General features: G+C 36.8%; 44 protein-coding genes, 5 tRNA genes and 1 riboswitch (2 of these 50 cut by a window edge). Of the genes, 11 read left to right on the top strand and 38 right to left on the bottom strand.

Annotated features, from left to right (window positions below):
- The 9 genes from DF185_RS21265 to nagB form a co-directional block, all read right to left on the bottom strand.
- Window positions 1-408 carry the 5' portion of a GDSL-type esterase/lipase family protein gene (locus tag DF185_RS21265; RefSeq protein WP_110363468.1) on the bottom strand. The gene continues 117 nt to the left of window position 1, outside the view, so only the first 408 of its 525 coding nucleotides appear in the window; it begins with the start codon at window positions 406-408; its stop codon lies beyond the left edge, outside the window.
- Window positions 409-505: 97 nt separating this feature from the next.
- A complete protein-coding gene (locus tag DF185_RS21260) occupies window positions 506-1798 on the bottom strand; it encodes an AmpG family muropeptide MFS transporter (RefSeq protein ID WP_110363466.1) in 1293 nt (430 codons plus the stop codon).
- Between the two features lie 117 nt (window positions 1799-1915).
- Complete coding sequence (locus DF185_RS21255) at window positions 1916-3238, bottom strand: SpoIID/LytB domain-containing protein (RefSeq protein WP_110363464.1); 1323 nt, start codon at window positions 3236-3238, stop codon at window positions 1916-1918.
- 22 nt (window positions 3239-3260) lie between these two features.
- Window positions 3261-4172: a GNAT family N-acetyltransferase gene (locus DF185_RS21250; protein WP_110363462.1), complete on the bottom strand. Its 912-nt coding sequence runs from the start codon at window positions 4170-4172 to the stop codon at window positions 3261-3263.
- A 245-nt stretch (window positions 4173-4417) separates the two neighbouring features.
- Window positions 4418-5404 (bottom strand): DUF4922 domain-containing protein, encoded by a 987-nt coding sequence (locus tag DF185_RS21245; RefSeq protein ID WP_110363460.1) that lies wholly within the window; start codon window positions 5402-5404, stop codon window positions 4418-4420.
- A 236-nt stretch (window positions 5405-5640) separates the two neighbouring features.
- On the bottom strand, window positions 5641-6525 hold the full coding sequence (locus DF185_RS21240; protein ID WP_110363458.1) for an N-acetylmuramoyl-L-alanine amidase-like domain-containing protein: 885 nt from the start codon (window positions 6523-6525) through the stop codon (window positions 5641-5643).
- A 98-nt stretch (window positions 6526-6623) separates the two neighbouring features.
- Window positions 6624-8078 (bottom strand): glycosyltransferase family 2 protein, encoded by a 1455-nt coding sequence (locus DF185_RS21235; RefSeq protein WP_110363456.1) that lies wholly within the window; start codon window positions 8076-8078, stop codon window positions 6624-6626.
- Window positions 8079-8106: 28 nt separating this feature from the next.
- Window positions 8107-11220: a golvesin C-terminal-like domain-containing protein gene (locus DF185_RS21230; RefSeq protein WP_110363454.1), complete on the bottom strand. Its 3114-nt coding sequence runs from the start codon at window positions 11218-11220 to the stop codon at window positions 8107-8109.
- Between the two features lie 82 nt (window positions 11221-11302).
- Window positions 11303-13285, bottom strand: a complete 1983-nt coding sequence (nagB, locus tag DF185_RS21225) for a glucosamine-6-phosphate deaminase (RefSeq protein ID WP_110363452.1) — start codon at window positions 13283-13285, stop codon at window positions 11303-11305.
- A gap of 272 nt (window positions 13286-13557) precedes the next feature.
- Here nagB and DF185_RS21215 point away from each other — a divergent pair, with 272 nt between their 5' ends.
- Both DF185_RS21215 and murQ read left to right on the top strand, forming a co-directional pair.
- Complete coding sequence (locus DF185_RS21215; protein WP_110363448.1) at window positions 13558-14388, top strand: ATPase; 831 nt, start codon at window positions 13558-13560, stop codon at window positions 14386-14388.
- Between the two features lie 10 nt (window positions 14389-14398).
- Window positions 14399-15235 (top strand): N-acetylmuramic acid 6-phosphate etherase, encoded by an 837-nt coding sequence (murQ, locus tag DF185_RS21210; RefSeq protein ID WP_110363446.1) that lies wholly within the window; start codon window positions 14399-14401, stop codon window positions 15233-15235.
- An 86-nt stretch (window positions 15236-15321) separates the two neighbouring features.
- Here murQ and DF185_RS21205 read toward each other — a convergent pair whose 3' ends face one another.
- The 5 genes from DF185_RS21205 to DF185_RS21185 all read right to left on the bottom strand — a co-directional run bounded on the left by DF185_RS21205 (window position 15322) and on the right by DF185_RS21185 (window position 20645).
- Window positions 15322-16038, bottom strand: coding sequence for a FadR/GntR family transcriptional regulator (locus DF185_RS21205; protein ID WP_110363444.1), 717 nt, complete (start codon window positions 16036-16038; stop codon window positions 15322-15324).
- 320 nt (window positions 16039-16358) lie between these two features.
- Window positions 16359-17732 carry a dipeptidase gene (locus DF185_RS21200; protein WP_110363442.1) on the bottom strand — a complete coding sequence of 458 codons (1374 nt, stop codon included), beginning with the start codon at window positions 17730-17732 and terminating at the stop codon, window positions 16359-16361.
- Window positions 17733-18119: 387 nt separating this feature from the next.
- Window positions 18120-18701 (bottom strand): DUF3109 family protein, encoded by a 582-nt coding sequence (locus tag DF185_RS21195; protein WP_110363440.1) that lies wholly within the window; start codon window positions 18699-18701, stop codon window positions 18120-18122.
- Between the two features lie 96 nt (window positions 18702-18797).
- Window positions 18798-20327: a 2,3-bisphosphoglycerate-independent phosphoglycerate mutase gene (gpmI, locus tag DF185_RS21190; RefSeq protein ID WP_110363438.1), complete on the bottom strand. Its 1530-nt coding sequence runs from the start codon at window positions 20325-20327 to the stop codon at window positions 18798-18800.
- Between the two features lie 245 nt (window positions 20328-20572).
- Window positions 20573-20645 (bottom strand) — tRNA-Phe (locus DF185_RS21185).
- Between the two features lie 245 nt (window positions 20646-20890).
- On the opposite strand from DF185_RS21185, the gene DF185_RS21180 reads away from it, so the two are divergent.
- Window positions 20891-22189, top strand: a complete 1299-nt coding sequence (locus DF185_RS21180; RefSeq protein WP_110363436.1) for a S41 family peptidase — start codon at window positions 20891-20893, stop codon at window positions 22187-22189.
- 144 nt (window positions 22190-22333) lie between these two features.
- On the opposite strand, the gene DF185_RS21175 is transcribed toward DF185_RS21180, so the two are convergent.
- Both DF185_RS21175 and DF185_RS21170 read right to left on the bottom strand, forming a co-directional pair.
- Window positions 22334-22406: transfer RNA gene (locus DF185_RS21175), tRNA-Phe, on the bottom strand.
- A gap of 32 nt (window positions 22407-22438) precedes the next feature.
- Window positions 22439-22511 (bottom strand) — tRNA-Phe (locus DF185_RS21170).
- Between the two features lie 127 nt (window positions 22512-22638).
- Here DF185_RS21170 and DF185_RS21165 point away from each other — a divergent pair.
- Window positions 22639-23859, top strand: coding sequence for a M16 family metallopeptidase (locus tag DF185_RS21165; RefSeq protein ID WP_110363434.1), 1221 nt, complete (start codon window positions 22639-22641; stop codon window positions 23857-23859).
- A 3-nt stretch (window positions 23860-23862) separates the two neighbouring features.
- Window positions 23863-24504: an O-methyltransferase gene (locus DF185_RS21160; protein ID WP_110363432.1), complete on the top strand. Its 642-nt coding sequence runs from the start codon at window positions 23863-23865 to the stop codon at window positions 24502-24504.
- Window positions 24505-24508: 4 nt separating this feature from the next.
- On the opposite strand, the gene DF185_RS21155 is transcribed toward DF185_RS21160, so the two are convergent.
- The gene (locus tag DF185_RS21155; RefSeq protein ID WP_133250118.1) at window positions 24509-25282 is read right to left on the bottom strand and encodes a histidine phosphatase family protein; all 774 of its coding nucleotides are present in this window, start codon (window positions 25280-25282) and stop codon (window positions 24509-24511) included.
- Window positions 25283-25412: 130 nt separating this feature from the next.
- Here DF185_RS21155 and selD point away from each other — a divergent pair, with 130 nt between their 5' ends.
- From selD to DF185_RS21135, 4 genes are all read left to right on the top strand, one after another.
- On the top strand, window positions 25413-26453 hold the full coding sequence (selD, locus tag DF185_RS21150) for a selenide, water dikinase SelD (protein ID WP_110363428.1): 1041 nt from the start codon (window positions 25413-25415) through the stop codon (window positions 26451-26453).
- 2 nt (window positions 26454-26455) lie between these two features.
- Window positions 26456-26797, top strand: a complete 342-nt coding sequence (gene yedF / locus DF185_RS21145) for a sulfurtransferase-like selenium metabolism protein YedF (RefSeq protein WP_110363426.1) — start codon at window positions 26456-26458, stop codon at window positions 26795-26797.
- A gap of 600 nt (window positions 26798-27397) precedes the next feature.
- Entirely contained in the window at window positions 27398-27694 is a 297-nt protein-coding gene (locus tag DF185_RS21140; protein WP_133250117.1) for a hypothetical protein, read from the top strand.
- 201 nt (window positions 27695-27895) lie between these two features.
- A complete protein-coding gene (locus tag DF185_RS21135) occupies window positions 27896-30133 on the top strand; it encodes a TonB-dependent receptor domain-containing protein (protein WP_110363422.1) in 2238 nt (745 codons plus the stop codon).
- A 1-nt stretch (window position 30134) separates the two neighbouring features.
- Here DF185_RS21135 and DF185_RS21130 read toward each other — a convergent pair whose 3' ends face one another.
- The 18 genes from DF185_RS21130 to mutS form a co-directional block, all read right to left on the bottom strand.
- Entirely contained in the window at window positions 30135-31559 is a 1425-nt protein-coding gene (locus DF185_RS21130; RefSeq protein ID WP_110363420.1) for a bifunctional metallophosphatase/5'-nucleotidase, read from the bottom strand.
- Window positions 31560-31623: 64 nt separating this feature from the next.
- Window positions 31624-33456: a cobalt-precorrin-5B (C(1))-methyltransferase CbiD gene (gene cbiD, locus DF185_RS21125; protein ID WP_110363418.1), complete on the bottom strand. Its 1833-nt coding sequence runs from the start codon at window positions 33454-33456 to the stop codon at window positions 31624-31626.
- A gap of 168 nt (window positions 33457-33624) precedes the next feature.
- Entirely contained in the window at window positions 33625-35397 is a 1773-nt protein-coding gene (gene cobM / locus DF185_RS21120; RefSeq protein WP_110363416.1) for a precorrin-4 C(11)-methyltransferase, read from the bottom strand.
- A 15-nt stretch (window positions 35398-35412) separates the two neighbouring features.
- Window positions 35413-36609: a precorrin-6y C5,15-methyltransferase (decarboxylating) subunit CbiE gene (gene cbiE, locus DF185_RS21115; protein WP_110363414.1), complete on the bottom strand. Its 1197-nt coding sequence runs from the start codon at window positions 36607-36609 to the stop codon at window positions 35413-35415.
- A gap of 349 nt (window positions 36610-36958) precedes the next feature.
- Window positions 36959-38362 (bottom strand): precorrin-3B C(17)-methyltransferase, encoded by a 1404-nt coding sequence (gene cobJ, locus DF185_RS21110; protein ID WP_110363412.1) that lies wholly within the window; start codon window positions 38360-38362, stop codon window positions 36959-36961.
- A complete protein-coding gene (gene cobI / locus DF185_RS21105; RefSeq protein WP_110363410.1) occupies window positions 38355-39044 on the bottom strand; it encodes a precorrin-2 C(20)-methyltransferase in 690 nt (229 codons plus the stop codon). Before cobI ends, cobJ begins: the two co-directional genes overlap by 8 nt.
- Entirely contained in the window at window positions 39041-40363 is a 1323-nt protein-coding gene (locus DF185_RS21100; RefSeq protein ID WP_207784719.1) for a cobyrinic acid a,c-diamide synthase CobB, read from the bottom strand. The genes cobI and DF185_RS21100 overlap by 4 nt, the downstream gene beginning before the upstream one ends.
- Window positions 40364-40649: 286 nt before the next feature.
- Window positions 40650-41459, bottom strand: coding sequence for a nitrilase-related carbon-nitrogen hydrolase (locus tag DF185_RS21095; protein WP_110363406.1), 810 nt, complete (start codon window positions 41457-41459; stop codon window positions 40650-40652).
- Entirely contained in the window at window positions 41459-42475 is a 1017-nt protein-coding gene (locus DF185_RS21090; protein ID WP_110363404.1) for an ABC transporter ATP-binding protein, read from the bottom strand. Before DF185_RS21090 ends, DF185_RS21095 begins: the two co-directional genes overlap by 1 nt.
- A gap of 2 nt (window positions 42476-42477) precedes the next feature.
- On the bottom strand, window positions 42478-43524 hold the full coding sequence (locus DF185_RS21085; protein WP_110363402.1) for a FecCD family ABC transporter permease: 1047 nt from the start codon (window positions 43522-43524) through the stop codon (window positions 42478-42480).
- Entirely contained in the window at window positions 43521-44642 is a 1122-nt protein-coding gene (locus tag DF185_RS21080; protein ID WP_243421809.1) for an ABC transporter substrate-binding protein, read from the bottom strand. The genes DF185_RS21085 and DF185_RS21080 overlap by 4 nt, the downstream gene beginning before the upstream one ends.
- 4 nt (window positions 44643-44646) lie before the next feature.
- The gene (locus DF185_RS21075) at window positions 44647-45366 is read right to left on the bottom strand and encodes a hypothetical protein (protein ID WP_133250116.1); all 720 of its coding nucleotides are present in this window, start codon (window positions 45364-45366) and stop codon (window positions 44647-44649) included.
- Window positions 45353-46231, bottom strand: coding sequence for a sirohydrochlorin cobaltochelatase (locus DF185_RS21070; protein WP_110363392.1), 879 nt, complete (start codon window positions 46229-46231; stop codon window positions 45353-45355). Before DF185_RS21070 ends, DF185_RS21075 begins: the two co-directional genes overlap by 14 nt.
- A gap of 7 nt (window positions 46232-46238) precedes the next feature.
- Window positions 46239-47714, bottom strand: a complete 1476-nt coding sequence (locus tag DF185_RS21065) for a PepSY domain-containing protein (protein ID WP_110363390.1) — start codon at window positions 47712-47714, stop codon at window positions 46239-46241.
- 2 nt (window positions 47715-47716) lie between these two features.
- Complete coding sequence (locus DF185_RS21060; RefSeq protein WP_110363388.1) at window positions 47717-49900, bottom strand: TonB-dependent receptor; 2184 nt, start codon at window positions 49898-49900, stop codon at window positions 47717-47719.
- 115 nt (window positions 49901-50015) lie between these two features.
- A riboswitch (cobalamin riboswitch) is annotated at window positions 50016-50233 on the bottom strand.
- A 90-nt stretch (window positions 50234-50323) separates the two neighbouring features.
- A tRNA-Leu gene (locus DF185_RS21055) sits at window positions 50324-50410 on the bottom strand.
- A 16-nt stretch (window positions 50411-50426) separates the two neighbouring features.
- Window positions 50427-50499, bottom strand: a tRNA-Gly gene (locus DF185_RS21050).
- A 476-nt stretch (window positions 50500-50975) separates the two neighbouring features.
- Window positions 50976-53591 carry a DNA mismatch repair protein MutS gene (mutS, locus tag DF185_RS21045; RefSeq protein WP_207784718.1) on the bottom strand — a complete coding sequence of 872 codons (2616 nt, stop codon included), beginning with the start codon at window positions 53589-53591 and terminating at the stop codon, window positions 50976-50978.
- A gap of 184 nt (window positions 53592-53775) precedes the next feature.
- On the opposite strand from mutS, the gene DF185_RS21040 reads away from it, so the two are divergent.
- Both DF185_RS21040 and DF185_RS21035 read left to right on the top strand, forming a co-directional pair.
- The gene (locus tag DF185_RS21040) at window positions 53776-55110 is read left to right on the top strand and encodes a saccharopine dehydrogenase C-terminal domain-containing protein (RefSeq protein ID WP_110363386.1); all 1335 of its coding nucleotides are present in this window, start codon (window positions 53776-53778) and stop codon (window positions 55108-55110) included.
- Between the two features lie 106 nt (window positions 55111-55216).
- Window positions 55217-55960, top strand: coding sequence for a hypothetical protein (locus DF185_RS21035; RefSeq protein ID WP_110363384.1), 744 nt, complete (start codon window positions 55217-55219; stop codon window positions 55958-55960).
- Window positions 55961-56114: 154 nt separating this feature from the next.
- On the opposite strand, the gene DF185_RS21030 is transcribed toward DF185_RS21035, so the two are convergent.
- The 3 genes in view from DF185_RS21030 to DF185_RS21020 are tightly spaced (at most 52 nt apart) and all read right to left on the bottom strand, a layout consistent with a single transcriptional unit that may run on beyond the window.
- A complete protein-coding gene (locus DF185_RS21030; RefSeq protein WP_110363382.1) occupies window positions 56115-56834 on the bottom strand; it encodes a tRNA1(Val) (adenine(37)-N6)-methyltransferase in 720 nt (239 codons plus the stop codon).
- 52 nt (window positions 56835-56886) lie between these two features.
- The gene (locus tag DF185_RS21025; RefSeq protein ID WP_110363380.1) at window positions 56887-57654 is read right to left on the bottom strand and encodes a TIGR02757 family protein; all 768 of its coding nucleotides are present in this window, start codon (window positions 57652-57654) and stop codon (window positions 56887-56889) included.
- Window positions 57655-57659: 5 nt separating this feature from the next.
- Window positions 57660-57671, bottom strand: the 3' portion of a protein-coding gene (locus DF185_RS21020) for an ABC transporter ATP-binding protein (RefSeq protein WP_110363378.1). 642 nt of this gene lie beyond the right edge of the window; 12 of the gene's 654 nt are visible here — the last part of the coding sequence; the start codon falls outside the window, past its right edge — the gene reads right to left on this strand; the stop codon is at window positions 57660-57662.

Genomic DNA, 57671 nt, shown 5'->3' with positions numbered 1-57671 from the left:
TGGATACAAATTCACAAAAGTGACTTTTTCCTCTTCGCACAGACTTTTTAACAAGCTGTTAATATCTCTGATTTTTGCTGAATCAAACACAGAACTTGGAAACATTTCAAAATTAACCGGCAATAAAGACTGTATAACCAACTTGCTACCGGTTTCATTCTTTACTTTTAAAATCAGCCTCGAAAAGTTCTCAATAATTGCACTTGGTTCGATCCCCTCTCCCAAATCATTAACGCCCATCATTAAAAATAGTAGATCGTTTTTTTGATCCAACACTGCAGGCAGTCGCATCAATATTTCATTCGATTTTTCTCCTGGAACACCATAATTGTAGACTTCATGATTGGGAAAAAAATCTCCCCAGCGTCCTGCGTATGTTAGACTATCTCCAAGAAATGCGATTTTCATGATCTTAATTTTAGTTTTTTTTAATGGTAATACATCGACAAAAAAAAGAGAGCGCTAAATAATCATACAATTACCTAACGCTCTCTTTAATTAATTTCTATTTTTTCTTTATCCCATATTGAGGATCAATCTTAATCAATTTCACCATTATAAAACTTGGAATGGTACAAAGGATTACCCAAATAAAGAAATGTTGATATCCTATCATTTCCTGAATCCATCCGGAAATCATACCTGGCACCATCATTCCCAAGGCCATTAAACCAGTACAAAATGCAAAGTGAGCAGTTTTGTGTTTTCCTTCCGACACATAAATTTGGTACAACATGTAAGCCGTGAAACCAAATCCATAACCAAATTGCTCAACTGCTACCGATGCACAAACCAAAACGAATGACTCTGGCAATGCATATGATAGGTAAACATATACTAAGTTTGGAAGATTAATGGCAATTACCATTGGCCACAACCAATATTTCAAACCTTTTCTAGAAGCTGCATATCCACCAAGAATTCCTCCTATGGTTAAGAACAAAACTCCAATGGTTCCATAAACAATCCCCACATCACTGGTTGATAAACCTAAACCTCCCACTTCTCTTCCATCTAACAAAAACGGTGAAGCCATTTTAACCAACTGAGATTCTCCCAATCGATAAGTTAGTAGCACTCCCAAAATCAGTAAGATGTCTTTTTTGAAAAAGAATGTCTTGAATGTCTCAGCAAAATCAGAGAATACATTTGAAAAACTGCTTACTTCTCTTTCTTCATCTTCCTGCGGATGCGGCAAGGCAAACTTGTGATAGAATGTGAACAACAGAAACAAACCAGCCAAAATCACAAAAATCATCGACCAGGCCATTGGAATATTTTCTCCTTTTCCAAACAAATTGGTCGTTTCAAAAATACCAGCTAAATAAACCAAAGCTCCCTGACCAACAATCATAGCCAATCGGTAAAAAGTACTCCTAATTCCTATAAAATAAGCCTGCTGATTATCATCAATTCCATACATGTAAAAACCATCGGCTGCAATATCGTGAGTAGCTGAACTAAATGCCAACAACCAGAAAAATGCCAGTGTAGATTGAAAAAACAAAGTTGTTGGAACGGTAAAGGCTACTCCAGCCAATCCTGCTCCAATAAACAACTGCATGGTTACAATCCACCAGCGCTTGCTTTTCAAAATATCTACCAATGGACTCCAGAATGGTTTGATTACCCATGGCAAATACAACCATGATGTGTACAAAGCAATATCGGTATTCGAAATTCCCAATCGTTTGTACATGATTACAGCTACTGTCATCACTACCACATATGGAATTCCCTCAGCAAAATACAAGGATGGAATCCATGCCCAAGGTGAGCGAGTTTTTGATTTTGACATCTCCAATTAATTTAAGTTTTGATGCTCTCACTTGATGTAAGGGCACCAATATGTTTCTTTTACCTCATCCTAAATCCCACTCCTATGGGCGAGGGACTTCTGAAGTATATTATATTCTTAATATCTTTTCTCTAATTCAGCTCCTCTAAAATAGTGAAGCAAAATTTCATCGTGTTTATATCCTTTTGCACCCATTACCGCAGCACCAATCTGACAAAGTCCAACGCCATGTCCCCAACCTGCACCAATCAGGACAAATTTTGAAGGCACTTCATTAACTACATCTAGCTTGTCTACCACAAACTCTGAACTATAAAGATGAGATTCTGAAAGCACTTTGCGGATTTCCAATTCTTTTCCGATAGTTAATGTGCGTTTGCTACCAACAATTTTCAAGGTGATTAATCTACCCGATTCCCCACGTTCGCCTGGAATCAAATCTAAAATCTGACCAAATTCTTTTCCTGTTTTTCTTTCGATCAATTCAGAAATTTCCTCTTGGGTATATTCTACTTTCCAGCGATAGAAATCCATTGTTTCCTGATCGTAATCGTTCAATACCTGAGATAGAATCTCCTTATCGGTAGTATTACAGAATGCATCTGGTGAAGTACGAATAAATTTATCTGCAGCTTCTTCCTTGGTCAAGTCCATATCATACCCTTCTGGAGCTTGAGGATTATCGATCACAGCTTGCAGATATTTGTGGTTTTCAGGTTCCCATACATTCTCAAAGGTTTCTGCTACACCGCCACAACATTTTGAGAATCGTGCATCACAAATTCTTCCTTCACTTGTTAATACCAAACCACGGGTTGCATTAATGGCATCAACTACCAATGGAGTCGATTGTTTTGTCATTCCCTGGTAACGCTGACAATGGTCATCCGCACAAACATCAAAGTTTACATGATCTTCTCTGTCGTACCAACGAATAAAAGAATCTTCTGTTTCTACAATACTCTGATATTGGGTATTTGATTTCTGCAATTCTTCACCTTTAATTACCTGAGCCATCAACCATGAACGAGAAATTACAGCATGAGCTTTTAACAACTCCAAGCTACTTGTAGCACTCATTTCAGAAGAAATCACACTTACCAAATAGTCCTCAAGTGATAAAACATTGATTGCAGTTAACTTTTCATCTTCACAAATAAAATGCAAACTTCCTTTGAATCTTTGATCTTCCTTACGCTCCCAATGAAATTTAATTCCGATGGTAACTCCGAACAAATCAAAATTACTCGCATCATACTCCTTAGGATTGAAAATCAATTCTTCCTCAATGATTCCATCGAATGAGATTTTGCCATCAATATATTTTGCTTCTTGCTTTCCTGTATATTCTTTCCCATTTTGCTTTAGTACGTAGGTTCCGTTCAACTGAAACGAAATCTCCTTTTCGTACATGATTCCAACTCGTAATTGTGGTTCCATTTTATTAGATTTTAGGTCTCTTTTAGTTCAATTTTTTCTCGTATCTCCAAAATATTCTCTCTACAACAGCACCTGTATGATGCGAGTAGAAATCAATTGGCCCAACCCAAGGAATTATAGCTGTTTTGTACCCTATGTCTTTCAAGTCCTCCAAACAATGGTACAATAAAACTCTTCCCATTCCCTTTCCCCTTAAATCGGGATGAGTACCCATTGGGCCAAACCATGGCAAGCCTTTGTTGTTTGCAGAATGTGCTGAGAATGCACGAATCTTACCATCTAGTTTTGCGATATGAATACCGATTGGTTCTGCTTTGTAAGCCATTTCCAATTCGTATTGCCACAACTTCCATTCTTCTTCCGCAAAGTCCATTAATTCTTGCTTGTCTTCTGGTGTAGCTCTACAAACTTCAATTTTATCAGCCTTTAAAGCTTCTATCTTTTGGGGATCATTCCAATCTCTATTATCCAGGTCTACTAATAGGTTTGAAGTATCCATGAATCTATCGAATCCCATTCGAATGGCGAAACATAGAGCTGGCGTATATTTAGGATCGATGCCCGGCATAAAATAATTCATTGGCACATCGCCCAAACGCATTACATCCACTTTTCTTTGTTTCAGTTCTGTTTCCAATAACTCATACATCGATCTCGCAATTCGATTTCTTCTGTATGCATTATCTACAGCCATCATTTTTACATAGCCATAGTTTACTCCACGAATATCCATACGACAGGTTCCCATAAGGAATCCAACTATTTTTTCCTGATCGCATGCCACCCAAACTAGTTCTTGCTCATAAAATGGATCCTCGTAGATTTTCTCCTTTAGCAAATCTTCACCAATTTCATCCAGATGATAGCTTTTCTGGCATAGTGGTAATATTTGATCAAAATCTGAATCCTGATATTGACGAATGGTGTAGTTCATAGTTCTTTTTAATACCTCACCCTAAATCCCTCTCCTAAAGGCGAGGAACTTTTAGGCATCATTGTTTTTTCAGTTTGATATTCCGACCCAAAGTCGAATTACCAATATCTTCTATTACTGAGAATCCCACTTAGAGTGGGAGCCTCAGTTCTATGAAGCTTTTATTTTTTTTGGTATTCCGACTCAAAGTCGGATTACCAATATATTCGATTACTTGGCATCTCACTTAGAGTGAGAATCCCAGGTTAAGCCTTTATTGTATCACAAAGTGTAGAGAATACATCTTCATCAACACAAACTTGCTTGAAAATATCTTCTATATCCTCAGCTGTGATTTTCTCAAAGTCTTCTCTTCTTGGGGTAATAAATACACCTCCAAAATCAACAGATGCTGGACTAATTAGAATTTGATCATTCCCTTCTGCAAAATATTGAGTAGGACGATGTAATTTTCTTGGGAACAAATGCATGATATATTTGCCATCAACATAAGAGCAAATCACATTCAACATTGGTTCTTTTTCATCTGGCTGCATTGCTGCAAATGCATTGTAGAATTTGCTTACAACAGCTATCAGTTCTTCAGCATTAGCACTTTCAACGCTAATCATTTTTCTTAGGTAATGTTTAAATGCGCGAACTTCGATATCATCTGATTTAACAAGTAAATCAGCCTTATCTTTTAATGCCAAATACTCATCTTCAACTGGCATAAACCCTTTATTTCCTCCCTGGAAATGCATGTGGTCTGGTGCCGAAGCTCCACATTTAGGCCCGTTATAGAAAAGTGTATATCCTTGCATATCCTTAACCAAAGACAACATTCCTTCCAAATTATCCATGAAAGATTGATCAACATGATCTACTTTTGGAATGGTGAAATGCTGAGGAATAATTGGAAAAGGATTCACCAAAATAACGTACTCTTTGCCTTGAGCAATTCCTCCCTGTTCTGCTGGTAATTTATCCAAACACAAGAAGCAAGCACGATTTTCAATACTTTTCTTGTCAACTTTAGCCGCAGATGAACGAATTCTCTCTGGATTAAATTGAACTTTCATTTTAAATCCTTCGAAAGCGAATTCTTTCTCCTCTACCTTTTCCAATCCTTTAAAATTCCCGTTGGCAAGTGGCCAATCTCTTACTTGTTGATTTAAAAAATCACTTAGTATTTCAACTGAAGATTTCTCTTTCAATAGATCTTCAATTCTATCTATGCTGTCTATATTCATTTTTCTTAATCTTACCACAATTAAAAAATACTCTTATTTCGTCGCACTCAACTTTCACACTTCTATTAAACTGAGCAGTTGCGACGATTCAAATATTGACTTTTATCCCCATGGTGGCATTCGCTATCGCTTACTTGCCCTGGGCTAAATTCTGTTTACCTTTCAGGCAAAAAAACTCAATATGTCTTTATTACTTTTAACTTTAAATACTTCAAGTACTATAGGCACTTTAAGTACTATTCTACTACTCTGGCAACCATTATTCCTGATTGCAATTTGCTTTCCTTTAATATATCGGCTAACGGAATATCTGAGATTACGACTTTTTTAGCCAAACTTGATGCATGCATTAAATGCAATCTATCATTTATATGAATCGCAATACCTACATGGGAAATATCCAAGCCTTTAATTTTTGTAGTTATCGCAATTAAATCTCCATTATGAATCTTATCCTCCACACCCTGAATATCATCTTCTGGAATATAGAACAGATCACGCCCATTGATTGCATTTTCAGTATCTTGTATCGATACAATCAATGAAGAGTCTGCTTTTAATGCCGAATACGAATCAACATGATTACTCATGAAATTGATTTCTTTATTGTATTCTATGCCACCAACTTCCGAAGTAATATTCTTCACAAAACCTTTCTGCTCATTCTCATAAATCCAATCAGAAAAGTAGTGTAATCTGGAGGTGTAATCCTTAATTTCTCCTTTTCGATAACGAAGTTCTTTTAGCTTTTTCAGAAAATCATTTTCAGAAAATTTATTTTGCTTTGAAATTGATGAAAGTACAACTACATTTTCAAGGTAAGTGGTACAATCCAGCTCTCTTAAATTTACCAACAACTTTTCATCACCATCAGCTTCCAGAGTTCCCCCAACATAAGGAGTTTGCAAAAACATCTTTCCAACTTCAAGAATTCGATCGGCACTTTCAAGACTAGAAAAAGATCTTTCTTGTGCTATCTTTCTTATTGAATTAAAAATAGACTGATCAATTGTATCTGTCAATTGAACAACCTTGCTTGATTCCTTTTGCTGATCAGCTTTTCCCTTACATGATACAAGGGCAATCAAAAGAATTAGAATTTGCAAACTGAATAATCTCATAACGCTAATTTTATACCGATTCTTTCTGAAATATGAATTCTATAAAAGGAATCAGGAGAACTCACTCCTGATTCCTCACTAACCTTAACTATTCTAATTTACTTCGCTAACAATTTTCTTGCTTTTAGCTCAATCGTGCGAACTCTATCTTTATAGGTATTATGTGCATTCATTTTCTCAATATCCAATGATGCATCTGAGTTATCTTCCCAACGACGACACAAGTAAATTGGATCGTAAATTCTACCAATTTGATAGTTACGAGAAATTGCCAAACCAAGTGCATAATCTTCACCATAGTTCACATTTGGAATAGGATTATTACGAAGAACCGGAGTGTAGAACGCACGTGGCGCACCCAAACCGTTAATACGAAGAGCATTATTTCTACCATTCTCAGGAGTCCATTCTCTATGATCAATAATTCCTGGAGGAATTTCTTCCAATTTGAAGTTCACCATCTGGTATGTTCCAACAACCATTGCACAGTTTTCTCTGTAGAATGCATCAACAACTTTCTGTACTGTTGTTTCATCAGCATACAAATCATCACTATCTAGCTGAATGGCAAACTTACCGCAAGCTTCATGATTTACTGCCTCATTCCAACATCCTCCAATTCCCAAGTCTTTTCTTTCCGGGATAATATGAATCAATCTCTCATCTTGTTCTGCATATTTCGCAATGATTTCAGTTGTTCCATCAGTTGAGTAGTTATCAACAATAATCAAATTGAAATCAACATTTGCCTTTTGAGAAAGAACTGATTTGATTGCATCTTCAATTGTTTTTACACGATCTCGAACCGGAATTACAACAGAAGCTTCTACTTTAAAGTTTCCTTCACCAAATGCCACATCCTTAAATTTAGGCTCCAAATAAGCACCAATTCTCTTCAAATGCTCAGTACATGCCTCTTCCATCTCGATTTGTACAGCTCGGTTTTTAGGATCAACATAATCGAAAATCTTTTCTCCTGATTTTCTTGTATCCATTTCCTCCTCTGTGTACAACACCTCAGGAACTCTCATTAATTCAGAACGAGCTGCTACTGCCAAACGTAATGCATACAAACCAGCATGCTCATATTTTGCATCAACATCCTTTACAGCCTCTTTCAAAACTTTAGCATCATAGAAAAGAACCGATCCAAAGTTAAAATCATCTCTCAAACTACCTTCCTGGTAATCAATAACCGGTAAATTTTCTACTTTACCTTCTTTAATAGCACGATGGTTTGAATATACCAAACCGCTATTGGTGTCAGTTGCTACTTGATAAAAACGCTCAACTGCCAATTGACCTAAAGTCAATGCACTGGTTTTAGTGTAAAGCAAAACATATTCTGCATCTGATTTATCAGCAATTAATTGAATGGTTTTTCCATTCGCCAATGCTTCACAATTCAAAACTTCTGCACCTTCAATTTCTTCAGCATTGTTACCAACAATAAAGATGTTAGATACCAAATCTGATTTTCTTAACTCACTTACCGTAATTGTTGTTTCTTCTTTTGTTCCAAAAGGCAGAAAACATGTAATTTTTGCACTCATTCTTTTATAATTAGGCTTTTGTTATTTTTTATTGATTAAAAAATCGAAAGATCTTACTCATCAACTCATCACGATTTTCCTTTGTTTTCAATGTTTCAAAAGGAAATCCTAAGATGATTGACTGGTAGTCTCCATCGTAAACAACACCAGCACTTTTGGTATTGTTAGTGTATCGTAGAAATACCTTTGCATTCTTACCTACAGGCTCGATGGCATCCGGAGCTTCTACTTTATATATCTTTTCATTAAATCCCGTTTCAAATTGATAATTTCCATTGAAATCTGCTTTTACTTCATTTGGATGAGATACAGCACCTGATTTACTTGCATAATTGGTTCTAAATAAGAAATGAAGTTCTTTTTCAGTAAAATCTTTTATCAATGTATCTCCACATTCCAGAACATCAGTTCCCAGGTATGCTCCTGAAAGAATCAATTTCGCATTTTTTGATTGAATGTATTTTCTGATTGCCTTCACCATATCTGGTTTATAAATCGTAAAATCTTTGTTTTCTTTCCCGTATAATCTTTTGGTGGTTTTCTCTTCACCAAAAATCAAATCCAGTGCTTTAAAATCAGAAGCTTCCCAACTTCCACTTTCAAAAGATTCATCACTCATCGACACAAAACCATATCCAGCAGTTTTAATTGCTTCACCATGTACATAAGGATAATCAAAGCTATTTCCTGCAATGATCTTCTCCTCCTGGTCAGCATAACTTGAACCATGTCCCGAAGCATCATCATCCAACCATGGTGATTTTCTATCAAAATCATACTGATCACCTACATAGGCGATATTTCTTTTATAAGCTACACCTTCATCCACAGAACTATTAAACCCTGCGAATTTACCATTATCAAAACCTTGTGGCGAAGCGATTCTATCGAAACCATTTACAATCAAAACAGGCTTTTCTCCATTTTCCGATTTTCGATATGATAAAATCTCAGATGGGAAACTTTCTCCACCCTCATTCAAAGCTGTTACTTTAAAACTGTAGATATTTTCAGAGCTTAAATTTTTAAACAGCAATTCCGCTTTTTCAACCAGCACTCCATTATCAAAGCCACCATCATTCAATCGGGTGTAAACTTTGTATTTTTTTGCAACTGCACTCTCTTCCAAAGGATCGGCAACAGCTTTCCAGCTCAGTTTAATTCCATTTTCATTTTCATCAATTCTAAAATGATCGACAGGCAATGGTTGCACTACATACTCTTTTCCTTCCTGAGAAGCCAAGAATCTCAATACTCCTTTATAATAAGCACGACTAATGTGAAATTTAAATTTCGGATCCATTCCCTGGTACATATCAGCAAAGTTGTGGTGCGACAGCATTTCAGACAACATGGTAGGAACCTTAGGTCGATAAGCTTCTGAATATTGCTTGTTCCACATTCCTCTTCTTGTCCATTTTGGCTCGAACAGTTTTCTGATATCTTCTACCACCTGTGTTTGCACAATATCTGTTAAATCTCTACTCGCCCATTTCGACTGTCCATTTACAAACTTATCCGTATTATCACGGGTTGTATTATAAATTGCTAAAGTTCCAATAATGGAATCATTAGGTGTAAACCCAGCATCAGTATGAAAACCCAAAGCCATATCAACAGGAATTCCAAGTCCTTTTGCATTTACATGCTTCGTTGGTCCATTAGGTGCACCAATTAAATAGTCTACCCATTCACCTCGACTCATATAATCATCCTTGTAATCAGTCTTGCCATTTTCTCGTTTTTGAAACTTTGCTGCATCCTTTCCTCTGTTGCTATAGTCTGCCTTATAGTTTTTGTTGATACTATAAACTATTGAATCTGGCATACCTGCATATTGCAAGTAGTAACGGGCAGCTTCGTGATATCTCGGACGATTACTTGTATATCTTTGCCATTTGGCTGAATCCATTGCAAAGCCTAATTCGTTTCTTTCCTGAACTAATTCATTCAATTCTTCTATCTTACCTCTGGCGATATTTCCCATTCCTCCGCCAAAACGAATCGCATCAGCAGAAACCCAATTTCCTTCTTCCTTGCTTTCATTGGTAAGTAAGACTTTACCACTTTCCGGATTTTTCCCCTGATCAAACAAAAAAGTTCCCAAGTAAATCCATGTATTTCCGCCCATACTCTGATTCACAAGAAAATCTGTTTTTCCTCCAGCATGATAAACTGTATAATGAGCATCACTCACATTATTATCTTTAACCGAGTAAGATACGTACACAGCATATTCTCCTTTTTCAGGAATGTATGGTGTATATTCCACTCTCGCAGTTTCTGTTGTAAATGCTTTTATCTGTTTACTATTCCCCATTTCGAATGGGTTTTCGCCTTCAATATAAAATGGGTACATGTTGGTAAACCCAGATTGCGTGTTGGTTTCCCAATTCCCAGATTCTTTATAATCCGACTGAATTGAGCACCAGTCAGCATCCACAATTACTTCATTAGTTTGAACATCACGTTCTCTCGGAAATAAAACGTTTGCACCTGCATTTTCCAACATAGGTGCAATGTAGGGAACTACAAACTCCATTGTCCACATATCTTCCACTGTGGTATACACTCTGGCTCTTTGCCACTCCCAACGATCTAAAGTATTTTCGTAATACCATCCGTGCGAATGCCATAAAGCAATGTGTTTATTCTCTAGTCCATTTGAATAGATTTCATTATCAAGCTTTCTAACCAAAGGCTTCTTATTATCACTTTCAACAGACAAACGATCTTCTGCCAAAGGAAATGAATTATCTCTGTAGTAATTAGGAATCAATTCCTCAATTTCCATTCCCATACTTTCGATACGAACATCGTATTTCTTGAACTTACGACCAAGAATTTCCTTTAAGTCATCATGATATTGCTTTACCGCATTGGGTCTGAAAGGGATATAGGAAAAAGTTGAATTCACATAAACTGTAATTTCTTTTTTGCTGGAATTCACAACCAAACTGTCCAGCTTAAAACGATACACAAACTCATCCGAAGCTTGTTTTAAAAATTCTAAAGCAGCCTTCTTTGCTTTTTTATTCAAACGATCTGATTTCTCAGCTGCCTGAACCGAAAAACCAATCAGCAAAAAAGTAAATAGTAATAGTAAATTCGACTTCAAAAGTCTGTTTGATATAGAATTCATATCCCTAAAATTCAATGCAATATTATCTGTCTATGTATGATTGGGCAGAATTTCTTCTGCCCAAAAAAATGTAATGATAAATCTAAACAATAAACCTGACAAAAGCTTCGATTGCTTCATATTCTGCCAAGCCTAATTTATTAAACAAATTAGCTGTTGCCCTGTTTCTAGCTTCCGATCTCTGCCAGAACAATCTTGAATCGTTACCCATATACGGAGCACTTTCCATTTGTGATTGATGACGTAAAATTGCATTTCTTTTGTGCTGCAATTCTTCTGGACTAATTGGCACTGCCATTTGAATTTCATCCAAATCCCACTCTTGCCAAGCTCCTCGATAAAGCCATACATAACAATCTTCCATCCACTCTTCATCTTTTACAATTTGAAGTGCCTGGTAAATTCCTTCCCAGCAAACTCTGTGTGTTCCATGTGGATCAGACCAATCTCCAGCAGCAAAAATCTGTTGTGGCTTCACCTTTCTCAACAAATTCACAATAATTTGAACATCTTCTTTTCCTAATGGATTTTTCTTCACTTTACCAGTTTCATAAAAAGGAAGATCAAGGAAATGAAGATTCTTAGAACGAAGACCAACAAAACGACAAGCAGCTTTTGCTTCTCCTCTACGAATCAAAGATTTCATTCTGCGTACTTCAACAGTATCCATTTCACCCGGAGATTTATTCTCCAATAAGAATTTACGAATATCTTCAATTACACTAGGTAGGTTTCCTTCATTGGTATCATGTGTTTGCGCAAAACTCTTCACGAAAGACAAGAAACGAATAGCCTCATCATCAGCTACAGCTATATTTCCCGAAGTTTGATAAGCAACATGTACCTCATGACTCTGATCAACCAATCTCTTTAGCGTTCCCCCCATAGAAATTACATCATCATCAGGATGTGGACTAAATACCAAAACTTTTTTCTGAGCCGGTTCAGCTCTTTCGGGACGATTCGAATCATCAGCATTTGGCTTACCTCCAGGCCAACCAGTAATAGTATGCTGTAAGTCGTTGAAAACTTTAATATTTACTTCATAAGCCGATCCATACCAAGCAAGAAGTTCACTCAAACCGTTATCATTATAATCTCTATTGGTCAACTTCAGAACTGGCTTCTCTAATTTGTTACAAAGCCAAACCACAGCTTTACGAATCCAGTAACGATCCCATTCAACACTTCCAACCAACCAAGGTTGTTTCACTCTTGTTAATTCGTTAGCTGAAGGTACATCTAACACAAACTGCACATCGCTATGACGTTGCAAATAACTTGCAGGAACTGAATCGCTTTGACCTTCCTCTAAAGCTTTCTTTACAATAGGAGCTTTACCTTCTCCCCATGCCATCAGAATTACACGCTTTGCTTTAAATATGGTACCAACTCCCATTGTGATAGCAGCCTTAGGCACTTTATTTAACCCATTAAAATCTTTTGCAGCATCACGTCTTGTTAAAGCATCAAGCATGATTAAACGAGTCTTGGAATCTAATTGCGAACCCGGCTCGTTAAAACCAATATGTCCTGTTCTACCAATGCCTAATATTTGCATATCTAGTCCACCAAATGAATCAATTTTTGCTTCGTATTCAGAACAGTAATTAAAAATTCCTTCCTTACTTACTTCTCCATCAGGTACATTAATTTGATCGCGAGGAATATCTATATGATTGAAAAGAACATCATCCATATAATAATTATAGCTCTGTGCGCTTTTATTATTCATTGGATAATATTCATCAAGATTAAATGTAATTACATTTTTAAACGACAAACCTTCTTCTTTGTGCATACGCACCAATTCAGCATATACCCCTAATGGTGTTGCTCCTGTAGCTAATCCAAGCACACAAGGATCATTTTTCTCTGCCTTCTCTTTAATAAGATTTGCAATTTCATGAGCCACCCACTTTGCACCCTTTTCGGCCGTAGCAAAAATATCAGCAGGCATTTTCTCATATCTTGTTTTTACCGTTTTATCGAACTCATCCGATGGTTGGTAATACAACTTAGCTTCATCCAGCTCTCCTCTAAATTGTAATATTTGATTTTCCATATTGCTAACTCCTGATTTAAATTACTTTCGCATCAAAAATAGAACAGAAATTCAAAAAATCCAAAATTGGTATTACATGTTATATAATACTTTTTCAATGGGATTAATTTTTCTATATTTGTATCATGAAAATGAAGTTCCTTTTTACACAGGGTTTTCAATGCAATTGTTTTTTGCAATAACATTAAAATATAAAAGCAAATCCTTCATTAAATTGTAATTTTATTTCTCTGCAACACTCATCATACATGTTATAAAAACAAAGAGCGGATATGATTTTAATTGCCGAAAGCGGATCAACAAAAACAGACTGGGTTCTATTAAAGAAGGGTAAAATCCAAAAGCAACAACAAACTTTAGGGATAAATCCTTTTCATATGGACATCAGTTCGATTATCGATAATGTAAGATCACTTGAAAATTTTGCCCCAGTTGAGCAAATCTTTTTTTATGGTGCTGGATGTGCAACTGACGAAACAAAGCAAAAAGTGAAAGATGCCTTGTTAGAAGTATTTCCTTCTGCCTCTTGTGAAATTCATAGCGATGTGCTTGCTGCAGCAAGATCGGTATGCGGAAGAGAAAAAGGAATTGCCTGCATTATAGGTACAGGATCAAATTCATGTTTGTATGACGGTAAAGAAATCACTCACAATGTTCGTCCCTTGGGATATATCCTGGGAGATGAAGGAAGTGGTGCTGTACTCGGTAAAAGATTGATTGCCGACATATTAAAAGGTGTTGCTCCAGAAGATATCACTACTGCTTTTTATAAGAAACACGATTTGGAATATGGCTATATCATAAACAAAGTATACAGAGAAGAAGCTCCAAGTCGATTTTTGGCACAGTTCACAGTTTTCCTTTCAGAAAATATTGAGCACCCATATGTATCAAGCCTGCTTCAGGAAGAGTTCACTAAGTTCTTTGAGCGCAACATCAAACAATACGAAAATCATTCAAGTCTTCCAATTCATTTTATCGGAAGTATAGCATACTATTTTAAAAATGAATTAAATAAGGTGGCTGAGAAATTAAACTTACAAACTGGAAAAGTAATCAAAAGTCCACTTGAAGGATTAGTTGAATTCCATATCGCAGAATAAAATTTGAATCATGAATAACACACCAAATAAGAAAACCAACAACAAAGTAACAGAAGCACCTTCAAACTTCTCCAATTTGGAGCAGATGTCGGTTAGTGAATTATTATATGGAATTAATCAGGAAGATGGACAAATTCACCTAGCCGTTAATAAAGCCATTCCTGCTATTGAAAAATTTGTAAGCCTATTGATTGACAGAATCAAATCAGGTGGAAGATTATTTTACCTTGGAGCAGGAACTAGTGGAAGACTTGGTGTTCTTGATGCATCAGAACTTCCTCCAACATTTGGTGTACCAGCAAATATTGTGATTGGCTTAATCGCTGGAGGAGAAAAAGCATTAAGAAGTGCTGTTGAATCTGCCGAAGACGATCCAGAAAAAGCATGGCAAGAACTTCAAGCTTACGATATCAATGAAAATGATTCTGTCTTAGGGATTGCTGCATCTGGAACAACACCATATGTTATTGGAGGTGTGCAGAAAGCCAGAGAAAATGGATTACTAACAGCTTGTATCACTTGTAATCCAGACTCTCCAGTTTCAAAAGAAGCTGAAATTGTTATTGAAGCCGTAGTAGGTCCTGAATTTGTAACAGGAAGCACTAGATTGAAAGCTGGAACAGCTCAAAAAATGATCCTAAACATGATCACTACCAGTTTGATGATTAAATTGGGAAGAGTGAAAGGCAACAAAATGGTAAACATGCAGCTAACCAATAAAAAATTAGTTGAAAGAGGAACCATAATGATTATGGAAGAATTAAAACTTGATAAAGAAACCTCTAAAAGTTTACTACTTGAACATGGTTCTGTAAAAAAGGCAATTGAAGCTTATAAGAAAGCTTAAAGAAATACCACACACGTAAATACGAAAAAGCGGAGTCTGAAAATTTATTTTCAATCTCCGCTTTTCATTTACCCAAACTACAAGAGTTACTTCAAGTATTGAGTATATATTTCTAAGGTACGATCAATTTGGCCAGCCATTTCCTTGTAAGCTTGCTCACCATTCTTATCACGAATGGCCTCAAAAATTGCACGATGTGCTTTTACGGTAAAATCTTTTTCACCGTCAACATTGGCGTAAATTAAATTACGCATTCTTGGCAGTAAAGAATAGATAGGCTCCATTGAAATAATCATCACTTTGTTACCTGTTGCCTTAGCAACATTCAAGTGAAACTTATTAATGATATCTGCTTCCATCTGCGTATTGTCAGGATCACAATCGGCAAGATCTGAAATATTTCTATTCAAAGCAGCTAAATCCTCATCAGTTCTATTCGCAGCTGCAATTCTTGCAATTTCTGGTTCGAAAACTCTACGAACTTCTATAATCTGAGAAATCAAATCACTATCAAAACTAAGGTCGTAATACAGATTTAAAGATTCAATCGCATCTTCAATCCTAAGTTCACTCACGAACATTCCACTACCTTTCTTGATTTGAATTAAGCCTCGAGCACTTAATCGACGTAATGCTTCACGCAATGCTGTTCTACTTACAGCAAACATTTCACAAAGCTCACGCTCTGAAGGCAATTTTGTTCCTACAAGTAATTTTTTCTGTCGGATTGCTTCTTCAATTCTACGCTCAATTTTCTGGCTGAGAGTTTGAGCAGTACCAATTTTTCCAAATATTTCGTCCATGTATTCAAATTTACTTCAACTTGTATGATCTCTAATTTATTATCATGCTTTTATTCGTTCATTGAAGATAAAACATGAATATTACCACACAGAAACACACAATACTAATTTAGCTATAAATCATGCCAAATCCAATACTATCAATAGATATCAGATTATTAAACTAAATCACAAAGGAAATATAATAATTATTTTCTCAAAAGTGTGAAGAATACTACATACTTTATAGCAGGATACAAAGTTATCATACCAAAATGTGAATTCCAACAAAAAAGGGTATTTCTGTAAGAAACACCCTTAATTTATAGTCATTTAACAAACTATTTTTTCATCATTTCAGCATAGTTCTTGTAAAAATACGGAATTGAGTTAATACCATTAAAGAATTGCTCCAATGGATAATTTTCGTTTGGTGAGTGAATGGCATTACTTTCCAAACCGAATCCCATTAATACCGATTTAACTCCTAAGATTTTTTCGAAATCAGAAATAATTGGAATTGATCCTCCTGAACGAACAGGAACCGGACGCTTACCATAAACTGTTTCCAATGCTTTTTCTGCAGCTTTATAGGCAGTTAAGTCAATTGGACAACCGTAAGCCTGACCTCCATGTAGGTGTTCAACTTTAACTTTCACACTCTTAGGTGCGATAGATTCGAAATGCTTGCAGAATAGTTCTGCAATTTTCTCATGATTCTGATCAGGAACCAAACGAGAAGATATCTTAGCGTAAGCTTTAGATGGTAATACAGTTTTAGCACCATCTCCTTGATATCCACCCCAGATTCCACATACATCGAATGATGGACGAATACCAGTTCTCTCGTTAGTTGAGAATCCCTTTTCACCAGCCAATTCTTCAACATCCAATGCTTTTTTGTACTCTTCTTCGCTATAAGGAGCCTTAGCCATCAAAGCACGCTCTTCGTCTGATACTTCAATTACATCATCGTAGAATCCAGGAACGGTAATGTGACCATTCTCGTCTACCATTTGAGTAATCATTTTAGCCAATACATTAATTGGATTAGCTACAGCACCACCGAACAATCCTGAGTGCAAGTCGCGATTTGGACCAGTTACTTCAACTTCCCAATAGCAAAGACCACGCAAACCTGTTGTAATAGTTGGAACATCAGGAGCAATCATTCCTGTATCTGAAACCAAAATCACATCCGATTTCAACATCTCTTTATTGTCTTCACAGAATTTTGGTAAGCTAGGAGAACCTACTTCTTCTTCTCCTTCAATCAGGAATTTAACATTACACTCTAATTGATTGGTTTTTACCAAATATTCGAAGGCTTTGGTATGCATAAAACCTTGACCTTTATCATCATCAGCACCACGTGCAAAAATCTTTCCGTCGCGAATTTCCGGTTCAAACGGAGGCGTAGTCCATAACTCCAAAGGTTCAGCTGGCTGTACATCGTAGTGAGCATACACCAAAACTGTAGGTAAAGATGGATCAAGAATTTTCTCTCCAAATACTACAGGGTTACCTTCTGTTTCCATTACTACTGCTTTATCAGCACCTCCATCAATCAACATTTTTTTCCATAGCTCAGCACAACGGTACATGTCGTCTTTATGCTCAGGCTTTGAACTGATTGAAGGAATTCTAATTAATTCAAAAAGTTCATCAAGGAACCTTTCCTTATTCTCTTCGATATATGTTTTAAGATTATCCATATTAAAGTGTTTATTGGATTTAAATATTTACGGAAGGTAAATATACAATAGATCACGAGAATACAAATATGTTCTTGCAAGATTTATGGCAAAATAAACCAAGCATCCTATTACATCAAGATTAGTACTTTCAATATTTTAATCTCGAGGTTTCTTATAAAATCCTTCAATTTTTATTATTTTTGATATATATCTAAATTTCCTTTTATGTATATGATTAGATATTTTATCATATATTATAAACACTTCTTATATATATCAAACACTAATAATATAAAATATTCAAATTGCTATTTTGCTGATATTTCAAAATACTTCTCCTTATAAAACAAAAAACAGCAACCAAAATGGTCACTGTTTCTCTAAATATTTTCGTGAAAAATTCTATTATCTCATTTTCATGATTTCGCCAATATTCTCAGCTGCATACTCTAACTCCTTATACCAATCTTCGCCATATTTGCGAATCAATGGTTCTTTTAAGAATTTATATACTGGTGTTCCCATCTTAAAACCAAGTTCTCTGGCAGGTTTACAGATATCCCATTTGTTGTAATTCACAGCATCAAATTCCTCATACTTATCAATTCGAATAGGATATAAAGAACATGAAATTGGCTTGCGATAAGATATTTTTCCATCAAGATATGCCTTTTCGATACCACACAAAGCCGATCCATTTTCAAAAACCGTATAAACACACTCTTTATCATTAATGATAGGAGTGACTAAATCGTCATCTGAATCAATTACTGAAGTCCCTTGTTTTTCTATCTCTTCTATTCCTTTTGCTGTAAGATATTCTTTAATATCCGGATAGATCTCTTCCAAAATAGCTTTCTCTTCTTCATCCAAAGGTGCGCCTGAATCTCCTTCGATACAACATGCACCTTTACATTTACCAAAATCGCAAATGAATTTTTTCTCGATCACATCAAGACTAACTATGGCTTTTCCTATCTGTAACACTATTTCCCTATTTAAATTGTATCAGTTATACGGATAAAAAAATCCGTACTATCGCGCAAAGATAGTACGGAATGTTTTATATACGGTTACAATCTTTTATTTTATCAAAGATTTTCCCGTCATCTCTTCTGGCTTCTCAATGCCCATGATATCCAACAAAGTTGGAGCAACATCAGCCAAAATACCATTTTCAATTTCTTTTGGATTTTCAGTAACCCAAACACATGGAACTGGATTTAATGAGTGAGCTGTATTTGGAGAACCATCAGCATTTACAGCAAAATCAGCATTACCGTGGTCTGCAATAATAATTACATCGTATCCATTTGCTTTAGCAGCTTCAACAACTTGCTCTACGCAGTTGTCAACAGCCTGAACTGCTTTTGAAATTGCTTCGTAAACTCCTGTGTGTCCTACCATATCTCCATTAGCGAAGTTCAAACAAACAAAATCAGCCGATTGAGCATTCAACTCAGCAGTAATTTTATCTGCCACTTCTGGAGCTGACATTTCTGGTTGAAGATCGTAAGTAGCTACTTTTGGAGATGCAACCAACAAGCGGCTTTCACCTTCAAACTCGTCTTCGCGACCACCCGAGAAGAAGAATGTTACGTGAGCATATTTTTCCGTTTCCGCAATACGAATCTGTTTTTTACCAGCAGCTGCAACAACCTCACCCATGGTGTTCTGAACGTTCTCTTTATCGTAGATTACATTCACACCTTTAAAGTTGGCATTGTAACAAGTCATTGTATACCACTCTACATCCATAGTGTGCATTCCAAATTCCTTCTTGTCTTCCTGAGAGAAAACAGTAGTCATTTGACGCAAACGGTCGGTACGGAAATTGAAACAAATCACTACATCACCTTCTTCAATTTTAGCCAAAGGAGCTCCGGCTTCATCAACAACCACAACTGGTTTGATAAATTCATCAGTTACACCTTCTGCGTATGATTCCTCAATTGCAGCAACAACATCAGTAGTAGCTTTACCTTCACCTTTTGTGTAAAGATCATAAGCCAACTTCACACGATCCCAGTTGCTATCGCGATCCATACCAAAGTAACGACCAATTAAAGAAGCAAATTTTGCAGTCCCTTTGCATGTAATATCATTTACGAAAGTCTTAACAAATTCCAATCCTGATTTAGGGTCAGTATCACGTCCATCAGTTAAACCATGCACGAATACATTTTCTAAACCGAATGCTTTTGCAGCATCACATAGAGCCAAAGCATGCTTACTTAAAGAGTGAACGCCACCATCACCAATCAAACCGATCAAGTGAACTTTCTTTCCATTTTCTTTAGCGTGAGTAAATGCTTTAACAACTTGCTCGTTATCTTTTAAAGTATCTTGTTCAACCGCCATATTGATTTTCACCAAATCCTGGTAAACAACACGTCCTGCACCAATATTTAAGTGACCTACTTCTGAGTTACCCATCTGTCCTTCAGGTAATCCAACAAATCTACCTGCAGCTTGCAATTGTGAATTTGGATATTTTTCCAATAATCCATCCATATAAGGAGTTGCAACTGAAGAAATCACATCTGAATTAGATTTGTCTCCGATCCCCCATCCGTCAAGGATCATCAATAAAGCTTTTTTGCTATCTGCCATTTTAAAGTATTTTATATCTTAAATTCTGTTTTACTTGGTCTTAGTCATGCAAAAATATCTTATTAATTCTAATAAAAAAAGCACTTAGACAGTTGAAAGTCTTTATTTTAGATCGAAAACGTTTGTAATTTAAAAATTGTTCAAAGCCGAACAGAATAAGTATCAGAAATTGAGGAGAAAATACACAGATGGAGAACTCATTACCCAACAGAAAACAAAAAAGCCGATCAGATGATCGGCTTTCGTGGTACCACCTGGAATCGAACCAGGGACACATGGATTTTCAGTCCATTGCTCTACCAACTGAGCTATGGTACCGTTTGTTTTGGTGCTACAAAAGTAAGCAAAAATCCCTATCTACAAAATAAATTATGCTGCACATTTTCAAAAAACAGGAATACATTTCCGAAAATAGTTCAAAATCAATTTTTTCTACACAATTTAGATTTATTTCAAATATTTATTTTTTCTACAATACACATATTCCTGATGCGTTTAAATTAAACTAGGTATAGTTTTTGTTATTTTAGAATCCATTCATTAATCACTAAACCAACAAATCGATGACTAAAAATAGATTTTTAAAATCATTTAAATTTTTTCTCTCTCTTTTTATCTTCTCATCATTTATAGCCGCCTGCAGCGATGATGATAACAACAACTCCAGAAGAGAATCCAAAACCATTTACGAAACCATCGATCAAACGATGAGCGAATGGTATTATTGGAATGAAGAATTACCAAATATAAATGCATCAAATTATTCTTCTGTAAATGACTATTTCGAAGCATTACTGGTGAGTCAAGACAGATGGAGTTATATTGCCAATCTTGATGCTTTATTGGCATATCTTGAAAACGGAACCTATAAAGGCTATGGCTTAGCATTTAAGTATGATTCTGAAGGTAAACTTAGGGTAAAATTGATTTTCGAGGAATCTCCTTTAGCGTCAGAAGGAATTACCCGAGGCTGGGCTTTAATCAATATCAATGGCATGGCTATTGCAGACTTAACTGAAAATCAAGTTTTAGATGAATTGGATAAAGCTACCTGTACCTTTGTTTTTGAAAATAACTTGGGGGAGCAAAAAGAAATTACAGCCAGTCAACAAGAAATTGATCAAAACTCTGTATTAAGTCGAAAAATCATTGATCACGAAGGAGTAAAAGTAGCCTACCTGGCTTTTGATAGTTTCATAGGTAGTTCTGAAGATGCCCTGAATGAAGCATTTGATTATTTTAAAAATAATGAAGCTAAAGAATTGGTTCTAGATTTTCGTTACAACGGAGGAGGAAGTACCACCATATCAAATCAACTTTCTAGTTTAATTACTGGCAATCTATTCGAAGGAGAAATCTATTCTAAAGTATTCCACAATGATTCTAAAAGTGATGAAAACTTCACATACGCATTTAGCAACCAATCATCTGCCCTTGGTTTTGAACGGGTATTTATAATAACAACAAACAGAACAGCATCTGCCAGCGAAATGGTAATAAATGGCTTAAAACCATACCTAGGTGATGATAAAGTAATTTTAATTGGTAGTAAAACACATGGTAAGCCAGTAGGAATGTACGTTTTCGAAAACCAAGATTTTAATTTGGCAATTGTTCCAATCAGTTTCTCTATTACCAATGCAGCTGACGAAGGCAATTACTTTGAAGGAATTCCTGTGGATTTTGAAATTGCTGACGATTTAAGTCATGATTTTGGTGATCCAGAAGAGAGCAATCTGCAAGCAGCACTCCAATACATTAGCCAAGGTAATTTCCCAACAATTACTGCTGCCAAATCTCTATCTACAACCGAGAGAGAATTTAAAAAGAAAGGATTCGATTTATTGATTGATGCAAACTAATAACATTAAGAGAAATATTTTTCAGAATAGAGACAGCATAAATGCTGTCTTTACTGTAACCAATTAAAATATCCGATATTTATAAGTCACCGAATCAAGGTTAACAGATACAAAAAAAGCCGATCGTTTGATCGGCTTTTTTCGTGGTACCACCTGGAATCGAACCAGGGACACATGGATTTTCAGTCCATTGCTCTACCAACTGAGCTATGGTACCCCTTGGTATTCATTACTCGAAGAAAAAAGATGTGGTACCACCTGGAATCGAACCAGGGACACATGGATTTTCAGTCCATTGCTCTACCAACTGAGCTATGGTACCCTCTTTACTTGAGCGATGCAAAAGTACGTAAAAAATTTACATCACCAAATAAAATCAAGAAAAATAGAAAGGAATTTTAATCGGATTCTAAACTTCTTGTTACCTTTGCAGCCTAATAAAAAAGTATATGGTATTCGAAACTTACACATTATCAAATGGTATCCGGTTAATTCATCGACCGGTTAAAGCAAATGTTGCACATTGCGGAATTATTTTGAATACCGGTTCCCGTGATGAGAAAGAGGACGAATGGGGAATTGCTCACTTTATAGAGCATGTTGTGTTTAAAGGAACAACAAAACGTAAAGCATATCACATACTTAGCCGAATGGAAGATGTAGGTGGAGAACTAAATGCCTACACTACCAAGGAAGAAACATGCATTTACACTACTTTTTTGGATAAAGATTACAAAAGAGCTCTTGAGTTAATAAGCGATATCACATTTAATTCTGTTTTCCCGGAAAAAGAACTGGAAAAAGAGAAAGAGGTAATTCTCGACGAAATCAATTCATATAAAGATTCTCCGTCAGAACTAATTTTTGATGATTTTGAGGAATTGATTTTCAAAAAAGATCCGATTGGAAGAAATGTTTTAGGTACACCTAAGCATATTAAGGCCTTCAAACGCGATGACATCTTAAACTTCATCAGAAATAACTATCACACCGACCAGATGGTAATTAGTTCTGTAGGAAATATTCCTTTTAAGAAGTTGGTGAAGATGGTAGAAAAATATTTTGGAGGAATTGCCGAAAATGTGCGTATCGACAAAAGGAAAAAACCGAATTCCTACAAACCAAGAACTCAAACTTTGGTAAAAAACACTTACCAAAGACATTGTGTTTTAGGAAATGTTGCCTACGATGCAAATGATGATCGAAGAATTCCATTGTCGCTTTTAACGAATATATTGGGTGGGCCAGGAATGAATTCGCGACTGAATCTTTCATTGCGTGAAAAACATGGCTTAGCTTATAATATTGAAGCAAACTACACACCTTATGCCGACACTGGAGTTTTTAGTATCTATTTTGGCACTGATAAGGGATATTTGGACAAATGCCTTAGCCTAATTCATAAGGAAATGGATTTGCTTTGCACAAAAAAGCTAGGACCAGGACAGTTGACCAAGGCAAAAAATCAGATGATTGGACAGATTGCCATATCATCGGAAAACAACGAGAACTTGATGCTTAATGTTGGCAAAAGCTTCTTGTTGTACAATCGGGTTGATTCTTTGGAGGAGATCTACCAAAAAGTAGAATCGATAACTGCAGAGCAATTAATGGAAGTTGCCAACGAAATTTTGAATAAAGATAGATTAACCACTTTGATGTATAAATAAGTCATGTTGGAGATTAATAAAGAGCTGGAAGAATACATCCTTACACATACCGAAAACGAAGATCAGGTTTTAAAAGACCTTACTCGTGAAACTCACGTAAAAATGCTACGTCCGAGAATGCTTTCCGGACACATGCAAGGCAAATTTTTGAAGATGATTTGTCAGATGATGAATCCAAAGCGAGTTTTAGAAATTGGAACTTACACTGGTTATTCAGCAATTAGCATGGCCATGGGAACATCAAGTGATTGTGTAATTCATACCATTGATTGCAATGATGAATTGGAATATTTCACTCGTAAATTCATCAAACAATCGGGTTGTGAAGACAAAATAGAATTCCATATTGGCGAGGCATTAGATATCATTCCAAATATCGATGAAGAATTTGATTTAGTTTTTATTGATGCCGACAAAAGACAGTATATTGAATATTTCGAAGCTGTTTACCTAAAGCTAAAGCAAGGAGGGTTTATTTTAGCTGATGATGTTCTGTGGGATGGAAAAGTTTTAGAAGAGGTAGAATCAAAAGACAAACAGACGCAAGGTATTTTAGCCTTTAATGACTTTATTCAAAATGATAATAGAGTTGAAAATTTAATGCTTCCTATTCGTCATGGCCTGATGATGATTCGAAAGAAATAAATTTCTACTCTAAGTCAACAATCTTAACAAGAACAGTTGCTCCCAGGTTGGTTTGTCCGTTTTTTTGAATGACTTGCCAGCCTTGTTTTTTCAACTGTTTCTCCAATCCATGGTTCAACATGCCATGAGCAACAAGCACTGCTGTTTCTTCTTTTTCTGCAACCTTTATCAGATTTTCAACTGCATACTTTACTCTCTGCTTGGCCTCTTTATTGCTTTCAATTCCTTTGTGATTAAAACCCAACAACCAACTACCACGGCTAAAAAATTGCCAAATCGGTAAAGGCAATTTGATAATGCTAGCGGCTTTTACCATTTTAATTTCATATTCTCTAAATATGGAATCGGAAACAACAGTATAATCTTTTCCAAATATTGCCAATGCAGTTTCTTGTGAACGTGGCAAGTTGGAACAGTAAATGATATGATTCGGGTTTAAATTCACCTTCACCATTTCAGGATCGAAGGGAATAATTGGTACTGAATTGTAATCGTAAACGTACTGTTGAGCCTGTTTTGCAGAATAAAACAGTTTCTTTTTCAGGTTTGGTTTAGCATGGCGAATCAAATAAATCTGTAATTTTCTCTTGCCTTGTTTTTGCAATTCCAATTGTTCACTTACATCCACCTCGTTAACACATGTAAATGCATCACATGTATTTACTAATTGCAGATACTTATTTTGAGTAACACATGATTGCATTACAAATCCACAAATAATCAGTAACAAATAATTTATCGGAACAAACTTTTTCAATTCTCTATTATCTAATTTCACAAACACCAAATTTACAAGATTTAAGTGATCATGAACAAATAAATATTGTAAAAATTAGACCATAAGTTGGATGACAATCAATACTAAAAAGTGATATCTTTGCCGGATCATTTAACAGATTACAAAAACAATGGAAACAAAGAAACTGACACAGTTTAGTCCGGGAGCCGGATGTGGATGTAAAATCTCACCGAAAGATTTAGAATGCATTTTAAAAAGCAGCACACCAAGAATTCCCAATCCGAACTTGCTGGTTGGTAACGATACTAAAGATGATGCAGCTGTTTACGATTTGGGTAACGGTCAGGCTCTAATTAGTACAACCGATTTCTTTACTCCAATTGTAGATGATCCATACGATTTTGGAAGAATTGCTGCTACAAATGCCATAAGTGATATTTATGCAATGGGTGGTAAACCAATTATGGCCTTGGCTATTCTTGCCTGGCCTTTGGAAAAACTTTCTACCGATATTGCTCAGAAAGTAGTTGAAGGCGCCAGAGATGTGTGCGCAAATGCAGGCATCCAATTGGCAGGTGGACACTCTATTGACATTGGCGATCCTGTTTTTGGTTTATCGGTGAACGGAATTGTAGCCACCGAAAGAGTAAAGAAAAACAATACTGCCAGTCCAAACTGTACCTTGTTCCTAACAAAACCTCTTGGTATTGGTGTTCTAACCACTGCCGAGAAAAAGAAATTAATCGCTCACGAAAACAATCAAATTGCTGTTGATTTAATGTGCAGCCTGAACAAAGTGGGAGTTGTATTTGGCGAACAAGAATACATCAAGTCGATGACTGATGTTACTGGTTTTGGTTTGTTGGGACACTTAAGTGAAATCTGCGAAGGAAGTAATGTAAATGCAGTAATCAATTACAATGATGTACCTAAAATTAAAGGTGTAGAAGAATTGATTCAGAAAGGAAGTACTCCTGGTGGAACCAGAAGAAACTGGGCCTCATACGGACATTTAATTGGAGACATTACCGAAGATCAGAAAGCATTGCTTTGCGATCCGCAAACAAGTGGTGGATTATTGGTTGCTGTTGACGACAATCATATTGATGAGTTTATCAGCTTGGCTAAAAATGAAGGATTTGACTTAAATCCAATTGGAGAATTGGTAGAAAGAACAAACAATAACGAACCTTATATCAGCGTAAAATAATCATGCACAGAAATACATTAATTCAAGTTACTCAAAATGGAATGGGTAACGGAAGTGAAGAATTGGGCGTAAAATTGGCAAGCAATTACTTTAAACTATTGGATGCAGAAAACAGATTACCGAAAATAATTGTATTCTACAACGCTGGCGTAAAGTTGATTTGTGAAGATTCACCTGCCTTGGAAGGATTGCAAAATCTGGCAAACAAAGGAGTAAGCATGCTGGCTTGCAAAACCTGTCTTGATCACTACAATTTATTGGATAAAGTAAAAGTTGGTAATGTTGGTAGCATGCCAGACATTATAACGCTCCAGGCCGATGCCGATAAGGTAATTAATTTATAAGGCCAAATTCGATTAAGAATATTACAAGCTTATCACATAATGTGGTAGGCTTTTTTATTGTCTTGATATTCTAAACTGGCTTTTCGAAAAAATTGTGCATTTCCAATGACAATTACACTTCCGTTCGAAAAGTCAGCCTCTTTCCGATGGAAAAACTACTTTCATTCAAAAAGTTGGCCTTTTTCCATTGGAAAATCTACTTCCCACTAAAAAGTCAAGCTATTTCCATGGGAAAAACCACTTCCTACCAAAAAGTCAAGCTATTTCCAAGGGAAAAACTACTTCCAAAAAGTTAACCTATTGTCAATAGAAAATCTACTTCTAAAAAATCAAGCTGTTTCCATTGGAAACATCAATTCATTTAATAAAATTGTTTGTGGAAACCTTCCCTAAATTCAAATTCCTACTCGTTGAATAATAAAATATTCATTGGATAGAATTATCTATATGGATAATCTTTCGAAAGTTTCCAGAATGATTACATCCAAAAGATTTGTATATTTAATACACATTTGTCTGTTATTATTCCTATTGAAAAAATTATTCACATACATACTCCTGCTTTTGTTCTCATTCCAAACTTTTGAGATCGCTTTTATAGTGTTGAATTTCAAAATCAATCAGGATTTCTTTGCCGAGATTTGTGAAAATAAGGACAAACCAGAGATGAAGTGTAATGGAAAGTGTCACCTGAAAAAGCAAATCAAAAAGCAAGAGGAGCAGAAATCGAAAAAGGAAAAAATAAACATCGAAAAAGAAATTCAGAACTGCATATTAATCACTAGCAAGATACTTCCACAACCTAAAACAAAAGTTGTAGATGCTTCTTCCTTGTATAAATTCAATCACAAACCAAGAAATTGCATCTCCGATGTTTTTCATCCTCCTCGAGTTTAATCCTTTCAATTTTATCGAATAACGATGGCATATTTTATCCATCGTGTAATTGTATGTACCCAGAACTGAATACATACAGCAATATTGAATACATCAAATTAAAGGATGAACATCCATGACAAAAGTATTTTGACGCATACAAGCATGATATTTTTATGACTTGGAGCTTGATGCTTGTGTCTTGGAGCTAATTTTAAACACATGAAACACATATTGCTGACCTGTTTTATACTTTTAGGTATACAGGTCTACTCACAAAAAAGCATTCAGCTTTTAGATCTGGAAACAGAACATCCCATTGCATTAGCTCATTTTCTTTATCAAAACCAGAAAGGAAATACCAATGCCAATGGAGAATTTACGATCGAATATATTGAAGGAGAAAAGCTTTACTTATCGCATGTAAACTATGGGAAAATTTCGTTTACCAATAGCGAAATAAAAACGGCCTTGCAATCGGGCAAGATTTATATGAGTAAAACATACGTTAGCTTACTACCAACCACAATTATTGCCCGAAAAAGGACTGCAAAAGAATCGGAAACCATGCAAATTAGTTCAAGCGATAAACTTTCGCATGATGCTGGTGAATTCTTAAGTCAATCGGGTTTAATTGGTGGAATCCGTAAGAGCGGAAGCTATGGATTCGACCCGGTAATGCGAGGTTTTAAGTACGATCAGTTAAACATTGTAATGGATAATGGAATGAGCGCTACTGCGGCTTGTCCCAACCGAATGGATCCTCCCATTAGTCAGGTGCCTTTAAATATGGTCGACAGGGTAGAAATCACAAAAGGACCACATTCGCTGCGATATGGAAATTCTTTTGCTGGCAGCATCCATTTCAAATCATCAACCAATGGATTTGCTGATAAAGCCAGTGCATTTGGTCGTGCAAGCGGAAGCTACGAAAGCAACGGAGAAATATTCAGAACCGAAGCATTAGCAGGTGCAAAAGGCAAGTTCTACAACTTTGGCGTTTTTGGAGCCTACAGCGAGGGTTCGGATTATGAAGATGGCAATGGCGATAAGGTGGCTTCAGGTTTTAACAGAAGAAACATTGGACTTGCAGCCAATTTTAAACTCTCCAATTCTCAAAATATCCAAGCATCTGCCAATAGCAACTATGCCGAAGATGTTGATTTTCCAGCTTTAAATATGGATTTGCGAGAAGACGATACCAAAATGATAAGTGTGGGGCACAAAATCACTTTCAAAAATTCAGCCTTGGCTTCTATCTCAACATCGGCAAATGCATCATTCGTTGATCATGAAATGGATAATCTTACAAAGAATTTAAATCCGCGAAAAGTGAATGCCATTACAAAAGCCGAAACAAAAAACTATGCTTTCAGATCGGAAGCAGCTTTTCAATTTAAGGAAAGTTCATTATTTGCAGGTATCGATTACAAATCGGAGGAAGCAGATGGAACCCGTTCTCGTGAAATGCTGATGGGACCAATGGCTGGGGAAACAGCTTACGACAATATTTGGCAAGACAGTAAAATTGAAAAGTTAGGTGTTTTTGGGGAGTATCATTTCTCTGTAAATGAAACACATTTTATTGCTTCAAGCAGATTAGAACACAATTCTGCTGAAAGTAAAGATGAAGCTGAAAACTTTGTAATTACCAACTCTAAAGACCCTTCCGACGAAATGAATTTTTCGTTTAGCATTGGGGCAAGCAAAAACCTATCGGAAAATCTTAGAATGGGAATTTGGTTTGGAAGAGCTGAAAGAAGTGGCAGCTTAACCGAACGATTCATCAACCATATTCCCGTAGATGTTGATCCATACGAAAGAATTGGCAATCCTGATTTAGATCCGGAAATTAACTATCAACTCGACTACAATATAAATTGGAAAACAAAGTATTTTTCATTGGACATTAACCTGTTTAATTCCTGGTTGAGAGATTACATCAGCTCCGAAATTAGATCGGATGTTGATCCATTAATGGCAAGTGCTCCTGGTATAAAACAGTTTACAAATATCGATAAAGCAGTAATGCGAGGGTTTGAAATTGGTTTTAATCAATCCATCACAAATAATTTATATCACAGATTAAACCTGGCTTATACCTACGGTAAAAACAAGGAGATCAATCAGCCATTGCCTGAAATTCCTCCTTTGGATATCAGATACAGCTTGGGAGCTCATTTGTGCAAGCAAAAGTTTACTCCTGAATTGATGCTAAGATATGCAGCCAAACAGGGACGAATCGCAGAAAATTATGGCGAAACAGAAACGCCTGATTTTACAGTTCTCGATTTTAAAGCAAGCTATCTGTTTTCCGATCATTTTCAGATCATTGGAGGAATCAGAAATTTATTCGATGAAGCTTACTACGAACACTTAAGTCGATCGGTAAAAGGCAGTAATCAGGCAATTTATGCGCCAGGAAGAAGCTTTCACCTTACACTTAGTTTGAATCTTTAAATTATTCACGAACAATAACAAATCGGCCTTGTACCTTTGGGTGCAAGGCTTTTTGCTTTTTGCAATACTGACGCAATACTTCGTAGTCTTCCTTGGCATTTGCATCTGTTTCATCAATTAAAACATCACATTCCACATCAAGCTTTTTCAGAAAGTAATTATTCAAAGAAACAGTTAGCAATTCATCATCAGGAAGTACCTTATCTTTCCATTTTACTTGAATTGAATCTGTTTTCTGATCGTATTGATACGAAATGCCTGACACATGTATCAATTGCCCTTTGGTATTGCCAGCATATTTCTTTAGCAAAGATTTAAGCTCCTTTCCTTTTATCAGAATCTGGCAAATTTTATTACCAAATGGCAATAAGGATCGGGCCGATTTTAAAGTAAAATCACCTTTGGGAATATCAGCTCTAATTCCTCCACCATTGATTAAACCAACGTCAGACTTGTGCCATTCCTTATAGGCATCACTCACCAGATTACCAGCCGCGCTCTCTTTGGTAATTCCATCTCTAAAATTCAATGGAACTTCCAAGTAAGAAATCTTCTCAGCCAATTTAAGTTCCATATCTTTCTTATAGAAGATTTCCATATCACGCAAATACTTCTCCGATGCAATATTTTTATCCAATGGTATGATATCAATCAAAGGCCGTTCATCTTTTTGCAAACTGATTTTGGCAACCGAACTCATGTTCCCTGCTGTAGCCACAATGGGCTTGTTCCCTTTGTAGAATACATTACTTTCGTATTCATACTGTTCCTCGGTAAGCACCAAATCGATATCAGGAAATTGTTCCAAAAGCTTTCGGTTGGTTTCTAAATCCGCTTGAGTGATAGCGATTAAAAAGTCAACATTTTGCAGTTCTTCAATAAGTTCGGAAATCGCAACAGACAAATCTTCCTGAATTACCCGATTGCTTTTCATGGTAGAATTCATCGCATCGGTTAAACCAATAAATGCAATTCTAATTTCTCCCATCTTTTTAATCAGGTAATTTGGCAAATTGGCAAAAGTATCACCATCTCTGTTTTTCAGATTTGAGCTAAACCATTGCGATTTTGATTTACTCAATAATTCCAAGGTGTGATCTACCCCAAAATCAAATTCATGCTGACCAAAATTACAGATATCCACAGGAATTTCATTGAAAGCTTCAATCATGGGCAGGCCTTTGTACATTCCGCCAAACAGAACGCCTCCACACAAATCGCCACCATGAATTACCAGGGTATTTGAGTTATCCGATTTGCTTTCATCTACAATGGTCTTCAAACGCGCCACCCCACCTCGGCCTCCTTCTACATCATCAACAGGAAAAATACGATGAGCATCGGTAAAGTAGAGAATATCTACATTTTGAGCTGATAAATTGATATTTACCAGAAGTAATAGTAGTAAAATTATGGATCTGTGCATCAGAGTTTATTTTTTACTAAAATTACAAAAATGATCAGCTTATCACATGCATGAATTATCAATTTTATTTTGCGATAATCATACCCTCATCACCTACCAAAAGGAATAGCTGAATTGAACATGAGTCATTCAGTAGTTGCTGACAATTTTCCAAGCATTTCTGAGCTACCAAATTGTAAAAAGGTTCATCTTCCGAAAAAGGAATGATATCCAAAATGGCATTGGCCAATTTCAATTCCTTGATTTGATTTTGGATTTCATCAGAATATCCAGTTTGTTTGGCCAAATCGGCAACAAAGTCTGCATTAAAAACAACATTCTTACTGTGGGTATTCATGTTTCCTTCGGCCAACTTTACCGATTTTCCAAACATGATGGCCACATTGATTCTCTCCATTCCCTCATCAACACCCAATTGAATGGTATCGCCAACCAAGTTTCCAAAATGAATAAAAGCAACTGAGGGAAGATTTGGAAAATTCTCCTTCAAGCGGTTTTCGCTTCTCTTTCCAGAAGTCAGCACAATTTCACTACACTCATTCCCTTTGGCCACCTTCACCTGCTGCTTGATGCTGGCTAAAAATGCCTCATTCGATAAAGGTTTTACAATTCCTGTGGTTCCGATAATTGAAATGCCACCTTCCACTCCAATTCTTGGATTAAAGGTTTGTTTGGCTAACTCTTCTCCTTCCGGGATAAATGCCTTCACCTTAAAAGCCAATTCCATTTCGTATTGATCAGACAATTTTTCCAAAACATTGGACACCATTTTCCGGGGAACCGGATTAATGGCAGGTTCACCAACAGGAACTTGCAGACCAGGTAAAGTAATCACTCCCACACCCTTTCCTCTTTCAAACTGAACTCCTGGATTTTCAGAAAATGACAACTCACAACCTATCTCTTTGCCATGGATCACATCTGGATCATCACCTGCATCTTTAATTACTACACAGGAAGCTGATTTACTTGATAAGTTTTCAGGAAAGATAGCATACCTGGCTTTTTCTCCTCCCGGCAATTCCACTTCAACCCATCGAGGGAATTTATTTTCTGCCAAAGCAATAAAACAAGCTTTTGTGGCCGCAGTCAAACAGGTTCCGGTAGTAAATCCACTTCGCAATTGTCCTTCAATCTTTAAGCTCGTTTTCTTAACCTGATAAAATTGCTGCAGGAAAGATTTGGGATCATCCACCACATAATCGAAAGCAGGCAATTCTGGTCGCTTCACTACCCATAAAGGAATATTCAACTGTTCGGCAACTTTCTCTTTCGTTTCAAACAAGCCCGATTCTCCACTCTCTTTCGAAAGTAGAATTTCTGCATTCAGCTTCTTTGTTAAAATCGCCAATTCCTCAGCACCTGCCTTTGGATCCATGGGAATCACAAACTGGAAATCCAATTCGGTTTCCCTTGCTTTTTGACGACTAAGATCGGTATCCAATATCCTAAAATAACAGGTTCGCTTATCCCAAAGTGGCCTTAGTTTGTTAATGGTCTGAACACCTGTTAAGGCCAATATATTCTGATACTCTTCTTGCAAAAGTGCTTCTGTCATGCACCCGTAGGAATCGAACAAACGAACATGTATCGAAGATTTAATCTCTGGAAACTTTCGCTCGTAACGAATGCTTGCAATTCCTAATTCCTGAGCTGACTGATAAATATTATCATGCAAATAAACTGCAAAAGGGTGAGCTGCATCAACTATCAATCGAATGCCTTTATCTTGACAGAACTCTTTGATTTTTGAACTGTCCATATTGCCAAAAACACGCTCGCCTTTAATTTGTTTGTGCGAATCGGTTTTTGTGGAATAAAAATATTGCTGCCCTATAATATCGAATAGTTCAGCAACTCTTTTTCCTTCTGTTGTTCCGCCAAAAATTAGTACCATATCAGTAAAGTCTTGAATAGTTGGAATAGTGAAAGAGTAGAAAAGTCCTGTAATACAAAAGCAAAGTGATTAGCGTCAATCAGGTAATTCTAATTCCTCATTCACACAATAAGGTAAAACTTTCATGATGGCTGGTTATTCTCATTCCATCATGAAAGTTTTTACAATCTATTTTCCCTCGCGAAATGCGTGAGTAAATTTCTTATCGTACAGCTTTGAAAATCCCGATCGATTGTCGATGGCTTTCCCCACAACAATCATGGTAGTCATTTTCAAATTGTTTTCTTCTACAGTTTTTGCCAATGTTTCCAGTGTACAACGATAGATTTTTTCATCCTTCCAGGTTAGTTTGTAGCAAACCGCCACAGGAGTTTCCGGTGGATAATGCTCCGAAAGTTGCGCCTGAACCTTCTCGGCAATGGAAGCACTCAGGTAAATACACATGGTACTTTGCGATTGGGCCAATTTGTTCAATTGCTCACGATCAGGCATTGGTGTTCTTCCCTCACCACGAGTCAGAATAATGGTTTGCACCTCTTCCGGAATGGTAAACTGAGATTCCAAAGCTGCTGCTGCCGCTTGGAATGATGAAATTCCCGGAGTAATGTGATAGCTCCATTTCAACTGATCCATAATGGCCATTTGCTCCTGAATGGCACCATAAATACAAGGATCGCCAGTATGCAAACGCACCACAAACAATCCACGATCGTAGTATGGCTTCATGCTTTCAATCTGTGTAATCAAATCCATGCCAGCCGAGCTTTTTACCACACATCCAGGCTTTGCATAATTGGTCAATTCTTTTGGAACCAAGCTGCCTGCATACAGAATCATATCGGCCGACTGAAGCATTCTTTTTCCACGAACCGAAACCAGTTCCGGATCGCCAGGACCTGCCCCAACAAACTCTACAAAACCTTTTCGTTCGCTGTTCTTATCCATTGCCAAAGCAAACGTGAAGTGCTTATCGCCTGCCTTTGCTTTTTGTTTTTCAACCAATAAAGCATTTCCCGAAAGGTGCATGGCCGCAGCCTCAGAAACGCTATAACTTCCCGTTACCTCGCTTACTTTTTCCGATGGATTTGGAATATCATATTGTGATAATACTTCTTCGCCAAATGTGTTCATTGGAATGTTCCATTTCTCGGACAGTTCAATCAATGCCTTTTCATCGGCTTTTAAGTCAACCGTTCCGATTGCAGCAATAGAGAGTGGAGAAATTCGCTGCTCTTCCAATTTCGAAAGCAATTCTGTTTCGAAAGCCTCAAAAGGAAGATCGCGCTGACAACCTAAGCCCAATTGCAAAACTTTAGGACGGTAATAAATCACTTTGGCTCCAAAATCATGAACAAATGGTGTTACTGCCAAAACAAGCTGGTACTCTTCCAGCTTGATTTCATCCGCACTAAAAAACACATCAACATGATCTGGTTTTTCCGTCTCCAAAATCAAGCTTCCTTTATCGCGTACCTCAAGCAGCAAAGCAGTTTTTTGTTTGTTCACAAAAGCTGCCATCAATTGGGTAAGCTTGCCCTTGCATTCAAGAGTCCAATTGTGTTTTTCCGGCAATAAATCCAATGCCCACAATCCTGATGTATCGCTAACGGTAGTAACAACAGGAGTTGCTCCCAACAAGCGAGAAATATCTTCAGACAATTGATTTGCTCCACCCAAATGTCCTGAAACCACAGGCTGAACAAATTGTCCGTTGGCATCGATATTGATCACCGCAGGATCTGTTTTTTTATCATTTAAAAATGCAGCTATTTCGCGCACACAAATGCCCAAAGCTCCAATAAAAATTAGCGCTTCATATTTATTCCAAAGCTCTTCGTAGTTCTTTGGCGAGCGCATAATATCAGCCTCAAATCCATTATTGGCAATGTGATTAGCAAGCGCCTCTCCCTTATCGGAATGTGTGATTATTATTTTTGACATGTACTTCTTTATTTTTTAAGATTGAGACTTTTCAGTTTTTTGTGCAACTAAAATGGTTATCGGATTAAATTCATCAACACTCACCAGCATTTCATGCCTTATGTGATAGGATTTTTTTTCGCACCATTGCTTAAATCCCAATTTGCTTTTTTCGCTCACCGAGTTAAAAGCTATGATTCCTCTTTCAAACAAATGCGAATGAATATCATCCAAAACCGCATCCATTTTTCCACCATAACCGCCGACAAAAACGGCATCTGGTTTTTCAATTTCACTCTTATCGGTTTGCAAATAATCCCCAATAAAAATATCGATTCCCGGCGTTTGAAAGGTTTCTGTATTGCGCTGAATGATTCCTCTGGATTCTTCACGAATCTCGAAAGATTTTACCTTCAAATGCGGATGGTTCAATCGAGCTTCGATGGAAACACTTCCCGTGCATGCTCCCACATCCCAAAATACTTTCTTGCTTTGCAATTTCATTAAGGCAAGGGTTGCCAAACGAATGGGCATTTTGGTGATCATTTTTGGTCGACCTTCCAAGGGTTCAAAATCACTTTCCTTAATCCCTTTTTTAGGAATCGCCTCATCGGTTTTTTCCAGGTAAAAGCAATTCGGGTGATTAAAATCCAAAACCAAAGCTTCTTCCAAACTCAACTCCTTCACCACTTCCCTTTCGCCACCCAGGCGTTCGCCATAGTACATTTTGTAGTTCGAATATCCGTATTGTAACATTCGCTCGGCAATGCTTTTTGGCGTATTTTTTCTATCGGTAAGAACTCCCATTCTCTCCTGACCTCTAATCAATGCCTGATCGAATCGTTCGAAAGATCGGCCGGTAAGCGTAATGGTTTGAAACTCGCCGTAAGGCAATTTAAAACGATGCGCCAACAGTTGCAGAGAATTAAAATCAGGAAGAATATCAAGCTCTACATTGGGAATCTCACGTTTTAATGTAATGCCAATTCCATAAAACAATGGGTCGCCCGATGCAAACACAATCCAATCGCTGTTGGAATGGTTTATGGCATCGTATAGTGTTGACAAGGGCACTACAATGTCATGCCAATGGTGTTGCTCTGGCAGATAATCTCCCACCAATTCGCGGTGACGACTTCCTCCTGCAAAATATTTTCCCGATTGAATCAGAGTCAACTCTTTCTTTGTAAAATCAGGAGTTAAATCTGATATTCCTATGATGCTTATTTTCATGTTTATTTCTTTGATTGCTCGCAGATTAACTATTGGAAAAATTCTTGTTAGACTATGCTTTTTTAGGTAAAGCTTTTTTTCTTTTTTCGCGATGCCTGTTTAGGCAAAACTCAAAATATGACTTTATATCCCTTACCTGTTTGGGTAAAGCCCAAAAAATTCAATTTTTAACCTTTACCTGTTTAAGCAAAGTATGAAAAATTGATTTTTCGCAGTTTACCTATTTAGGGAAAGCATGAAAAGTTGACTTTTTGACCTTTGCCTGTTTAAGGAAAGCACGAAAAATTATTTTTTTGCTGTTTGCCTATTTAGGTAAAGTAAAATATTAACTTTTTAAAATACCTAAAATCTACAAACCTTCACCCGGATGCATTTGTTCCGCTTCGCTCCAGCTTAAAATGGCATTGATAATGGTTGCTGCCACGTTACTACCTCCTTTTCTGCCATTTACAAAAACTGCAGGAACATCGGGACAACCATATTTTAACTGCCATTTGCTTTCCTTCACATTTACAAAACCAACAGGAGCTGCAATTACACCTGCAGGATTTGCTTTTCCGTTTCGGATTAATTTGATCAACTCGATTAATGCAGTTGGTGCATTTCCGAATGCAAAAATGGCATCGGGATGCTCTTCTACCGCCAGCTGTATTCCAGCCTGAGTTCTTGTAATATTTTTCTGATTGGCCATTTCAGTCACACGCTCATCATCCAAATAGCATTTTATTTCAAGACCTAATTTGGCTGCCGTTGCCCTGCGAATTCCTCTTGTAACCATAGATACATCGGTAACAATAACCGGTGGTTTTCCCGAATAAAATTTCTTGTGCAATTCCTCCACCACATTATTGCTGAGCTCAACCGATTCGTTCAATTTAAAATCGGCAGTAGTGTGAATACAGTGCAATGCCACCCAAACATGAGCCAATGATTTGTCTGTGATATCAATATTATCCAAAATAGTTTGGAAACTTGCATTCATAATGCGGCGCCCAAGCTTATCCTTGCTATTGTTTTGGTTGGTATAGTAACCTCTAGGTGTTACCATCTTACCTTGAGCTTTAAAAGTTTGGCTGTTCCCAATCACAATAACGGTAAACATATCGGCTTTGGTCACATCCAATTCGGCAAGGGTAATCACCTCGATGCTCTCATCTTCTCTTCCCACATTTCGTGCAATTCCAACAGGAGTTTCCGGCGAACGCACTTCCAGGAACAATTCTCTCAGCCTCATCAACTGCCAAAATCTTCCTTTACTTAGCGGGTTGTATACCGCTGTTACAAAATCAGCCTCGGCTGCTGCCACAATTCTTTTCTCAATTTTTTCCCACGGAGTTAACAAATCCGACATGGAAATGGAACAAAAGTCGTGACCCAGAGGAGCTCCCAGTTTAGATGCCGCCGCAAACATGGCAGAGATTCCCGGAACCACTTCCAAATCAACATCCGAAGCTTTTTCGGCTTTCATTTCCCAAAGCAAAGGAGCCATTCCGTAAACTCCAGAATCACCACTACTAATAACAGCTACGGTTTTTCCCGATTCGGCAATTTCGAATGCTTTCTCAGCGCGTTGGCGCTCTTTTTTCATACCCGTATCAATCAGCTCTTTTCCTCCCGATAACTGCTTGATGTGTTCAAAATAAAAGCTGTAACCAACAATTACTTCTGCTTCCTGAATGGCTTGCAAAGCCTGTGGAGTAAGGAATTTCTCATTTCCCGGTCCAATTCCTATGCTATATATTTTCTTAGGCATAAATTATAATTAATGAAAAGTAAGGTATTGTTCGCAACTTTAAATCCTGAACATTGCTTGTGGAATACTGTTGCGGTGTTCCCACACGTTCGATATAAAAAAATGATCTGTTTTGTTTCTCCAGAAAATCGCTCCAGTTATCGAGCACACTCATTTTCATTACAACCAGTGTTTGATTTTCTTTCAAAGCTTCTTCTATTTCTTCAAAACCATTTGGTCGGGCAATTACCTTTAAGGCCTGATTCCCTTCGGTAACCGGTTTTTCGCCTTCGGCACCTGTAGCAATAAAAGCAGGTATTCCCGGAATTACCTTACAATCAACATTTGCTTCTTGTGCTATTTTTAAAATGTATCCAAAAGTGCTGTAAAAAAGAGCATCACCTTCAGAAACCACAGCTACATTTTTTCCTTTTTTTAATTCCTTATGAATTTCATCAAAGGCTTTTTGGTAATGCATCTCCCTGTTTTTCCCTGTCATGGGAATCACAAGCGGCAAACTCTCGGTTTCTACATTCAACTGCTTTAATATATCGTATGAAAAGGAAGTTATTTTCGATTCCTTTATGCTCGATGCCGGATAAAAAATAAGATCCGCATTCTGAAGCGCCTTTAAACCTTTAAGGGTAATCAATTCCGGATCACCAGGTCCCAATGCCACTCCAATTAATTTTCCCAAACTCATAACCCCAACTCTTTTATCATTTGCAACATTTTATCTCTCTTTCCCAAATACAGGTGCATGTACGAAGCCCAACAGTTCTTTCTTCTGAACACTGGCATTTCCACATCGCGCCCTCTGGCTGTTTTGGCCTGATAATCGGCACTGGCTTTTTCTTCTCCAATTAAATTGGAATAGTGAAACTCGTGGCCTTTTATACTGATATCACTCCCTTTCAGATCGCGATATCCCAGGTGCAACTTCATATTTTCAAAGGAAGTATCAAAATCAAAAACACCAGTCATTGGGTATGTTTCTCCTTCTTTGGTAATGATATTTTTTCCCAGATACATCATTCCCCCACACTCAGCAATTAAAGCTTTACCGCTGTCAATATACTTGGCAATGGCCTTTTTCATTTTCACATTGTTTGCCAACTGCTGTGCAAACAACTCCGGATATCCACCTGGCAACCAAAGCAAATCTGCCTCGGGCAATTCTTTATCATTCAAGGGGCTAAATTCTACCAAATCTCCCAATTCGTCCAATACATCACGGTTTGCCTGATAGGAAAAGTTGAAAGCCTCATCGTGAGCCAAAGCAATTTTGAATCGCTTCTGTATATTTAATTCTTGATTTGTTAATGGCTGAATTTCCTTCTGCGTAATTTTCAGAAGCAGGTCAATATCAACATGATTCTCCAGCAATTCGGCCGCAATATTTACAATTTCACGATTCTGATTCTCACCCGGAAGGTGCAAGCCCAAGTGTCTTGATTCTATGGCCAATCTCTGATCGCGTGGCATGTATCCCAAAACATGAACACCAGCATCGATGGCAGCCTCTTTTAAAAACTGAAAGTGCGACTGGCTGGCCACCTTATTAAAAATAACACCTGCCAAATTGATCCTTTTATCGAAATTCTTGAATCCATACAACAAAGGAGCTACAGAATAAGCCGTACTCGATGCATCCACCACCAGAATAACCGGTAAATCAAGCAAGCGGGCAACTGCCGCCGAGCTGCCAACATCTTTTTGAGCACCATCGAACAAACCCATTACCCCTTCGGCAATGGAAACATTTGCCTTGGCAGCATGCTGGGTAAATGTTTGCTGAACATGAGCCTCATCGGTCATCCACATGTCCAGATTATAGGAAGGCTGCCCTGCAATTTTAGTATGGTGCATGGGATCGATATAATCTGGTCCGCATTTAAAGGGCTGAACCTTTAATCCTCTATTCACCAAGGCCTGCATTAAACCAAGTGTAATCATGGTTTTACCCGAATTACTCTTTGGTGCAGCAATTAAAAATGCATTTGTATCTATTTTATTCATCATTCAAATCTAAGTTTGAAAATTACTTTTATATCCTTTTGCCCATTCAAAATTGTTATCTCCTTTTCGAGAGGAGTTTTTCCCTTTCAGGGAACCGCAGCGAAGCGGAGCTCGTGAACACATTTATTATAAAACTAAACGTGAACAAAATGTCGACAGACAAAAGGGTGAAATAAGAAACTCAACAAAGCACCCCTCTCCCTGTCGGGATCTCCCCTAGAAGGGGAGAACTTTAAATTAAGCTATGTCCTATTTCTTTTTACACTATTAGTCTATTTCGAAAACTTCATCAACTTTTAAAGTTTTCTCTCAACCAATCCGTTCGTTTATGAGCATTAAAAAATGCCATCTTCGATTCCTTAATCCTCTTGATTTCACTGATATCAATTTCTGCCATAGCAAATTCATTTTCTTCAACAAATGATTCTGACATCACTTTTCCCTTGGGATCTATAATCAAACTTGCACAAGGAAAAACCGTTCCTCTATCATTTGTGGTAACCTGATTGCATATCATGGCAAAACAAGCATTATCGTATGCCCTTGCGGGGATATATCTTTTGAACCTTTCAATTTTATCCTGACAAGTTTCTTTTGGAGATGCAAAGGCCATTGCCAATACATTGGCTCCTTTTTGTGCTTGAATGGCACTGATTTCAGGGAAATGTGTTTCGTAGCAAATCTGAATGCCTAAGCGCATATCCTTTACGGGAAATACATTTATCTCATCCCCTTCTGAGTAAACCTCTTTTTCGGTAATGCTTACATGTGTTTTTCTATGTTTTCCTATGATCTTCCCTCCTTCAAACACAAAGTGAGTAATAAAATATTTTTCTCCTTCTTGTTCTGGAAATCCTACTGCAAATGCCAAATTCGTACTCTTCGATATTTCCAATAAAGATGTAAACACATCCTCTTTCTCTTTCAATACCGTTTTTAGAATCTCAATATCTCTTATATAGCCAGACAAATTCAATTCCGGGAACAAAATAAAATCTACTCCTTGTGCGTCGAAGCTTTTAATCCAATCCATTGTGGTGGATAGATTAAACTCCACATCGCCAATTCTACTTTTTGAACTTATTGCTGCAACTATCATTACCGATTATTTAAAGTTAGCCTTAGTAAGTTCTCAATGGTTTTCTCTTGTCCCACACATTTTCCATTCTCGAAGTATTTAAAACTTATACTTCCATTTTTACACACTTCTAGCCATGTGGTATCTTCTTCTGATTTGCGAATGGTTTTTATTCCATTTCTGGCAAAGGCTCTTCTAAGCAATACATACTCAAAGCCGTGACCTTTTACTGGAATCTCCCGATTACAATCATAGCCAACCCTAAACAGTCCTGTTTTGTTATCAAACTCAATTCCTTTATTCTGAAAAATGGTTTGAAATTCATTTCTCAATAACAAATCTTCAGGTGTTCCTGTCAACAATCCTTTGTCTGCTGAAAGTAGCCATAACTTATCTGCCATTTGTAAGGCCAAATCCAAATCGTGGGTCGACATCAAAACTGATTTTCCTGAATTGCTTGCAATTTGTCTTAGCAATTGCATAATCTCAACACGAGCGGGCATATCCAAAAAGGCAGTTGGCTCATCAAGAATAATGATTTGGGTATCCTGTGCCAAAGCTTTTGCAATGAAAGCCTTCTGCTTTTCACCATCACTCAAATTCGATAATCGTTCTTTTTTCTTGTGCAGAATCCCACATTTCTTAATGGAAGTGTGAACAATATCTTTATCCTCATCATTCAAGATGCCAAATGTTCCGGTATACGGACTTCTTCCCAAACCTACTAATTCCTCTACGGTAGCATTGGGCACAATTACACGATCGGTAAGTACTACAGCTGCCATTGTCGACAATTCCTTTTCGGAAAGCTGTAATAAATCTTTCTCAAGAAGACTTGCTTCCCCTCCCAATGCAGGTTGAAATCCGCAAATTGTACGAATTAAAGTACTTTTTCCTGTTCCGTTCTCTCCCAGTAGACAAACCAATTCGCCAGCGAACATTTTAGCTTGCAATTGATCATGCACCACCTTCGCACGCTTACCTTTTCCGTAACCTATGCATAGTTTGTTGATATGTAGAATCTCTTTCCCTGCCATAACTATTCCAATCGATTTTCTTTTCTACGCTTCCAAATTACCCAAATCACAACCGGTGCTCCAATAAATGCAGTTACCGAATTGATAGGCATTTCCTGCTCCATTCCCGGCATTCGTGCCAAAAGATTACACAATAAGGCGGTTGCTGCTCCCAGCAAAGCTGCATTCAATATCAAATAAAAATGGTTTGAAGTTTTCGATAACAACTTGGCCAAATGCGGTACTGCAACACCTATAAAAATTATGGGGCCACAAAATGAAGTCACAATGGCGGTTAAAAATCCCGAGAAGGCAATAATTAAAAAACGTGCCCTTTTGATATTCAATCCAAGGTTAGAAGCATATCGATCTCCCAAAGCCAACAGGTTTAAGGGCTTGCTTAAAAATGTTGCCAATACAGAAGGAATTACGGTAATTAAACCAAACATCATTGCACGCTCGGTTGCCAAACGGCTAAAACTACCCAACCCCCAAATCACGTAATTGTAAACATCTTCTTCCGGGCTATAAAATTTTAGCAAACTTACCAGTGAGCTGCTTAGGTATCCAATCATCACACCAATAATCAGGACACTTAAAGTTCCTCCTATGCGATGCGAAATAAACAGGATCAAAGCCAAAACCAAAGCCGCTCCAATTAAGGATGAAAAAACAACTGCAAAATCTCCCCAAGCCCCCAAGCTGGTAAAAGTAAATCCCAAAATATTTCCAGTAAATAGCATTACAAAAGCAACACCCAAACTCGAACCTGATGAAATTCCCAAAACCGACGGGCCGGCAAGGGGATTTCGAAACAAAGTTTGCATCAACAAACCTGCCACTCCCAAGGCCATACCTGCACCCAAAGAAACTATGGTTTGAGGCAATCTTGTTTTAAGAATAATGTTCTCATAAATTCTATTTACCTCTTCTCCGGTAAACAGAATTGCTTTAATCTCCGACAAAGGGATGTGTATGGAGCCCAACACAAGGTTCAATAAAACAAGAAAAACCAGCAACAGTGTTGCCAGTGTAATTACAATTGATATTCTTCCTAATTTATGGATCATTTCAGCCTTTCGTAAAAATAAGGTTTATGCTCCGGCAACAATTCCGGATGAAAAAAATGAATGTAATCTGCCAATAAAACATCAGGTTTCATACCTGCCTGTTCGTAGTATGGCTTTTCACGAATATTGCACAAAATTACATTCTTATTCTGAAATGCATTAAAATCCATATATCTTGGATCCTGATCACCTAAATATTTCAGGCTTAAACCAGATTTTTCGGGATGAATAATTCTCCAAAAATCACAATTGGAAGCCTTGCTGTATATGGTTTCAAAATCTACCGGGTAAGCTCCTTGCTTATTGTCCTTAATGATGTAATCAGCCCCTGCATCGCGAAAATAGTGCGCATAAAAACTATTTCCTCCCGGAACATACCAACTTCCCGATCTCATTTTTCCAGAGAAAACTGTTGGTCGTTTTTCAACATTCGAGGCAATTTTTTTTAGGTTTTGATATCGAGATTCTATTCCATTAAAGATAGAATCCGCTTTCTCTTCCTGCCCTACAAAAAGCGCAAGCATTTTAATCCATTCTGCTCTTCCCAATGGAGTTTCTTCATTATAAGCAGCCATTGGCACCAAGGGAATTCCTAGATTTCTCAAAACATCGAAGCCTCCAACTTTAAACGGAGATACAAATATTACATCCGGATCTAGAGCCGCAAGCATTTCAAGATTAAAGTTTCCTTCTTTTCCAATTCTTTTCACCTTTCCGGCTTCAACCAAGGCTTTCATTCCTTCATGTCGCAGGTATCGACTGCTGTTTATGGCTACAATATCATCGATATCATCCAATGCAAAAAAGTAACCTAACTGTGTACTCGACAAGCAAACAATTCTCTTACAAGGAACCGGAATGCTATTTGCAAGACCCTTGGTGTTTGCCTTATTCTTTACAAGATTGAAAGTGTCAAAAACACCTTCTTCTCCTTTTTTGTGAATCTTTATAACGGTTTTGTCAGAATGTTTTTCAATCTTGAATTCTTTAGCGTGTTTTAATTGAATATCAACAACCTGTTCATTTTCCTTACTATTTGAGGAGTTTACAGTTTTGTTTTTACACGAAAACATAAATACCGCTAATCCTAGCATCAAAATATATACAGCTCTCTTCATCTGTTTATAATTTTATCGATTCATAAACTTTGGAACCAATACATTGTCCCTTTGAATTGTATTGATACAACCTCTTTTTATTTGATTTTCTGCCCGAAAGATTAAAAATAGAATAACTAATTTTATTCCCTTTTTCATCATATTTATAAATAGTTTTTGATACCAATTTCTCTCCTGAAAACCTTAGCTTTTCGGAAACTCTATTGTTCTCATATTTGTATTTATAACCAGTATTCGAAAGCAAATCATCACTTTTATTAAATGTTTTACGACTTTCATATTCACCTTTATCCGTATAACTTATTAATGTGTATTTACTTAATCCACCTTGATCAAAGTAGTCGGTTCTCACATTTTTATCGTTTTCATTTACGATATAAACCTTACTACTTTCGGCATTCTTAGAAAAATTCAACTTTAAACTTCTAACTTTTACATTCTCTCTGTTATAAATGTAGATGTAACGAGTCTGTAAAATGGTGTCGTGATTGTACTTTAGAGTTTCAATCTTATTCCCATTGTCATCAAATATGTATCGAACAAAACTTTTCAATTTTTGTTTTGAATCAAAAGTTCGTTTCTCAACCTTCTCTCCTTTTACATTATAGGTGTATGAGCGAAAGCCTACCAATTGATAATCTTCAATTTCTTGGGCACTGCTGCAACATAAACTGCATAAGAACGCAAGAAATAAAACAACTCGCATGATACTAGTCTCTTGCATGTAGATCTTTGCAAACTTCTTTTAAATGTTTTACCCAAATGTCAACAACATCATCATATTCTGCCAAACCAATCATTTCAATTTCTGTAGTGAATCCCTCTTTCTCAAGAATGGTTTTCCAACTATCCTCTTCACTTCCAGCCATATCATTTCTTGCATGATCACCAGCTACCGACATAAAAGGAGTTAGGATTACCTTTTTAATTCCTTTCGATTTTAACTGAGGAAGAATAGCATCCAACAAAGGAAAACCTTCTACCGTACCTACAAAGTATTGATATGATTTTTGCTTTAAGTAGTATTCAAATCCAGGATAATAAATATTCGACTGGTGATGTGAACCATGTCCCATAAACAGAACTGCTGTGTTAGAATTCAATTTACTTTCAAACTTTTGATGTAAAGCATCCGCCAATTGCATCTGGTCATGATCTAAAAATAGCAATGGAGCTCCAATCTCTGTTGCTTTAATTCCTTTAGGCATCCCATTGAAAACTTCAACGGTATGTTTCAAATTATCATACTCTTCGCCAGGAATGATATGTAAAGATTGAACCGCAACATGAGTAAACCCATCCTCTCCCATTTTAGCCAAAGCTTCAGCAGGAGAATCGATATTCTCTCCTCGTTTCTTTAAAATCTTTCTAACGATTTTTGAAGTGTAAGCCCATCTAATCTCCACATTTGGAAACTCGGCTTTTACAATTTTATCTATATTCTCAAATGCAACTCTGGTTTCAGGATAACTGCTTCCAAAAGTTACCAAAAGAATGCCTTTTTTGTCCTCTACTTTTTTATGTGCATATGTCATTTGCACATTCAATATCAACAAGAAAAATATACTTAAAAGCAAAATTCGTTTCATAGTGCTATTATTTTTTAGTGTTAATTAGTTTGTTATAATTTCTCCTGAACCATTTAAAAGAAAGCATTAAGCCTGTAATGCTAACCGCTAACCCAACCAATGATAAGAGAATTAAAAGAGTTTTTCTCAGCGTATCATTTTGCTTTAAAATGGCCAAATCCAATGTGTGAAAAAAGCGATACAGCCAGCGGCGTAATCGTGTATTTTTAGTTAATTTTTTAATGCGTTCTCCACTTGCAGGATCAATATACAGCCAGGTATTGGCTTCATCAGCAAGTTCTATTTTATAGGCAAAGGTCGGCAAATAATACATAGCTGATCCAGAATAATAATTGTCGTAATCATTCTGCTCAACTACAGAGAATTTAGTATTCTTAAATTTCTCTTCAGACTTTTGTTTGACATCAGCTAAAGTAAATTGCTTTTGCGGAATCACTCTATCATCTTCTAAAGTATAAACTTTTGATTTTTGATAATCCTTGTAATAAACTCTGAATTGAGGAGTATTTAAAACGGTCTTCCACTCAATTTTGCGAACACCTTCCTTATCATTCAAAGCGTTAAAAATTTCAATTGGCAATGTATTTCTATGACTTGATAAATCTAACTTTTGATTCCATTCAATGTCGATTTTCTCTTCTGAATTCACTCCAACCATCCAATCGGGAACTGAGGCCAATGAAAAAAAGCCACTCAATATGAATGTAAATACAAACAGACCGAAAAAGAAGCCTGTAAGATGATGCCATTTGTACCAAAATTTCTTGTAAGGTGTAATTCCCTTCTTTTTGCGATTGTTCTTACGTAGAAATCCAACATATATTCCAGTTAGACACATGATAATTCCAATAGAAGACAAAATAATCACTACAAGCTTCCAGGTATCCTTTGCCAATCGTAGTTTCTTAAAGTAAATCCAATGTGGAATTGCTCCAAAACGAGCGCTCCATCTGGCTCTTCTGTTGGTTTCCTGAACAATCTCTCCAGTTTTTTCTGAAATGTATAAAACAGTGTGTGCTGGATCGCTCATTTTGCATTTGTACAATGGCAATAAAGGTCGATAATAAGACCATGGCATCCAGTCGTCCAATTCATTTATCTTTTCTATCTTCTTTGCAGGATATCCGTTAAAAGATGAGCTTAGCTTTTTGGCATGATTTTCATCAAAAGAAGCAATTGGCTTTAAACTTATGGCATCATAAGTTTTTTGTGCTTTTCGGCCTGACTTGACTCTATAAACAGGTTTTCCATCACATAGTTCCAATGCCACTTTCCCTTTGAAAGATATGGGAGGAGCTTGTAAATTCTCAAAATCCTGTTTTTTAAACTCGGTAAGATGTAAAAATCGATCTTTGCGAGAAGCATGAGGAAAACCATCGAAAATAAGGACGATTCCTGAGATAAACCAAACCACAAACATCAGGCTCAATAATGAACCTGATATGTTGTGGATTTGAATGAGGTATTTATTTAATCCTTTCAAAACTATTTCGCAAAATTGATTTTAATACCAGCAAAAAATGTACGTCCAGGATTAATGGTTCCATAATGCGAACCATATGGACTATCATCTACATAATCGAAAATGTTATCAACCCCAAGTTGAGCTTCTAAAATGAATGAACCAAAGTTTAAAAACTTGTGATTCGTGGTAAGTTTCCACAAATCGTATCCTTTGGCATTATCTTCTCCATTGTCATATGATTTTTCATCCTGAATACGTCCCAAAATTGTAGCATTAAAGGAATAGTTCTTCCATGAACGATCGTAAGCCAAACGAACATTTCCGTAGTTTTCGGCAACTCCATCTAACTTTTCACCTGTGGTTTCATCTTTGGCATTAACATAGCTGTATCCACCTCCAAGAGTAAAGCCTGCTCCTAATTTTGCGTTCAATAAGAAATCAATCCCTTGAGATTTTGACTCATCAACATTGTAATGCTTGCGTCTTCTTTTGATTTTATTTTCTTTGTCCTCTGGCAATAGATCCACGGTTTCGTATGCGATCAGATCATCAACTTTGTTGATGTATCCAGTAATACTTGCTGAAAGAAAATCATTATGAAACTCTACTCCCAATGAAGAATATCTTGATTTCTGAGGATCCAAATCTTCGTTACCCAAATAAAGGTTTCCTCGTTTTTCGTAAGCGTAATACAATTCTTTTACGGTTGGAGCCTTAAAGCCAAATCCGTAAGTTCCACGAAAGTTAAAATGATTTAGTTTGTACAATAAAGATACTTTAGGCGTAAAAGCACTACCAAATTCATTGTGTTTTACGTAACGGGTTCCTGCTACCAACTGAAGTTTTTCTAGTAATTTAATTTCTTCCTGAGCATATAAGGCAATTGTTTTGGCATCTGCCTTTCCATTTACCAAACGATCTTCCGAAACCATCTTCTCTTTCAGATAATCAGCACCTAAAGTAAGCGTGTTATTTTTAGAAATGACATTTACATACTTCATTCTAAAATTGCTCATTCTTTGATCATTCTGAATTTCCTTATCGCTTTTGGTAAAAGTTTTATAATCTTGATTGTATCTGTAATAGTATCTGTATTGATCAAAGTTATAGTCAACCGATACGTAATCTTTCTTATTTAATAAATACTTTGCCCCTACCTCAAAAGATTTATCGGTATAGAAATAACCATACTTATAAATAGAAGTAGGTCTTTTTACATGCTTTTTGAAAAATGAATTTCCTGCATACATTTCCAATCTCTTAGTAGCACGGAACTTTAAAGTTTGAGCGAATGTAAAGTCATTGTACTCGTACTGAGCTCTTTTATCTGTTTCAACCAACTCATCATCATCTATTTCAAAGGGGCTTAATTTCCATCCATCACTTCTTTTGTGATTAAAATTTCCATTCCATGAGAATTTACCTAAGTTTAGATCAATAGCATTGCTTTGTTGGTAAGTTCTATGCTCACGAATACGACTCGTATTAGAAATATTAACCTTCTGTTTTGATTTTTTAGTAATGATATTCACAACACCCGCAATGGCATCCGATCCGTAAAGTAAAGAAGATGCACCTTTTAAAACTTCAATGCGCTCAACATCATCCGGATTAATTCTGTTTAGGTCGGTATTTCCTCCAACATCTCCATACATGCGTTTGCCATCAACAAGAACGAGAATAAAATCGTTACCCAAACCATTAATGGTCATCATTCCTCCCATGGTTCCTGGATTAAAATCGAATGATGGGCTTACACTCATCATCAACTCATTAAAATCTGAAGCTCCAGAGCTAGCAATGGCTTTTTTACCAATCAATTCAGTTTGAACGGGAGCTGTTTTTAAATGGTGAGCTGTACCTGTTCCGGTTACAACAATTTCTCCCAACTGACTTTTGGATTCCACCATTGCAAAATTTAGAACATTAATACCTTCCTTAAGGGTAATTTTCTGCTTTTGACGGCTATATCCCGAAAAGGATACAACCAAATCGTAATCACCAGGCTTTAAATTCTTAATCTTGTATTCACCTTTGTTGTTGGTTGCTGTTCCTGTAGTAGTGCCTGAGAAATAAACACTAGCACCTGGCATTGCTTGTTGATTGCTTTTTTGGGTTACCACCCCTTTTAGCACAGCATTTTGTGCATTAACGAAAGTCACTGAAATTAGTAGCATAATAGCTACAACATAAATCTTTTGCATAGCAAGATATTAAAACATTAATAACTTCACTTTGCAATCCTTAATAACGACGAGAATAATTCAGAACATTAAAACCAATAAGTCCCAAACACAAACTTCTGTCCCGGAAGCAAAATGTTTAATCACTGTGATGGCAGGTCTTCTGACTTATCCTGATTTTTATGCCTTCCCATCCGTCGAAAGCCGGACAGTGGCTGTAGTATTAAAAATCGCAATTCCTAAATTTCGGAACCAGACTTACAGCAGCGGGAACTGTTGCAGATTTTCACTGCATTCCCTTTTAATCCTATTGCACAAGAAGATGCAACTAGAACCATTACGGTCGCAAAAGTATATATTATTTTTTTACTGGCAAGTGTGCTATTGAGCAGGAAAGTTTATTGCATAAAAAAAGCCGTTTCATTTCTGAAACGGCTTTTACCCTGGTACCCGGGGCGGGACTTGAACCCGCACGGCCGTGAAGCCACTGGATTTTAAGTCCAGCGTGTCTACCAATTCCACCACCCGGGCATCCTTATTGGATTTGAGCGAGAAACGAGACTCGAACTCGCGACCCTAACCTTGGCAAGGTTATGCTCTACCAACTGAGCTATTCTCGCATTTTGCTTTTTAAAAGTGAACCGTTGTTCTCTCAATTGCGATGCAAATATATGCGTATTTTTTTATTCTGCAAAAGAAAAAAAACAATTATCTCATTTTTTTTTGATCCCAATAAAGGCTTTCCGGAAAACATTATTTCTGACTTATTGAAATTCAGACAATAGGCGCCAAAAGCCTTTAAAAATGGGGATCTCACTTTTTTTTATTTTTTTTTAGAAACCTGAGATCAAATAAAAATATTGTCACAGCTTGAACTGATTTTTGTAGAAATATTCTCAAATCACCGAAGGACTATTTCGAGGGGATTTGAGGAAATTTATGCCAAAAGCAGTCAAATTCTATGAAGAAGTCATCTTAATCCAATCAAGATTTTTAAAATTCTTCAAAACATCCCGATATTCTTTCTAATTTTTTAGAGCAAATTTCGAATAAATCTGACTTTCTGTGGCGGATATTTTTAATCGAGCTCCTGTTTTTACAATCCTGAGATCTTTTTTATCTCATTTAATTTGTTCAAAGCTTCAATCGGAGTAAGATTATTTACATCCAAATCCGATATTTCTTCACGAATTTGTTCCAGAACCGGATCATCAAGCTGGAAAAAACTCATTTGATAACCTTCACGCTGTTGTGCAATATCACCAACAGGTTTTGCCAACGACTCACCATTCTTGTTGCCTTCCAACTGAATTAGAATTTCATCAGCACGTTTCACCACCGATTTTGGCATACCAGCCATTCTGGCTACATGAATCCCAAAACTGTGATTTGAACCTCCAGGAACCAATTTTCTTAGGAAAATCACCTTATTATTGACCTCCTTCACCGAAACATTATAATTCTTTACCCTATTAAATGATTTCTCCATCTCATTCAATTCATGATAATGGGTTGCAAATAACGTTTTGGCTTTTGCTTTTGCATTCTCATGAATATACTCCACAATCGACCATGCAATGGAAATACCATCATAAGTACTGGTGCCGCGTCCCAATTCATCCAAAAGAATTAAACTTCGCGATGAAAGGTTGTTCAAAATACTTGCAGCTTCATTCATCTCTACCATAAATGTTGATTCTCCCAAAGAGATATTATCAGAAGCACCTACACGCGTAAATATCTTATCAACATATCCAATTTTTGCTGATTCGGCAGGAACGAAACTACCGATTTGAGCCATCAGAACAATTAATGCAGTTTGTCTCAACAATGCAGACTTACCCGCCATATTAGGCCCCGTAATAATAATCACCTGCTGGCTTTCATTATCAAGATAAACATCATTGGCAATGTACTGCTCATCAATTGGCAATTGCTTTTCGATTACAGGGTGTCTTCCTTGTTTTATATCTATTACCGATGAATCATTAATTTCCGGACAGGAATAATTATTGTCTCTTGCCAAACGCGCAAAGGACAACAAACAATCCAAGCGCCCAATCATTGCTGCATTTAACTGAATGGAAGAAATGTAATCAGCAATACTTAAAACCAATTCATTATATAATCGGGTTTCTAAAGCCAAAATTTTCTCTTCAGCACCAAGTATTTTTTCTTCATACTCTTTTAGTTCCTGTGTAATGTATCGTTCGGCACTAACCAAAGTTTGTTTCCTAATCCACTCTTCAGGAACTTTATCCTTGTGTGTATTTCTTACCTCAATATAGTAACCAAATACATTATTGAATCCTATTTTAAGCGATGGAATTCCTGTTCTCTCACTTTCACGAACCTGCATTTGTACCAGGTAATCTTTACCTGAGAATGCAATTTTACGAAGCTCATCCAATTCTTCCGAAACGCCATCGGCTATTACGCCACCTTTACTTACCATGTTTGGTGGATCAGCTTTTATCTCCTTCTCAATTTTCTCCCGAACACTAATGCAAGGATTCAACTGTTCTCCAATTTTTAGCAAACCTGAATTTCCCGAATTCAAACAGAAACTCTTGATTGGCTCAATGGCTAATAGAGCATTTTTCAATTGAACCACTTCTCGAGGACTTACTCTTGCCACAGCCACTTTGGAAATAATTCTCTCTAAATCTCCAATTTGTCTGATTTCATCTTCTACACTTAAGGCTTCATTGTCCTTTTCGTAGAAATATTTCACTACATCCAAACGAGTATTGATACGCGCCGTATCTTTTAATGGCAAAGCAATCCAACGTTTCAGCAAACGAGAGCCCATTGGACTCAAAGTTTTGTCCATGATCTGAGACAGTGTATGCGCTCCATCGTTTAAAGCACCAAATAACTCAAGGTTTCGAACCGTGAATTTATCCAACCACACATACCTATCTTCCTCAATTCTGGAAAGCTGAGTAACATGTCCAGCCTGACTGTGTTTGGTAATATCCAGATAATGTAAAACCGCACCCGAAGCGATGATTCCACTTCTTAAATTTTGCACTCCAAAACCTTTAAGCGATGTGGTTTCAAAGTGTCTTAACAATCGATCATTGGCAGCACTTTCGGTAAATACCCAATCATCCATAGTAAAAGTGTAGAATTTACCACCAAACAATTCATGGAAGATTTTCTCTTTGCCTTTTTGATACAATACTTCCTTGGGCTGAAAGTTTCCAAGCAATTTGTCGATGTATTCAAAATTTCCTTCGGCAGTTAAAAACTCTCCTGTCGATGCATCTAAAAATGCAATCCCAGCAGATTTCTTCTCCAAATGTACACAAGCCAAAAAGTTATTTTCTCGATGTTCAAGTACATTATCATTATAAGAAACACCAGGAGTTACCAACTCGATAATCCCCCGTTTTACGAGCTTTTTGGTCTTTTTAGGATCTTCCAATTGCTCACAAATGGCAACACGCATTCCTGCTCGCACCAATTTTGGCAAGTAAGTATCTATCGCATGATGTGGAAATCCGGCAAGCTCAACATAGGATGCCGAACCATTAGCACGTTTGGTTAAAGTTATCCCTAAAATCTCCGATGCACGAATCGCATCATTCTCAAATGTCTCGTAAAAATCGCCCACTCTAAATAACAATATTGCATCAGGATGTTTTTCTTTCATCTGATAATATTGTTTCATTAATGGTGTTTCGACAGCTTTCTTCTGTTTTGCCAAGGGAATTCTATTTTGTGTGATTGGTAATCTATTCTTTATCTCGAACAAATATACTCATTCCCAAAGAAAGTAATTGAGAGATTTTATGATTCAACAAAAGAAAAAAAGCCAAAATCTCATGGGATTTCAATATACAATGTTGTAAATTTAAACTGATCGCATCTAAAATTTGACACATAAAATCATGACTAATATTCTTATTATTGGAGCCGGTCTTTCATCAACAGATCTAATACAGTATTTGCTAAAACACTCAGATAAATACAATTGGAAAGTAAGTGTTGGTGACATGTCTCTCGAACTTGCCCAACAGAAAGTTGGAAATCATCCTAACGGATCAGCATTCAGGTTTAATCTAAAAGATTTGGAACAAAGAGCTTCGGAAATTTCTGCAGCCGATATCGTTATCAGTATGGTTCCTGCATCTATGCATATTATTGTTGCTCGCGAATGCTTACAGTATAAAAAACACATGCTCACCCCTTCCTATGTAAGTCAGGAAATGATGGATTTACATGAGGAAGCAAAAGAACTTGGTTTGTGCTTTTTGAATGAATTGGGTGTTGATCCTGGCATTGATCACATGTCAGCAATGCAGGTGATTGATCGTATTAAAGCTGAAGGTGGAGAACTTTTATCTTTTAAATCGTTCTGTGGAGGATTGGTTGCTCCAGCTTGCGACGACAATCCATGGCATTATAAATTCTCGTGGAATCCAAGAAATGTTGTTGTTGCCGGACAAGGAACCGCGCAATTCAAAGAGAACGGACATTATAAATACGTTCCGTACAACAATCTTTTTCACAAGTTAACTAAAACCAAGGTCAACGGATATGGTGAATTCGAAATTTACCCAAATAGAGATTCATTGCAATATTGTGAGTTGTACGATATAGAAGGTATTCCAACCATTATGCGTGGAACCATGAGACGACCTGGCTATGCAGAAGCCTGGAACATTCTGGTTCGTTTGGGTTGCACCGATGACTCTTATGTGATGAAGGATTCACACAAATTATCAAATAAGGATTTTATAAAAAGTTTCCTTCCTGAAAATGGAGCATCTACAAAAGAAAGTCTGGCCAAATTTGTTGATATTGATTCTGAATCACAAATCATGGAGAAATTAAACTGGCTGGGCTTATTCTCTAATGAGGTGATGGAAATTAAAGAAGCTACTCCAGCTTTTTTCCTTCAAAAAATCCTGGAACAAAAATGGGTTTTAGGCGATCAGGACAGAGACCTATTGGTCATGCAACATCAATTTGAATATGAAAATACGGGCATGAAGAAAAGAATCATCTCTTCGATGACCTATGAAGGAAAGGATCGTGAACATACAGCAATGTCCTATACCGTTGGAACTCCTCTGGCCATTGCTACCAAACTATTGGCAACGGGAAAAGTTAACCTGACTGGAGTTCATATCCCTACCATGCCGGAACTTTACGAACCGATTTTAAAAGAATTGGAAGATTTAGGAGTACAATTTATAGAAGAAGAAAGTATTATTCAGTAATCAGTGAACAGCTACCAAATAGGTAGCTGTTTTTTTATTTCTAAGAATGATGATAATCTCGATACTAAAACTTAGTTTTGTTAGCATTCAAGTTTAATCATCTGATATGATCAAGAGAAATACATTACTGATTTTTATAGCAATTTTATTACAAGCCTGTGCAGGATCGAAACCATTCACTGCATATTGGAATGCGAAAACGAATACACAAGCCAACAAATTCTCAGAGAAGGAGGCATTGTATTATCAGCCTGCAGATCAAATTTCAGTAAAAATTTTTAACAACAATGAGTTTATCGATATTTTTCTTGAAACCAATTCCCCGGGAACTCTCAAAAAAATATACAATTTAGGATTAAGCCTTTGGATCGATCCTGATGGTAAATCAAAAAGGGTCTTTGCCATTAATTATCCGTTGCCCGCAGAAATACCTTATACCGACAGTCAATTTAAATCCTACCTGGAAAGATTCAGTAGAGTAGAATTTCAGGAAGAATTAATTGATCGATTTCAGAATTACGAACTGATAGACACCAGAATCAATGAGAGTGTTTTGACCTCTACTACTGTAAAAGAAGAGAAAGTTAAAGTTCAACTAAAAACTGTCAATCAGATCCTGTTTAGCTACCATGTGCAGATTCCAACAAAAGTGTTATATCCCGATTATGCAGAAGCCAAAGAAATTAGCATTGGTATAAATAGCATAAACGTTGCCGATAAACAATACTATTCGGCGATGAGTAGTAAAGAGGTGATTCAAAAAAATCTGGATGAGTTAAGAGTTGGAGCTTACCAAAACAAACATGAGCTGGAAGAATGGTGGGTAAATTTTACCCTTGCTAAAGAGTAAGCTTACAGACAGCATTAATGCTGTCTTTACTGAATCCACAAAATTATTTTCACACTCAGGGATCGCTTTTAAAAATATTAAGTGATCAAACTTTAAACCACGAATTTTTTATTATTGCTGAAAAACAATTCCTCAGCTTTTATACAGGACAGACTTAAAACTTCAAGTAAAACTCTTTAGTCAATTCAATATACTGTGGGGAGTATACATGTCTTTGTCCATTTTCAACGATGAGTTCTTCCTCTAAGGTATTGCTTTCGCTCAACGAAAATTCAAGTAAATATCTTTTTGCTGGCTTTTCCGGATTGGGCAACACACAACACTTTCTTTTCAATGAAAATCCTGTCAGTTTCGCTAGTCTCATGAAGTAGTTTCCTTCTTCAATAGGCAAAACCACCGAAAAAGTTCCTTCAGGATTCAGAAGTTTTTTAGCACCCTCCAACAACTCCTCAAATGGCAAGTGATCCGCATTCCTGGCTTTGGTACGCGATTCCTCTTTTGCATCCAAACCATTCATAAAATAGGGTGGATTGCTCACAATGGCATCATACTTTTCTTCGCTTCGAGTACAAAATTCCTGGAAGGATTCATGAACACCACAAATTCTATTGGCCCAAGGGCAAGCATTGATATTCTCTACAGCTTGCTGATAAGCCGAATCATCTATTTCAACGGCATCGATTCTAACCTCTGAATTGGTTCTTTGTGCCAACATGATAGCGATCAGACCCGTTCCTGTTCCAACATCAAGTATTCGTTTTGATTTTTCAACATTAGTCCATGCCCCCAATAGCACACCATCTGTACCTACCTTCATGGCAGATCCATCCTGATGTATTGTAAATTGCTTGAATTTGAAATAATTGTTAGGCATGTTTCTTTATAATTGTGTGAATGATCAAATAGATAAATGGGCAATATCGGAATCAAAATTTCTCGAATATTCCCAATCCGAAAAGTGCATAATCATACTTTACAGGATCGTTAGAATCAAAGGAGCGAAGACTCTTTGTTATTTCTTCCACCGCTGGCCAATCGCTTTGTTTGCGAGTTAGTAAACCCAATTTTCTTCCCACATTTCCGGTATGAACATCCAATGGCAAGAATAAATCCTTTGCTTCAATTCCTTTCCACAAACCAAAATCAACCTTGCGTTCATCATCGCGAACCATCCATCGCAAATACATATTAATACGTTTTGCAGATGACTTCTTCAGTACATTCGAAATGTGTTTTTGAGTTCGGGCCAAATGTTCTGTTTCAAAAAACACTTCTCGAAAATAAGCAATTGCTGATTTCACATCACCATCCATTTCAAAACCTTTGGTAAAAACACTTTCGAGTCCATCATGTTTCGAGTAAATGTTCTTTAGAGATTTGATGAAGAAAATACAATCATCACCATTAAAGGTTCTGTGCTTAAATTCCCTGAAAACATCCAAATCTGCCTCGCTTGAATTCATCAGAAACTCGTAAGGTTGTTGATTCATGAATTCCATCAATCGCTTTGCATTGCGAATAATGGTAGGTCTTTGTCCCCATGCAATACTTGCACTCAGAAATCCGGCAATTTCAATATCTTCTTTGCGAGAAAATTGTTTTGGAATCAATATCGGATCCGTTTCGATGAATGATTCTCTATTATAGAGATCATACTTTTCTTCCAGGAAATCCTTTAAGTCAGCAAAATTCATATTGCTTATTTTTCGAT

Source organism: Marinifilum breve (assembly GCF_003202155.1).
Lineage (GTDB): Bacteria > Bacteroidota > Bacteroidia > Bacteroidales > Marinifilaceae > Marinifilum > Marinifilum breve.
Note: the sequence above shows the minus strand (reverse complement) of the source record. Positions and strands in the feature narration are given on the sequence as shown.

Bases quoted from the DNA above. Each gene is read 5' to 3' on its own strand.
- DF185_RS21160 (WP_110363432.1), top strand. From the start codon at position 23,863: ATGTTGGAGATTAATAAAGAGCTGGAAGAATACATCCTTACACATACC.
- DF185_RS21025 (WP_110363380.1), bottom strand. From the start codon at position 57,654: ATGAATTTTGCTGACTTAAAGGATTTCCTGGAAGAAAAGTATGATCTC.
- gpmI (WP_110363438.1), bottom strand. From the start codon at position 20,327: ATGGCAGATAGCAAAAAAGCTTTATTGATGATCCTTGACGGATGGGGG.
- DF185_RS21035 (WP_110363384.1), top strand. From the start codon at position 55,217: ATGATCAAGAGAAATACATTACTGATTTTTATAGCAATTTTATTACAA.
- DF185_RS21260 (WP_110363466.1), bottom strand. From the start codon at position 1,798: ATGTCAAAATCAAAAACTCGCTCACCTTGGGCATGGATTCCATCCTTG.
- DF185_RS21250 (WP_110363462.1), bottom strand. From the start codon at position 4,172: ATGAACTACACCATTCGTCAATATCAGGATTCAGATTTTGATCAAATA.
- DF185_RS21215 (WP_110363448.1), top strand. From the start codon at position 13,558: ATGATTTTAATTGCCGAAAGCGGATCAACAAAAACAGACTGGGTTCTA.
- DF185_RS21060 (WP_110363388.1), bottom strand. From the start codon at position 49,900: ATGCAAAAGATTTATGTTGTAGCTATTATGCTACTAATTTCAGTGACT.
- cobM (WP_110363416.1), bottom strand. From the start codon at position 35,397: ATGTCAAAAATAATAATCACACATTCCGATAAGGGAGAGGCGCTTGCT.
- DF185_RS21090 (WP_110363404.1), bottom strand. From the start codon at position 42,475: ATGGCAGGGAAAGAGATTCTACATATCAACAAACTATGCATAGGTTAC.
- nagB (WP_110363452.1), bottom strand. From the start codon at position 13,285: ATGGAAAATCAAATATTACAATTTAGAGGAGAGCTGGATGAAGCTAAG.
- DF185_RS21240 (WP_110363458.1), bottom strand. From the start codon at position 6,525: ATGAGATTATTCAGTTTGCAAATTCTAATTCTTTTGATTGCCCTTGTA.
- DF185_RS21135 (WP_110363422.1), top strand. From the start codon at position 27,896: ATGAAACACATATTGCTGACCTGTTTTATACTTTTAGGTATACAGGTC.
- DF185_RS21100 (WP_207784719.1), bottom strand. From the start codon at position 40,363: ATGATGAATAAAATAGATACAAATGCATTTTTAATTGCTGCACCAAAG.
- DF185_RS21030 (WP_110363382.1), bottom strand. From the start codon at position 56,834: ATGCCTAACAATTATTTCAAATTCAAGCAATTTACAATACATCAGGAT.
- DF185_RS21200 (WP_110363442.1), bottom strand. From the start codon at position 17,732: ATGGATAATCTTAAAACATATATCGAAGAGAATAAGGAAAGGTTCCTT.
- selD (WP_110363428.1), top strand. From the start codon at position 25,413: ATGGAAACAAAGAAACTGACACAGTTTAGTCCGGGAGCCGGATGTGGA.
- DF185_RS21230 (WP_110363454.1), bottom strand. From the start codon at position 11,220: ATGAATTCTATATCAAACAGACTTTTGAAGTCGAATTTACTATTACTA.
- DF185_RS21180 (WP_110363436.1), top strand. From the start codon at position 20,891: ATGACTAAAAATAGATTTTTAAAATCATTTAAATTTTTTCTCTCTCTT.
- DF185_RS21255 (WP_110363464.1), bottom strand. From the start codon at position 3,238: ATGGAACCACAATTACGAGTTGGAATCATGTACGAAAAGGAGATTTCG.
- DF185_RS21235 (WP_110363456.1), bottom strand. From the start codon at position 8,078: ATGAGTGCAAAAATTACATGTTTTCTGCCTTTTGGAACAAAAGAAGAA.
- DF185_RS21040 (WP_110363386.1), top strand. From the start codon at position 53,776: ATGACTAATATTCTTATTATTGGAGCCGGTCTTTCATCAACAGATCTA.
- DF185_RS21070 (WP_110363392.1), bottom strand. From the start codon at position 46,231: ATGAAACGAATTTTGCTTTTAAGTATATTTTTCTTGTTGATATTGAAT.
- DF185_RS21080 (WP_243421809.1), bottom strand. From the start codon at position 44,642: ATGAAGAGAGCTGTATATATTTTGATGCTAGGATTAGCGGTATTTATG.
- cbiD (WP_110363418.1), bottom strand. From the start codon at position 33,456: ATGGTACTAATTTTTGGCGGAACAACAGAAGGAAAAAGAGTTGCTGAA.
- DF185_RS21245 (WP_110363460.1), bottom strand. From the start codon at position 5,404: ATGAATATAGACAGCATAGATAGAATTGAAGATCTATTGAAAGAGAAA.
- cbiE (WP_110363414.1), bottom strand. From the start codon at position 36,609: ATGAAAATAAGCATCATAGGAATATCAGATTTAACTCCTGATTTTACA.
- cobJ (WP_110363412.1), bottom strand. From the start codon at position 38,362: ATGCCTAAGAAAATATATAGCATAGGAATTGGACCGGGAAATGAGAAA.
- murQ (WP_110363446.1), top strand. From the start codon at position 14,399: ATGAATAACACACCAAATAAGAAAACCAACAACAAAGTAACAGAAGCA.
- DF185_RS21085 (WP_110363402.1), bottom strand. From the start codon at position 43,524: ATGATCCATAAATTAGGAAGAATATCAATTGTAATTACACTGGCAACA.
- DF185_RS21205 (WP_110363444.1), bottom strand. From the start codon at position 16,038: ATGGACGAAATATTTGGAAAAATTGGTACTGCTCAAACTCTCAGCCAG.
- cobI (WP_110363410.1), bottom strand. From the start codon at position 39,044: ATGAGTTTGGGAAAATTAATTGGAGTGGCATTGGGACCTGGTGATCCG.
- DF185_RS21165 (WP_110363434.1), top strand. From the start codon at position 22,639: ATGGTATTCGAAACTTACACATTATCAAATGGTATCCGGTTAATTCAT.
- yedF (WP_110363426.1), top strand. From the start codon at position 26,456: ATGCACAGAAATACATTAATTCAAGTTACTCAAAATGGAATGGGTAAC.
- DF185_RS21095 (WP_110363406.1), bottom strand. From the start codon at position 41,459: ATGATAGTTGCAGCAATAAGTTCAAAAAGTAGAATTGGCGATGTGGAG.
- DF185_RS21130 (WP_110363420.1), bottom strand. From the start codon at position 31,559: ATGCACAGATCCATAATTTTACTACTATTACTTCTGGTAAATATCAAT.
- DF185_RS21075 (WP_133250116.1), bottom strand. From the start codon at position 45,366: ATGCAAGAGACTAGTATCATGCGAGTTGTTTTATTTCTTGCGTTCTTA.